General features: G+C 71.4%; 46 protein-coding genes and 1 tRNA gene. 15 read left to right on the top strand and 32 right to left on the bottom strand.

Translation table 11 applies throughout. The features are described 5' to 3' along the window. Positions 1-61: 61 nt before the first annotated feature. Positions 62-583, bottom strand: a complete 522-nt coding sequence (locus ACIGDI_RS41500; protein ID WP_399907798.1) for a hypothetical protein — start codon at positions 581-583, stop codon at positions 62-64. Between the two features lie 138 nt (positions 584-721). Here ACIGDI_RS41500 and ACIGDI_RS41495 point away from each other — a divergent pair, with 138 nt between their 5' ends. The 4 genes from ACIGDI_RS41495 (at position 722) to ACIGDI_RS41480 (ending at position 3340) form a co-directional block, all read left to right on the top strand. Further along, positions 722-1132, top strand: a complete 411-nt coding sequence (locus tag ACIGDI_RS41495) for a VOC family protein (protein WP_399907796.1) — start codon at positions 722-724, stop codon at positions 1130-1132. A gap of 44 nt (positions 1133-1176) precedes the next feature. Further along, positions 1177-1527 carry a metallopeptidase family protein gene (locus ACIGDI_RS41490; protein ID WP_399907794.1) on the top strand — a complete coding sequence of 117 codons (351 nt, stop codon included), beginning with the start codon at positions 1177-1179 and terminating at the stop codon, positions 1525-1527. A 67-nt stretch (positions 1528-1594) separates the two neighbouring features. After that, the gene (locus tag ACIGDI_RS41485; protein WP_399907792.1) at positions 1595-3184 is read left to right on the top strand and encodes a metallophosphoesterase; all 1590 of its coding nucleotides are present in this window, start codon (positions 1595-1597) and stop codon (positions 3182-3184) included. An 80-nt stretch (positions 3185-3264) separates the two neighbouring features. Continuing rightward, positions 3265-3340 (top strand) — tRNA-Glu (locus tag ACIGDI_RS41480). Positions 3341-3406: 66 nt separating this feature from the next. Here the strand turns inward: ACIGDI_RS41480 and ACIGDI_RS41475 are convergent. The 15 genes from ACIGDI_RS41475 to ACIGDI_RS41405 form a co-directional block, all read right to left on the bottom strand. Next, complete coding sequence (locus ACIGDI_RS41475; RefSeq protein ID WP_399907836.1) at positions 3407-5143, bottom strand: ABC transporter ATP-binding protein; 1737 nt, start codon at positions 5141-5143, stop codon at positions 3407-3409. 230 nt (positions 5144-5373) lie between these two features. Next, positions 5374-6186 (bottom strand): aldo/keto reductase, encoded by an 813-nt coding sequence (locus ACIGDI_RS41470; RefSeq protein ID WP_399907791.1) that lies wholly within the window; start codon positions 6184-6186, stop codon positions 5374-5376. Next, positions 6183-6872 carry a hypothetical protein gene (locus tag ACIGDI_RS41465; RefSeq protein WP_399907789.1) on the bottom strand — a complete coding sequence of 230 codons (690 nt, stop codon included), beginning with the start codon at positions 6870-6872 and terminating at the stop codon, positions 6183-6185. The genes ACIGDI_RS41470 and ACIGDI_RS41465 overlap by 4 nt, the downstream gene beginning before the upstream one ends. Beyond that, complete coding sequence (locus ACIGDI_RS41460; RefSeq protein ID WP_399907787.1) at positions 6869-8227, bottom strand: flavin-containing monooxygenase; 1359 nt, start codon at positions 8225-8227, stop codon at positions 6869-6871. The genes ACIGDI_RS41465 and ACIGDI_RS41460 overlap by 4 nt, the downstream gene beginning before the upstream one ends. After that, complete coding sequence (locus tag ACIGDI_RS41455) at positions 8224-8943, bottom strand: hypothetical protein (protein ID WP_399907785.1); 720 nt, start codon at positions 8941-8943, stop codon at positions 8224-8226. The genes ACIGDI_RS41460 and ACIGDI_RS41455 overlap by 4 nt, the downstream gene beginning before the upstream one ends. A 39-nt stretch (positions 8944-8982) precedes the next feature. Continuing rightward, on the bottom strand, positions 8983-9525 hold the full coding sequence (locus ACIGDI_RS41450) for an NUDIX domain-containing protein (protein WP_399907783.1): 543 nt from the start codon (positions 9523-9525) through the stop codon (positions 8983-8985). A 2-nt stretch (positions 9526-9527) separates the two neighbouring features. After that, a complete protein-coding gene (locus ACIGDI_RS41445; RefSeq protein WP_399907781.1) occupies positions 9528-10601 on the bottom strand; it encodes a pyruvate kinase in 1074 nt (357 codons plus the stop codon). Positions 10602-10615: 14 nt separating this feature from the next. Further along, positions 10616-11674 carry a pyruvate kinase gene (locus tag ACIGDI_RS41440; RefSeq protein WP_399907779.1) on the bottom strand — a complete coding sequence of 353 codons (1059 nt, stop codon included), beginning with the start codon at positions 11672-11674 and terminating at the stop codon, positions 10616-10618. A gap of 21 nt (positions 11675-11695) precedes the next feature. Continuing rightward, complete coding sequence (locus tag ACIGDI_RS41435; RefSeq protein ID WP_399907777.1) at positions 11696-13339, bottom strand: carbamoyltransferase N-terminal domain-containing protein; 1644 nt, start codon at positions 13337-13339, stop codon at positions 11696-11698. Positions 13340-13363: 24 nt separating this feature from the next. After that, positions 13364-13642 (bottom strand): hypothetical protein, encoded by a 279-nt coding sequence (locus ACIGDI_RS41430; protein ID WP_200706018.1) that lies wholly within the window; start codon positions 13640-13642, stop codon positions 13364-13366. Between the two features lie 71 nt (positions 13643-13713). Next, positions 13714-14532 carry a hypothetical protein gene (locus tag ACIGDI_RS41425; protein WP_399907775.1) on the bottom strand — a complete coding sequence of 273 codons (819 nt, stop codon included), beginning with the start codon at positions 14530-14532 and terminating at the stop codon, positions 13714-13716. After that, a complete protein-coding gene (locus tag ACIGDI_RS41420; protein WP_399907773.1) occupies positions 14519-15565 on the bottom strand; it encodes a phosphotransferase in 1047 nt (348 codons plus the stop codon). The genes ACIGDI_RS41425 and ACIGDI_RS41420 overlap by 14 nt, the downstream gene beginning before the upstream one ends. Positions 15566-15605: 40 nt before the next feature. Then, positions 15606-16814 carry an acyl-CoA dehydrogenase family protein gene (locus ACIGDI_RS41415; RefSeq protein ID WP_399907771.1) on the bottom strand — a complete coding sequence of 403 codons (1209 nt, stop codon included), beginning with the start codon at positions 16812-16814 and terminating at the stop codon, positions 15606-15608. Positions 16815-16831: 17 nt separating this feature from the next. Then, positions 16832-17824, bottom strand: coding sequence for an aspartate carbamoyltransferase (locus tag ACIGDI_RS41410; RefSeq protein WP_399907769.1), 993 nt, complete (start codon positions 17822-17824; stop codon positions 16832-16834). After that, positions 17808-19154 carry an FAD-binding oxidoreductase gene (locus ACIGDI_RS41405; RefSeq protein ID WP_399907767.1) on the bottom strand — a complete coding sequence of 449 codons (1347 nt, stop codon included), beginning with the start codon at positions 19152-19154 and terminating at the stop codon, positions 17808-17810. The genes ACIGDI_RS41410 and ACIGDI_RS41405 overlap by 17 nt, the downstream gene beginning before the upstream one ends. Before the next feature lie 469 nt (positions 19155-19623). Between ACIGDI_RS41405 and ACIGDI_RS41400 the strand changes: the two genes are divergently transcribed. Continuing rightward, positions 19624-21390, top strand: coding sequence for an FAD-dependent monooxygenase (locus ACIGDI_RS41400; RefSeq protein WP_399907765.1), 1767 nt, complete (start codon positions 19624-19626; stop codon positions 21388-21390). Between the two features lie 42 nt (positions 21391-21432). Here the strand turns inward: ACIGDI_RS41400 and ACIGDI_RS41395 are convergent, their stop codons facing one another. After that, positions 21433-22065 (bottom strand): O-methyltransferase, encoded by a 633-nt coding sequence (locus ACIGDI_RS41395; protein WP_399907763.1) that lies wholly within the window; start codon positions 22063-22065, stop codon positions 21433-21435. Between the two features lie 154 nt (positions 22066-22219). Here ACIGDI_RS41395 and ACIGDI_RS41390 point away from each other — a divergent pair, with 154 nt between their 5' ends. Next, positions 22220-22747 (top strand): GNAT family N-acetyltransferase, encoded by a 528-nt coding sequence (locus ACIGDI_RS41390; RefSeq protein WP_399907761.1) that lies wholly within the window; start codon positions 22220-22222, stop codon positions 22745-22747. Here the strand turns inward: ACIGDI_RS41390 and ACIGDI_RS41385 are convergent. From ACIGDI_RS41385 to asnB, 3 genes are read right to left on the bottom strand one after another with little or no spacing between them, the layout of a single operon-like run. Further along, the gene (locus ACIGDI_RS41385) at positions 22729-24006 is read right to left on the bottom strand and encodes an MFS transporter (protein ID WP_399907759.1); all 1278 of its coding nucleotides are present in this window, start codon (positions 24004-24006) and stop codon (positions 22729-22731) included. The two genes, ACIGDI_RS41390 and ACIGDI_RS41385, sit on opposite strands and share 19 nt — an antisense overlap. Beyond that, positions 24003-25103, bottom strand: coding sequence for a diiron oxygenase (locus tag ACIGDI_RS41380; RefSeq protein ID WP_399907757.1), 1101 nt, complete (start codon positions 25101-25103; stop codon positions 24003-24005). The genes ACIGDI_RS41385 and ACIGDI_RS41380 overlap by 4 nt, the downstream gene beginning before the upstream one ends. After that, positions 25100-27265: an asparagine synthase (glutamine-hydrolyzing) gene (gene asnB, locus ACIGDI_RS41375; RefSeq protein WP_399907755.1), complete on the bottom strand. Its 2166-nt coding sequence runs from the start codon at positions 27263-27265 to the stop codon at positions 25100-25102. Before asnB ends, ACIGDI_RS41380 begins: the two co-directional genes overlap by 4 nt. A gap of 296 nt (positions 27266-27561) precedes the next feature. On the opposite strand from asnB, the gene ACIGDI_RS41370 reads away from it, so the two are divergent. Together ACIGDI_RS41370 and ACIGDI_RS41365 are read left to right on the top strand one after the other, a co-directional pair. Next, positions 27562-28347, top strand: a complete 786-nt coding sequence (locus tag ACIGDI_RS41370) for a hypothetical protein (RefSeq protein WP_399907753.1) — start codon at positions 27562-27564, stop codon at positions 28345-28347. Beyond that, complete coding sequence (locus ACIGDI_RS41365) at positions 28344-28631, top strand: PqqD family protein (RefSeq protein ID WP_399907752.1); 288 nt, start codon at positions 28344-28346, stop codon at positions 28629-28631. The genes ACIGDI_RS41370 and ACIGDI_RS41365 overlap by 4 nt, the downstream gene beginning before the upstream one ends. Positions 28632-28677: 46 nt before the next feature. On the opposite strand, the gene ACIGDI_RS41360 is transcribed toward ACIGDI_RS41365, so the two are convergent. The 6 genes from ACIGDI_RS41360 to ACIGDI_RS41335 form a co-directional block, all read right to left on the bottom strand. Further along, complete coding sequence (locus tag ACIGDI_RS41360) at positions 28678-29424, bottom strand: response regulator transcription factor (RefSeq protein WP_200701552.1); 747 nt, start codon at positions 29422-29424, stop codon at positions 28678-28680. A 6-nt stretch (positions 29425-29430) separates the two neighbouring features. Beyond that, entirely contained in the window at positions 29431-29685 is a 255-nt protein-coding gene (locus ACIGDI_RS41355) for an acyl carrier protein (RefSeq protein ID WP_200701553.1), read from the bottom strand. Between the two features lie 74 nt (positions 29686-29759). Further along, positions 29760-29978 (bottom strand): hypothetical protein, encoded by a 219-nt coding sequence (locus tag ACIGDI_RS41350; protein ID WP_399907749.1) that lies wholly within the window; start codon positions 29976-29978, stop codon positions 29760-29762. 211 nt (positions 29979-30189) lie between these two features. Further along, a complete protein-coding gene (locus ACIGDI_RS41345) occupies positions 30190-31515 on the bottom strand; it encodes a lysine N(6)-hydroxylase/L-ornithine N(5)-oxygenase family protein (RefSeq protein WP_399907748.1) in 1326 nt (441 codons plus the stop codon). Between the two features lie 65 nt (positions 31516-31580). Next, the gene (gene ddaH, locus ACIGDI_RS41340; protein ID WP_374192142.1) at positions 31581-32414 is read right to left on the bottom strand and encodes a dimethylargininase; all 834 of its coding nucleotides are present in this window, start codon (positions 32412-32414) and stop codon (positions 31581-31583) included. Between the two features lie 132 nt (positions 32415-32546). Next, positions 32547-33782: an arginine deiminase gene (locus ACIGDI_RS41335; protein WP_399907746.1), complete on the bottom strand. Its 1236-nt coding sequence runs from the start codon at positions 33780-33782 to the stop codon at positions 32547-32549. A gap of 328 nt (positions 33783-34110) precedes the next feature. Here ACIGDI_RS41335 and ACIGDI_RS41330 point away from each other — a divergent pair, with 328 nt between their 5' ends. The 7 genes from ACIGDI_RS41330 to ACIGDI_RS41300 all read left to right on the top strand — a co-directional run bounded on the left by ACIGDI_RS41330 (position 34111) and on the right by ACIGDI_RS41300 (position 45654). Next, the gene (locus tag ACIGDI_RS41330) at positions 34111-34764 is read left to right on the top strand and encodes an FMN-binding negative transcriptional regulator (RefSeq protein WP_399907745.1); all 654 of its coding nucleotides are present in this window, start codon (positions 34111-34113) and stop codon (positions 34762-34764) included. Next, on the top strand, positions 34761-34919 hold the full coding sequence (locus tag ACIGDI_RS41325; RefSeq protein ID WP_399907744.1) for a hypothetical protein: 159 nt from the start codon (positions 34761-34763) through the stop codon (positions 34917-34919). Before ACIGDI_RS41330 ends, ACIGDI_RS41325 begins: the two co-directional genes overlap by 4 nt. A 33-nt stretch (positions 34920-34952) precedes the next feature. Continuing rightward, the gene (locus ACIGDI_RS41320; protein WP_399907742.1) at positions 34953-35960 is read left to right on the top strand and encodes an ATP-binding cassette domain-containing protein; all 1008 of its coding nucleotides are present in this window, start codon (positions 34953-34955) and stop codon (positions 35958-35960) included. After that, on the top strand, positions 35957-36748 hold the full coding sequence (locus tag ACIGDI_RS41315) for an ABC transporter permease (RefSeq protein ID WP_399907741.1): 792 nt from the start codon (positions 35957-35959) through the stop codon (positions 36746-36748). Before ACIGDI_RS41320 ends, ACIGDI_RS41315 begins: the two co-directional genes overlap by 4 nt. A gap of 209 nt (positions 36749-36957) precedes the next feature. After that, positions 36958-38295, top strand: a complete 1338-nt coding sequence (glyA, locus tag ACIGDI_RS41310; RefSeq protein WP_399907833.1) for a serine hydroxymethyltransferase — start codon at positions 36958-36960, stop codon at positions 38293-38295. Next, positions 38292-44168: an amino acid adenylation domain-containing protein gene (locus tag ACIGDI_RS41305; RefSeq protein ID WP_399907739.1), complete on the top strand. Its 5877-nt coding sequence runs from the start codon at positions 38292-38294 to the stop codon at positions 44166-44168. The genes glyA and ACIGDI_RS41305 overlap by 4 nt, the downstream gene beginning before the upstream one ends. A gap of 145 nt (positions 44169-44313) precedes the next feature. Continuing rightward, positions 44314-45654, top strand: a complete 1341-nt coding sequence (locus tag ACIGDI_RS41300) for a serine hydrolase domain-containing protein (RefSeq protein WP_399907737.1) — start codon at positions 44314-44316, stop codon at positions 45652-45654. Positions 45655-45734: 80 nt separating this feature from the next. Here ACIGDI_RS41300 and ACIGDI_RS41295 read toward each other — a convergent pair whose 3' ends face one another. The 6 genes from ACIGDI_RS41295 to ACIGDI_RS41270 form a co-directional block, all read right to left on the bottom strand. After that, positions 45735-46934, bottom strand: a complete 1200-nt coding sequence (locus ACIGDI_RS41295; protein WP_399907735.1) for a cytochrome P450 — start codon at positions 46932-46934, stop codon at positions 45735-45737. 262 nt (positions 46935-47196) lie between these two features. Next, positions 47197-48075: a DUF4097 family beta strand repeat-containing protein gene (locus ACIGDI_RS41290; RefSeq protein ID WP_399907733.1), complete on the bottom strand. Its 879-nt coding sequence runs from the start codon at positions 48073-48075 to the stop codon at positions 47197-47199. Between the two features lie 107 nt (positions 48076-48182). Further along, positions 48183-49706, bottom strand: coding sequence for an MFS transporter (locus ACIGDI_RS41285; protein WP_399907731.1), 1524 nt, complete (start codon positions 49704-49706; stop codon positions 48183-48185). Positions 49707-49947: 241 nt separating this feature from the next. Beyond that, a complete protein-coding gene (locus ACIGDI_RS41280) occupies positions 49948-51138 on the bottom strand; it encodes a cytochrome P450 (RefSeq protein ID WP_399907729.1) in 1191 nt (396 codons plus the stop codon). 37 nt (positions 51139-51175) lie between these two features. Next, entirely contained in the window at positions 51176-51394 is a 219-nt protein-coding gene (locus ACIGDI_RS41275) for an MbtH family protein (protein ID WP_200701567.1), read from the bottom strand. Then, the coding region (locus tag ACIGDI_RS41270; protein WP_399907728.1) for an amino acid adenylation domain-containing protein at positions 51391-57465 on the bottom strand (6075 nt) is incomplete at its 5' end. The genes ACIGDI_RS41270 and ACIGDI_RS41275, both read right to left, overlap by 4 nt.

Genomic DNA, 57465 nt, shown 5'->3' with positions numbered 1-57465 from the left:
GAATGCCACGGACGTAGCCGAGGTCACATGCCCACCCCGCGGGCCGCCCCGCCTCGCGCTGTCACACCGGTGACCCCGCCGTCGGCGCGGGCTCCCGCTGCGCCAGCTGCGGCCCCGCATCCGGGTGCGCCGACGAGGACGGCTCGGCCGACGGCGGCGGTTCCGGGGCGGAGGACGTCGGCTGCTCGGTCGGCGTGGGCGGCTGCGGGTCGGTGTGCGTGGCGGTCGGCGTCGCCCGCGTCGGCGTGGGAGCGCCGGGCTGGTCCGTCCTGCCCGCCCCGCCGCGCGCGGGCGCGGAGGCGGTCGCGCCGGCGGACGGCGAGGCCGAGGGGGAGGCCGATTTCCCGCCGTCCTTGCCCTTGCCCTTCTTCCCCGGGTGCTTGCCGTCGGCCGCCGCTCCCAGCCATCCGCCGCCGGAGATCGCCGTGCCCCCGTCGGGCGCCTCGCCGCCGTGCCGTCCCGCCGAGTGCGAGGGCCGCGCGCCGTCGCCGCCCGCGTCCTCACCCACGCTCATGCAGCCGGCGGCGGTGGCGACGGCCAGGACGGTGGCGGCCAGACGGACGGGTACGTACATGGGGCGCACGGGAAGCCACCTCTCAGGCGGGAAGACGTCAACGTGCCCAACTCCCGTCGCCCACGGGAGGACACGCGCCCCGCCCCGGCACGGCGCTACCGTGGCCGCGCACCGACCGTCCGAAAACGGCGCAGAAGGAGCACGCACATGCAGATCGCGGCCGCACAGAAGATCACCACCTTCCTGATGTTCGAGGGCGACGCGGAGGACGCGATGAACTTCTACGTCTCGCTCTTCGACGACGCCGAGATCGTCGGCCTCACCCGATACGGCGCCGACGGCCCCGGCAAGGAGGGAAGCGTGCAGCACGCCACCTTCTCCCTCGCCGGCACGCAGTTCATGTGCATCGACAGCCCCGCCCACCACGAGTTCACCTTCACGCCCGCGGTCTCCCTGTTCGTGCAGTGCGAGGACGAGGCCGAGCTCGACCGCCTGCACGCGGCCCTCTCCGAAGGGGGCGGCGTGCTCATGCCGCCGGGCGACTACGGCTTCAGCCGGAAGTTCAGCTGGGTCAACGACCGCTTCGGCGTCTCCTGGCAACTGAACCTGCCCGCCTGACCCGCCATGCTCCGCCACGGGCGCCCGTCCCCGACAATGGGCCTGTGCTGGAGATGACACGCGAATCGTTCGAGGAACTCGTCAGCCAGGCCCTGGACCGGATCCCGTCCGAACTGACCCGGGTCATGGACAACGTCGCCGTGTTCGTCGAGGACGAACCTCCAGCCGACGACCCCGAACTCCTGGGCCTGTACGAGGGGACCCCGCTCACCGACCGCGGCGAGTGGTACGCGGGGGTCCTGCCCGACCGGATCTCGATCTACATGGGCCCGACCCTGCGCCACTGCGAGACGCGGGAGGAGGTGGTGCACGAGGTCGCCGTGACCGTGATCCACGAGATCGCGCACCACTTCGGGATCGACGACGCGCGCCTGCACGAACTGGGCTGGGGCTGAGCCGCGCACCCGCGAACTCCTCACGCGGGCCCGCATATCGACACCCGGACTTGGGCATACGGGACCAATGGCCCGCGTCCCCGCCGTAGCCGTGACCGTCGTGAACCGCATACGAAAGTCCCCGCACATCCTGACCCGCCTCCACCGCCGCACCCGCCGCCCGGCCCCGTCCGTCGAACTGGTCCAGCAGCCGCGCCCCTGGGCCCGCGCCCTCGGACTCGTCGCCGTCGTGCTGCTGGGCGCCTGGCTGGGCCTGCTGATCGTCGGCAACGTACGGGTGCCGGTCGGGCCGATGAACACGACGATGACCCTGCGGCCGTCCCTGTCCGGCGGCACGAAGATCAACATCTCGCCGCTCGGCGCCCTCGAGCTGAACACCCACCACGCGCCCGTCCGCCTGGACGTCAACGTCGACCAGCTCGACCCGGCCCGCGCCCAGGCCCTGGTCGACCATCCCGAGCGGCTCTCCGGCCTCCAGGACGAGGTCGCCCACGACGTCGAACACGGCACCCTCGACCTGGCCCTGCGCTCCTGCGTCGCGGTGGTCGCCGGCGCCACGGCCCTGGGCCTCGCCGTCTACCGCCGCCCCCGCCGGGCCCTCGCCGCCGGCGGCACCGCCCTCGCCCTGCTGATGGCCTCCGGCGCGTCCGCGTACGCCACCTGGAACCCGGACTCCGTCCTCGAACCGAAGTACTCGGGCCTGCTCTCCTCGGCCCCCTCGCTCGTCGGCAACGCCCGCAACATCGTCACCGAGTTCGACGTCTACCAGAAGGAACTGGCCCGCCTGGTGACGAACGTGACCAAGCTGTACGACGTCACCTCCACCCTCCCCGCCTACCAGCCGGACCCGACCACCATCCGCGTCCTGCACGTCTCCGACATCCACCTCAACCCGGCGAGCTGGAAGATCATCGCGTCGCTCGTGCAGCAGTACAAGGTGAACGTCATCGTCGACACCGGCGACACCATGGACCACGGCACGGCGGCCGAGAACGGCTTCCTGGACCCGATCGCGAACCTGGGAGCGCCCTACGTCTGGGTCCGCGGCAACCACGACTCCCACGTCACCCAGCGCTACCTGGAGCGCATGAAGAACGTCCACGTCCTCGACGAGGGCCGCGCCGAGACGGTCGCCGGACTGCGTTTCGCGGGCCTGGGCGACCCGCAGTTCACCCCCGACCGCTCCACGGTGACGGGTGCCGCCCAGTCGGAGGAACTGGCGGGGGCGCAGCTGGCCTCGGCCCTCGGCGACCAGAAGGCGGCCGGCACCCCGGTCGACGTCGCCATGATCCACGAGCCCTCCGCCGCCCGCGAGGTCGACGGCGAGGTCCCGCTCGTCCTGTGCGGCCATCTGCACCACGAGGGCGACGAGATCCTGAAGTACGGCACCCGGCTGCGCATGGAGGGCTCCACCGGCGGCAGCGGCCTGCGCGCCCTCGAGCACAAGTACCCCGCGCCCGTCGAGGCCTCGGTCCTCTACTTCGACCGCGACACCCGCCGCCTGCAGGCCTGGGACTCGATCAAGCTGGGCGGTCTGGGCGAGACGACGGCCGAGGTCACGCGGCACCTGCCCAAGGAGAACCGGCCCGGAGCGACCCCGTCCCCGTCCGGCTCCACCACCCCCGGCACCCCGTCACCCTCCCCCTCGGGCTCGTAAACCGTTTTGGCGATAGCTCCCGGCATCCCATATGCTTCTCACGTCCCCGACGCGCCGCAAGGCGCCCAGGCGGGCCGATAGCCCTCATCGTCTAGCGGCCTAGGACGCCGCCCTTTCAAGGCGGTAGCACGGGTTCGAATCCCGTTGGGGGCACCAGCATTTCTGCGTCACAGCAGGTCAGGGCGGATCTCATCCGCCCTTTTCCTTTGCCCTCCCGCTCTTCTACCGCAGCTCCAGCGGTGTCTCGACGGGTGTCGTGGCCAAGAACTGGGTCGCGGCCAGTTCCGCGTACAGCGGGTCGCCGGCGACCAGTTCCTCATGGGTGCCGACCGCCCGGACCAGGCCCGCGTCCATCACCACGATTCGGTCGGCCATGGTCACCGTGGACAGGCGGTGCGCCACCACCAGGACCGTCACGTCCCGGGACACCTCGGCGACCACGTCGCGCAGGGCCAGCTCGTTGACGGCGTCCAGCTGGGAGGTCGCCTCGTCGAGCAGCAGCAGCCGCGGTTTGCGCAGCAGCGCCCGGGCGATCGCCACCCGCTGCCGCTCCCCGCCGGACAGCTTCGAGCCGCGGTGCCCGACCGGTGTCTCAAGCCCTTCCGGCAGCCCGGCCACGAGGGATTCGAGCCGGGCGCGGGCGACGGCGTCGCGCAGCTCCTCCTCGGTGGCGTCCGGCGCCGCGAACAGGAGGTTCTCGCGCAGGGTGCCCGCGAGCACGGGAGCGTCCTGCTCCACGTATCCGATGGCGGCGCGCAGTTCGGCCAGCGGCCACTCGCGCACGTCCCGGCCGTCCACGAGGACCCGGCCGCCGGCGACCTCGTAGAACCGTTCGATCAAGCCGAAGACCGTGGTCTTGCCCGCCCCCGAGGGGCCGACGAACGCGGTCATGCCGGGTCCGGGCACGTCGAAGGTCACACCGTGGTGGACGTACGGCAGGTCGTCGCCGTAGCGGAAGCTCACGTCCTCGAAGGCCACCGTCGCGGGGGCCGTCCCCGAGCGTCCGGCCGGCTCCCCGGCCGCGTCGGTGTCCTCGGTCTCCAGCAGCTCGGCCCGGGTGATGCGGGCGATCGCCGCCGCGCCGACCTGGTACTGCTGGGCCGCCTCGACGAGACGCCCGATCGGGTCGAACAGGTAGAAGAGGAACAGCAGGAAGGCCACCAGGGTGGAGACGGGGATCGCCCCCGAGGCGACCCGCGCCCCGCCGATGCCCAGCACCGCAAGGAACGAGACCTGCACCGCGAGCCCGATCGAACTCCACGTCATCGCCTGCCACTTGGCCGACTTCACGCCGTTGCGCCAGGCCTCCCGGGCGGCCTCGTCCAGCAGAGCCGTCTCCCGCGCCTCCGCACCCGAGGCCTTGACGGTGCGATAGGCGCCGAAGGCCCGCTCCAGCGCGGTCGACATGACGCCGACGGCCTCCTGCGAGCGCTCCGTGGCCTGCGAGATCTTCGGCATGACCAGCCCCATGGCGACCCCGACGAGCACGATGACGCCGAGCGTGACACCGAGCAGCACCGGATCCATCACGCCCATCAGCACGACGGTCGCGACGAAGGTCAGCCCACCGGTGAACGCGGAGACCACCGCCTGGGTCGTCACCGCCTTCAGCAGGGTCGTGTCCGAGGTGATCCGGGACATCAGGTCACCCGGCTGCGCGCGCTCCACCTCCGTCAGGCGCAGCCGCAGCAGCCGCCCGACCAGGGTGCGCCGGGCCGCGAGCACCACGGACTCGGCGGTGCGCTCGAGGACGTAGGCGCCCACGGACTGCAGCGCGGAGCCGAGCAGCACCAGCGCGGTGAGCAGGAACAGCATCCCGGCGATCGAGCCGTCGCCGCCGAGCCGGTCCACGAGCGCCTTGGCCGCGAGCGGCTGGAGGAGGCCGGACACCGAACCCAGCAGCGTGAGAAGGCCGGCCAGGGCGATGGCACCGCGGTGCGGCCGGAAGTAGCGGTACAGGGCCCGCCAGGTCTGCCCCGCCGGAAGCCGCTCGGCCTTGGCCGCCTGTGCCGCCCGTCTCGCCTCTTCGTACTTCGCGTACTTGGCTTCCTCGGCGTTGCTGGCGTCCTCGGGGGCGCCGTGCTCCGAGGCCTTCTCCGGTTTCGCTGTGGTGGTCACGTCATCGAATGAAGCACTGAAATCGGCGGAGAGGGGCAGGGCCAACAGATAACCGACAGATCCCTTTCCGCTTACGGGAGTTGGGAGACATGTCCGTCGGCCGCTCGTGCGGCCTCCACGAGTTGCCGGAGGTGGTCGACGCGGGTCGTGCCGGGCACGAGGGCGACATGGGGGCCGAGGTTCAGCAGCCGGCCGAGGACCGAGGGCAGCCCCTCGCCGACGAGCCGGCCCTTCCCCAGCGGCCGGTAGGCGACGTAGGGGATGCCCAGGCCGCGACAGTGGTCCAGGGCCGGATCGGGGCGGCGGGCCGGGTTCATCGGGTTCTGGACCGCGGCGATCGGGGCGAGGCCGCGGGCCCGGTCGATCTCCTCGGCCGTGACACGGGACAGGCCGATACCGGCGATCTTCCCCTCGTCCCGCAGATCGGTGAGGGTGCCCAGCTGGTCGGCGAGGGGCACGGAGGCGTCCACGCGGTGCAGGTAGCACAGAGACAGCCGCTCGCACCCCAGCCGGCGCAGCGACGCCTCGACGGCGTGGCGCAAGTACGCCGGACGACCCAGTGCCTCGTACGTGCCGGGGCCGGGGCGGACCAGTCCGACCTTCGTGGCCACGAGCAGTTCCTCCCCGTAGGGGTGCAGCGCCCGGCGGATCAGCTCCTCCACGGTGTGGGGGCCGTAGGCGTCGGCGGTGTCGAGGTGGGTCACGCCGTGCTCGCCGACTGCCGTGCGCAGCAGCCGGACGGCCTGGGCGGGGTCGGGTGGCGGCCCCCAGTTGCCCGGGCCCGTCAGGCCCATCGTGCCCAGGCCGAGCCGGGAGACGGTCCGGCCCGCCAGCCGGAGCGTCCCACCGGGCGGGGCGTGGCGCGGTGCGTCCCGGGGGATCATCCGGCCGCGTGGTCCCGTGCCTGGAAGAGACCGAGGAGAAGGGCGGCGGTCTCGTCCTGGGAGAGTTCGTCGGTGGCCAGCACGATCCAGGACGGGTCGCCGGCGATCCGCTCGACGCAGAACGCGTCGAGCGCCGCGATGCCCTCCGGGTTCGCCCGCAGATAGGAGTTCAGTCCGTGGGCGTCGCCGTCCCTGCGGCCGGCCCGGCGTTCCCGTTCGGTCGGCGAGCAGGTCAGATACACCTGGACGGTGAAGCGCGGGGCGCAGGTCCGCACCCACGAGTCGCTGAGGTGTCCTTCGCCGGGGTTGAAGAACTCGTTGTTGCAGTACTGCGTGAACCAGTGCCGGTCCTGCACGAGGGCGGGGCCCGCCGTTCCCGCCGCGTACACGGAGTCCGTGGCGAGCTCGCTGTCGATGAGCATCTGGGCGGACTTCATGACGTTGAACGGGCGCAGCAGGTCCGGGTCGGGGAACGGCCGGCCGGTGGCGCCGCCGACGGACGACTTCGCGCGCACCTGCAGGGTCTGCGTGGCCTCGGTGTCGCAGACGTAGCAGTGGCGCGAGTGGACCTCGGTGTCCCGGGCCCGCAGCAGTGTCGTGAGCCGGGCCGCCGTGGTCGACTTGCCGGCGAAGTTGAGCCCTTCGAGCAGCACGCCCCTCAGCATCGTCCCGCGCGGACCGTTCATCGTGCTCCTCGGGCATTCTCGGCGGCTGGCGCCAGGTCGCGGCGAAGGCGCCGCAGGACCCTGGCGTAACGGTCGTGCTCGACCCGCAGCGAAGCGTGCGGGCCGGGCGTTCCCGGCGGCTGGTACCTGCGGCCCGCGTGGAACCGCACACGGGCACGGGCCCGTTCGGCGGCGGAGCCGCCCCGCTGTACGGCGCCGATGTAGGCGGCCACCGTCGCGGCCTGGTCGTCGAAGAGCCACCAGGCACCGCTGTCGGGCTGGATCATGCCGACGACGAAGAGGCCGTCGTGCACGGGATGGAAGATGTGCAGCCCCAGGTCCGGGTACCGGCCTGGACCGGCCGGGGGGAGGTCGTCGGGAGACAGAAAGGGCAGGGAGGCGTTGAAGCCCGTGGCGTGGACGATGACGTCGACCTCCTCCTCCGAGCCGTCGGTGAACCGCACCCGGTCGCCGCACAGTTCCGCCACGTCGGGCTTGGACACCACGGCCCCGTGGGCGACGTGGTGCACCAGCTCCGAGTTGAGGATGAGCCGTCCGTCCATGATCCGCCGGGACGGCCGGGGCAGCCCGAACCTGGAGGGGTCGCCGAACACGCACCAGATCGCGATCCGCCGCACCCACCGGTGGACGAAGCGGGGGGCGCGTACGCGCACGAACCACTCCATGACCTCGTCCATCGGCCGCCCCAGGAAGTACTTGGGCAGGTAGTGGCAGCCCTGCCGGACCGAGTTCAGGGTGCGGGCGGCGACCCGCGACGACTCCACCGCGATGTCGGTACCGGAGTTCCCGGTTCCGACGATCAGCACGCGCTTGCCCTGGAGCACGCCGGGGGTGCGGTACTCGCTGGAGTGCAGGACCCGGCCGTCGAAGCGGCCGGGGAACCGGGCCGGCTTCGGGTCCCAGTGGTGGCCGGACGCGACGACGACGCCCCGGTACAGACAGCTGGAGCCGTCCTCGAACGTCACCGCCCACGCCCCGCCCGCCCGCTCGACCCGGCTCACCGAGCGTCCGTAGCGGATGTGTCCGGGCAGCTCGTTGGCGTGCGCGTAGTCGGTGAGATAGGCGAGCGCCTCGCGGTGTCCGAGGAAGTCCTGCGCCGTAGCGGGCATCGGAAATCCGCGGAAGGCGCTGAGCCGCTTGGAGGAGATCATGCAGGTGGACCGGTACACCACGCTGCCCGGTTCGCCGTAGCGCCAGATTCCGCCCAGCCCGTCGTGGCGCTCCACGATCTCGAAGGGCAGGCCCGCGTCGCGGAAGTTCTTGGCGGTCGCCAGGCCGGCGGGGCCCGCGCCGATGATGCACCAGCGGTCCGTACGGTCCTCGCGGCCCGCGGAGCCGGTCTGCTCCGGACTCACCCCGTCGACCACCTGTCCGCGCCGGCCGCCACCGGTTGTGCGGAGCGGAGGGTGGTATGGGCGTCGAACCGGCGCAGGACCGCGTCGATCAGCTCCTCGGGCGAGAGCCGGTCGGAGCGCAGCACCAGCCAGTGCGGGCTGTCCTGGACGAGCCCGGTGGTGAAGCGGTCCAGTCCTGCCAGCTCGTCGAGGTGGCGCCGCAGGAAGGCGTTCAGCGGGTGCTTGGCGCCGTCACCGTCGCGCGCCGCGGCCCGACGGCGCCGGGTCGCGGTGTCGCAGGTCAGGTGGACCTGCACGGTGAACCTCGGCACGCGGGAGGCGATCCAGGTCTCGCCGAGGTAGCCCTCGGCGGGCGTGAAGTACTGGTTGAAGGCGTACTGGGGAAGCCAGTAGCGGTCCTGCACGAGGACCTCGCCGGGGGCGGGCTCCCGCTGCCGGAACAGCTCGGTGTCCAGCATCAGCTGGGCCGAACGGAGGCTGTTGAAACGGCGCCAGGTCGCCGGGTGGCGGAATCCGTGGTGCTCGGCGCCCGCGAAGACCGCCAGTGCCTCATCCAGCAGTGACCGCACGAACGGGTCCCGGGTCAGGGTTCCGTGCGCGGCGCGCACCGTCAGTCCACGGTGCCGCAGGGCGTCCGCGACACCGCGTGCCAACGTGGTCTTGCCGCTGTACTCGTGCCCCTCTATGAGAATGCCGGGCACGGGCGGTCGGTCCATGTCTTCTCCAGCGTGGCTCTCGGTCGGCCGGGCCGGTCCCTACGGCAGAGGGGACCGGCGCAGCTCATGGGCGAGGTCGCGGGCCGTTGCCGCCAGAACCTCGTGGTCGAGGGGGAACACCGGGCAGGGCGGCATGTCCGCGACGGCGAACCAGGCCGCGGGCTGGCCGATCTCCGGGGTCAGGGGTGTCGCGGGGTCGGCCACGAAGGCGTAGGCCAGCCCGTAGACCCGCTCCGGGCGCTCCCGGTTGCCGAGCACCGCCACCGGATCGGGCAGCAGGCGGCGCGGGTCGGCTCCGGTCTCCTCCGTCACCTCGCGGAGGGCGCCGTCCGGCGGCAACTCCCCCTCCTCCAGGCGTCCGCCCGGGCTCAGCCAGCCGAACCTGGGGTGGTCGACGAGAAGCGTCTGCCGGAAGTCGTGGGAGAAGACCCAGCCGGCGACGATCACGTCGTGGTCGGGTCCCGGGCCGCCGCTCGCGGCACAGGCCAGCACGCTGCGGGCGCCGTACGGGTCGCGCTGCGCGGACATGGCCGCGGCGGCCAGGTACGGGACCACCCGGGGCAGTCGGATGTGGCGGCCCACGGTCACTCGCCCCCGGCGGGCGCGGCAGCCGCGCGGGCGGGGAACAGCGGCGGCACCTCGCCGGTTCCGCAGTAGCGCTCGCGCAGGTCGCGCAGCAGCTCGACGGTGCGCACCGGGGCCGTCCCCGCGGCCGTTTCGTCGGCGAGCATCAGTCCGGACGTGCCCGACCTCAGCAGCTCGCTGACGTAGGCGAGTTCGGAGCGGTGCGGCAGCCAGCCGTCGGACAGGCTGGTCAGCAGCTGGGTGCCGACGACGAGCGGGCAGCCCACCTCGGCCGTGCCCGTACGCACGGCCTCGCAGAGGTCGAAGAACTCGAGCGGCCCGGAGTCGAGCAGCAGGTCGCCCCGGCCCAGCAGGACCGCGTCGGCACATGCGGCGATCTCGCGCACGGCGGCCGCCCCGGCCCGGGTCTCCACCTTGGCGATGACCGGCGGGACAGCGTGGCCGCCGGCGGAGGCGGCCATGACGGCGCGGGCCTCGCGCACGGCGTCCGCCGACTCGACGAAGGAGATGATCACCGCGCCGAACACGGAGCCGGGGACCGTCTCCAGCGCGGCCCGGTCCCGGTCGGTGAGCCCGGACGCCGGGACGCTCCCGCCGGGCAGCGCCACCCCGCGGCGCTTGCCGAGGAACCCGGTGGTCAGGGGGATGGTGACGCAGTGGTCCGGTTCGACCCGCTCCACCCGCAGGGCGTCCTCGCCGTCACCGACGAGGAGGATGTCACCGGCGTCGACCCGCCCGGAGATGTCCGCGCCGGTGAGCCCCAGCACGGGCACGTCGCGGTGGACGTCGGAGGGCACGGGTGCGAAGTGCACCAGGACCCGCGAGACGCCCTTCAGGGAGAACTGGTCGTCGTTGGTGAAGCGGGTCTTGGCGCCCGGCAGGTCGAGCAGCAGGTCGGGGGTCCTGCCGAGCCCGGCGGCGACCGAGGACACACCGGCCGCCAGGTCGGCGAGGGAGGCGACCGACGCCTTCGACGCGGGGAACCGGAAGGAGTCCGCCCCCGCCTTGACGACCTGTTCGAGGATCGCGGGGTCCTGGGTCGCGGGACCGAGGGTGACGACGATTCTGGACATGGGGCCCTTCCTGCTCACTGAGGGATACGGCTCGGGAAGAGCGGTGCCGGCGCGGCGCCCGACCCGTACCGCTCGATCAGGGCGGTCACCAGTTCGACGGTGCGCAGCGGCGCGCCGCCCACCGTGGTCTCGGTCGCCAGCATCAGACCGTCGACCTCCTTCTCGATCAGGTGCGAGAGGTAGGCCAGTTCGGACCGGTTGGGCAGCCAGCCGTCGGACAGGCTGGGGATGAGCTGGGTGCCGACGATGATCGGACGCCCGGCCTTCTGGGTCTCCTTCATGACCTTCTTGCCGAGGTCGTAGAAGTCCAGTTCGCCCGCGTCGAGCAGCAGGTCGCCGCGACCCAGCAGAACACCGTCCGCGGCGCGCGCCACCTCGGCGGCCCGCTCCGCGCCCGCCCGGGTCTCGATCTTCGCGATGACCGCGGGGGCCGGACGGCCGTCGGCCGGTGCCTCCCCGACCAGGGACCGCACCTCCTCGATCACGTCCGGGCCCTCGACGAAGGAGACGATGACGCCGGAGAAGACGCTGTCGGTGAGGCTCTTCAGAGCGGTGGTCTCGGCCTCGCCCAGCGCCTGGTAGGCCTGGGGCCTGCCGTGCAGGCTGATGCCCTTCTGCCGTCCCACGTCCCCCTGGGTGAGCGGGCGGGTCAGGCAGCCGTCAGCGGTGCGCGACTCGACGCGCAGCGCGTTCTCCCCGTCGCCCAGCACCAGGATGTCACCGGGTTCGATGTACGGCCCGATCGCCATGCCCGTCGTGCCGATCTCCGGGACGTCCAGGTCACGCCGGGCGGGCGCGGGGCCGAACAGGACGCGCAGGCGCTCCACTCCGGCGAGCGGGAACCAGTCCTCGTTGGTCAGCCGGGACTTGGCGCCGGGAAGGTCGAGAAGCAGGTCGAGGGGCCGGCCCAGCGCCGCCCCGGTCTCGGCGGTCCGCCGCGCCTGGGCGGCCAGTTCGTCCGCCGAGAACTTCGACGCCGAGAATCGGAGGGCAGACACTCCACGGGCGACCGCGCCGTGCAGGGTCTGCGGGGAGAGCAGGGCCGGGCCCATGGTGGCGATCAGACTCGTCATGTGTTCGTCCTTGCCGGGCCGTCAGTCGGCGCGCGTGAAGAGTGTTCCGTCGGACCAGATGAGGCGCACGCGGCCCCATTCCATGGCCGAGCGGACGTCGGGGAAGAATCCGGAACCCTTGTGGTTCGCGCTGGTGTTGCACAGCAGCGGGATTCCGCTGAGCTCGTGGTAGTGCGTCAGGAGCTCGTACACGGCGGCGTTCTCGGCGCCGTTGACGGTCTGCAGCCGTGCCGTGCCGTCGAGGTGGCACACCGCCGGCACGCGGTCCTTCCAGTCCTCGCGCACCACGTGGTCGAAGAGCATGTACGGGTCCGGGGTGCCCGGGGAGAAGATCTCCGGGGCGGACTCCTCCAGGCAGATCGGGGCGACGGGCCGGTAGAACTCGCGGTCCTTGACCTCGTTGAGCAGGTCCTTCATCTTCGGCGAGCCGGCCGGGGCGAGGATGCTGCGGTTGCCCAGCGCCCTGGGGCCGATCTCGGCGCGCCCGTTGAGGAAGACCACCGGTTCGTCGTTGTCGTGCAGCAGCCGGGCCAGGTCACGCAGCTCGCAGGGTTCCTGGTGCCAGCCCGGCAGCGGGGTGGAGTCCTTCAGGGCCGGTCCCGAGTACACGTCCCAGTCGAGCGCCACCCGTTCGGTTTGGGTGAGCATGGCGGCGCAGGCGGTCCCGATGGCGCTGCCGGAGTCGTTGGGGAAGGGCGGCACCCACACGGTGCCGAAGACTCCGCTGTCCCGGAGGGCGCTGTTCCACTTGATGTTGAGTCCGCAGCCGCCGACGACCACGAGGTTGCGGTCGGGGAAGTCCGCGGCGGCGACCTTCCGCCGGACGCCTTCGACCAGCCGCCGCTCCAGGGCGTGGTGGATGGAGGCGAGCATGTCCGCGGGCTCCACCCCGGCCAGGGCAACGCTCTTCTTGATCCTCTTCAGGATCTCGACCCCGTTGCCCACCTGGTAGAACCGGTCGTCGTCCGGCCGGCCGGCCAGCACCGCGTGGAAGGCGGCGTCGATGGTCCGGTCGATGTGCTCGACGGCTTCCCTCCTGACCTCCCCCAGGGCGATGTAGGCCATGATCTTGCCGGCGAGACCGAGGATGTGCGGGTACTCGATCGGCTCGTCGAACGGCGCGAAGAGCTGGCCCAGTTGGAGGTAGGAGTCGCCGATCACCGGCATGAGCGGCCCGCAGTTGGTCACCTTCCGGGTCCGCCCGTCCACGTGGTAGAGGAAGGGGAACATCCAGCCGTCCCAGGCGAGGACGTACGACCCCTGTCCCGCGCGGGCGAACGGGCTCGCGCAGTAACCTGACGCGACGTGCCCGGCGTAGTGGGTGAAGCTCAGGTACGGCAGGTCCTGGACGGAGTTCGGGTAGGCGCGCAGCAGATCGTCGTCCAGCAGGCCGCGCCGGTAGGGGGCGAGGACCGCCTCGAACTCCTGACCGTGCCAGGACTGGACCTTGTGGGTCTTGTACCAGCCGTCCAGGACGAAGTGGTCGACGTCCTCGGGCCGGTAGCCGTGCTCCGCCAGCAACTCGAAGACAGTGGCGAAGTCCTTGATCTTCGCGTAACGCTCGTTGTTGCCGAGCTTCTCCATCTCCGTGGAGAAGACGAGGCGGCCGTCCTCCACGAGGGCGACGCCACCGTCGTGCGTCGTCTTGACGCCGCAGATCAGCATCGGTCGTCTCCTTCCGGTTCCTGGTCAGTCCTGCACGCGACGGGCGCGGAAGTCGATCACGAAGCTCTCGACGTCCTCGTAGTCCCGGAGGATGTCCCGGGTGATCTCGATGCGTTCGGGGAAGCGGGAGCGCACGCGTACCAGCGGCTGCTCGATGCGGTTGAGGCCGATGACCTTGTTGTCCGCTTCGATCTGGAAGATGAAGTCGTCGGCCCAGTCCAGGTGGGCGAAGAGCGGAATGTAACGCTCCATCCGCTCGACGGCCTCTTCGCGGCTGTAGCCGATGAACTCGATGGCGGGCATGGCGTCTCCTTGGTGAAGGTGCACGGGGTGGGCGGCGGGGTGGTGCCCCGCCGGACGGCGGTCGCCGGGGTTCAGGCCACGGGGGCGGAGCGGGGCGAGCGGTCGGGCAGCGACGGGCAGCGACGCAGGACCGCGGCGTGCAGCAGGTCCGCCTCCCGCAGGGCGGCACGGAGCGCGCGGGCGCCGCCCACGGCACACGGCCCCTGCCGCAGCAGGCGCAGCACACGGGCGGTGTCCTCCGCTCCGACGGTCGCCTCGTGCAGGCGCAGCAGCCGCGGATGCCAGTGGCGCCGCGGGTTGGTCTCACCGGTCGCGGCGAGCAGGGCGGCGAGGAGCTCGGCCCCGCACTCGCTCAGCATCCACCCGGCGTCCTCGAAGTCCCCGTCGTCGAGCAGGCCCTCGGCCTGACGGCGTCGGGCGGCGAAGCGCCGCAGGTGGATCGCGGCGACGTACAGGTGCAGCTCGTCGAGTCCCAGCCGCTCCCGCCAGACCGCGGCTTCCGAGGCGCCGGCCAGGACCTCTCCCCGGCGCAGGTCGTGCAGCAGCTTCAGGGTGCCGATGTCGAGGCGGGGGAAGTGCGCCCGTACGGCGGGCACCCGGGCGGCCAGGGCGAGGTGCTCGACGGTCTCGGCGACAGCGGCGAGTTCCTGGCTGGTCCAGAACCCCAGCCTGACCGGATCGCTGCCGGCGACGCTGTAGGTGCCCCACCGCATGGCGCCGACCGTGGCGGTGACGCCCTGCGGGGGCTGCCCCGGGCCGATGAGCAGCAGCTGGGGTGCCGCCCAGGGATCGCGTCCGTCGAAGGCGGGACCGACCGCGAGCAGGACGTCCGACGGTCGGACCAGGGGAACCATGTGCCGGGCCAGCGTCTTGGGGTCATCGTTGCGCATGGCCGCTCCCCACCGGGGCCCGCTCGTACAGAGCCGTGACGTGCGCCTCGATGCCGAGCGTGCGCAGGGCGCGGGCGGCCGGCTCGCCGCGCAGCCGGGCGAGCCCGGTCGTGGCGAAGCCCAGGCCGAGGCGGAAGACCGACTGTCCCAGGGGCTCGTGCGCGGGGCGCTCGAACACCCAGGCCCTGCCGACGTCGTCGGGGGTCCAGGACACGAGGCCGGGCAGCAGCTCCTGCGGGACGAGGGAGAGTGCGCTCAGTCCGTAGCGCAACAGAGCCAGACAGCGCAGCAGTTCGAGCCGGGCCGCCTCCTCGCCGGTGACGGGACGGCCGAAGTAGCGCATCAGGAAGGCGTCGGTCTCCCTCGGCCCGAGGCCGAGCGAGTCGATGGCCGTGGCCACGTCGAAAAGGGGGTCGCCCGGGCCGACGTGGTCGAAGTCGATCAGCCAGCCGCGCCGGCCGTCGAAGAGCATGTTGCCCGGGTTGAGGTCGTTGTGGCACAGGGCCTGCGGGACGGCGAGGCCACGCAGACCGGCGCGGAGCGCGTCGAAGGCGTCCAGCGCCTCGCCGAAGAGGGCGAGCGTGGGGAATCGTCCCGTCAGCCGGCGCACGCTGTCGTTCGCGGCCCGGCGCTTGTCGGCGTACAGCCTGGCCGGATCGTCCCAGTCGAGGGAGTGCAGCCGCGCCAGCAGGTCCGCCACGGACAGCGCCTGCCACCGGGCGGCCGGACGCACCGGGCGGCCGTCCACCAGGTCCATCACCAGTACGCCCGCCTCGGCGTCGGCGTGCCGGACGGCCGGGCCGACGCCCTCGTCGCCGAGCAGCCGGGCGGCCCGGAACTCGGTGCGCACGGCGTCGCGTTCGGCGGCGCCGGCGTCGATCAGCCGCACCACGTAACGGTCCGGGAGGTCGGGCCAGCGCAGGGCATAGGCCTGGGCCCACGCCGTGGGTGTTTCGGGAAAGGGCTCGACGAGGGGTGGCACGCCTGGGTTCAGGACGTGCCCGATCTCTGCCAGTCTGCTGTCCTGAGGCACGGGTTTCCTTCGTTGGTGAGGCGCGGGAGGTCGGCTGCGATCAGACGAACGCGGCTCCTGGTTCGTCACCGAGGAGGAGCTGGCCGCTCCACTCGAGGACACGGTGCTGGCCCACGACGTGCTGGCAGGCCGTGGTGCTGTCGCGGACCGCCCGGTCCAGGGGCGTCCTCGAACGGTGGGTGGCGTCGCCGCCCACGAGGTCGTAGAGCGTGTGGGCGATGGTGCGGGCGCTGCGGAAGGCGTGGTACCGGGCCAGGGCGGCGTCGGCGCGCTCCTTGTGCGTCGGCCGGTCGCCGGCGACGAGGCGGTCCCACACCGCTTCGACGGTCGCGTGGACGGCCGAGCGGGCCACGGTGAGCCGCATCTCGCACTCGGCCAGGACGGCCTGGACGTGCCGGGACGAGCGCCACGGCACGCCCGGGCCCTCGAACCGCCGGTCGACGAGGCCGTGGACGTGCTCGATGGCGGCGCGGGCCAGACCGAGCGGGACGCCCGGCATCTTCCTGACGAGGGTGTCCGAGCGCCGGTACATCGGTTCGTCACGGCGGGGCTCGTCGAAGGAGACGGTGTGCTCCGCGGGGACGAAGAGCCGCTCGGCCGTGTAGTCGCAACTGCCCGTACCGGCGAGACCTGTGGTGTGCCAGGTGTCCTCGACGGCGTAGGACGCGGAGGGGGCCAGCACGATCCTGGTGACCGGCTTGCCCGTGCCGTCCAGCAACGGCCTGCCGTCGCGGTGGACGGTGCAGCCGCCGGCGATGATGTCCGCGTGGGTGCAGCCGCTGCCGAATCGCCAGTGCCCGTCCACGAGGTAGCCGCCGGCCGTCTCGTTGGCCACGCCGGCCGGGGCGACCCACCCCGCGGTGACCATGTCGAGCCGGGGGTAGAGCTCCGCGGCCGCGCCGGGCGTCAGGTGCCCGGCGTAGATGCCCGAGTCCATGCCGATCATGACGCACCATCCGACGGCGGCGTCGGCGGCCGAAACCTCCTCGATGAGCGCGATCTGCTCCATCGACGTCAGCTCAGGTCCACCCCACTCGGCGGGCATCGTCGCCCGGAAGACACCGCACCGGCGGAGGTCCTCCACCAGGTCGCGAGGCAGGTGGCGGGCGTTCTCGATCTCCTCGGACCGCGCGGTGATGCGCGGCGCCAGGGCCCGCACCCGGCGGAGGATCTCGTCGTAGCCGATCGACTCGGCCTCTGCGGTCGCGTCCGATTCCGCGACCGCCAGGGGCATCACCGGTCCGGTCATGTCCGTCCTCGAAGTCGTCACCTGTGCGTCACCAGCTGTGTGAGCACGGCCATCCGCAGGTACAGGGAGTCCTTGACCTGTTCGAAGTACAGGCCGCCCGGTGTCGTCTCCACGTCCGGGTGCAATTCGTCCTTGCGCGGCCCCGGGTGCAGGATCAGCGCCCTGGATCCGACGGCGCGGATCTTGGCCGCGGTGATCCGGTAGGGCTCCGGGGTCACGTACACGTGTGAGCTCAGCGCCGACGGCTGGGTCTCCAGGGACGGCACGTCGATCGGCATCATCTCGACGACGTCCGCCTCGGCGAGCAGTTCGGTGACGTCGGAGCGGAACTCGTACGCCGTACCGGAGTCCTCCAGGACCGCCGCGAGGTCGGCAGGCAGCGTGGTGTGCGTGACCGCGTCGATGCCTCCCATGATCAGGGGGGCGGCGGGGGGGACCAGGAACAACAGCCTCTTCACCTCCAGCCGCGCGAGCAGGTGCACCAGCGAGCGCAGCACCCGGGTGCCGGGGTCGCCGACCAGGGCGACGACGGCTCCGCTCAGACCGCCCAGGTGGCGCGTCATGGTCCAGACGTCGCTCAGGGCCTGCGTGGGGTGCTCGTTGGACCCGTCACCGCCGTTGACGACGGGGCAGACGGCGGCCTGCGCGGCCCTGCGGGCGGCTCCGGTGACGTAGTGCCGCAGCACCAGGGCGTCGCTGAGCTCGGAGACGACCCTGGCGGTGTCCTCCAGGCTCTCGCCGATGTAGTCGACGGAGCGCGACGTGCTCGGGTCGGCGAAGCCCGTCACGCGTGCGCCCAGGCGCAGCGCGGCCGCCTCGAAGCCGAGCCGGGTACGGGTGCTGGGCTGGAAGAACAGGGTGGCGACGATCGCGCCGTCCAGCAGCGTCCGCACGTCCTTCGGGGGTGTCTCGCGCAGCCGCTCGGCCTCGGCGAGCAGCCGCCCGACGTCCGCGGTGGACAGGTCGGCGGCGGCCACGAGGTGCCGCGGGAAGTCAACGGTGGGCTGCATAGCGTCCCCCGGATATCAGGTGGTGGGGGTCGAGCAGGTCCTTCAGCCGGGCGAGCAGGTCCTCCAGCTCCGGCTCGTCGCGCAGCTTGGCGGCCGCGTCCGCGTGGTCGATGTCGAGGCGGTACGGCAGGAAACCGGCGCCCGCAAACCGGTCGTGCAGGGCGTCGAGGAGTGCCTGCGCGCGCCGTGAGGTGGGGGTGTCCCGGGGGAAGCGGATGGTCACGACCATGTCGATCCAGCCTCCGGGCATCAGGTTGAAGGTGTGGCCGACGACCATGCCGGTGCCCGTGTGCTCGACCGCCGAGGCCAGCAGGCCGGCCGCCCTGGCCACCGCCGCGCTGTTCGGCGGCAGTACCGGTGTGAAGAACAACCAGCCTGCCGTTCCGCTCAGTTCGGTCTCCCGGACGGGCACCCGGAAGATGTCCTCCACCATGGCGTCGTTGGCGGTCGGGTCACCGGCGTAGGCGCGCAGGGTGGCGTGTTCCGCGATCGTCGTGCCGTGGTCGTCGGGGCCGTGGACGCGGGGCGGGGCGAACACCCCGGCTCGCAGGGCCCGTTCGGTGACCTCGGCGACCGCGCAGTCGACCATGCGGGCGGCGCCGCCGATGTGCAGGTAGGCGAAGTAGCCGGCGTCGGACGTGCCGCCGTAGGCCGTGGCGGCCTGCGAGCTGAAGACCTTGATCACTCCGGACGCCAGCCGGTCGGCCCGCACCCGGGAGAGGAAGCGGAGCGCCCTCGGGAGGTCGGTGGCGGCGAAGGCCAGCCGCACCACACGGTGGGTCTCGGGGCGGGGGATCAGGCGTACGGCCGCCGCGGTGACCACGCCCATGCCCGACTGGACGAACAGTTCCGTGAGGCCGGGACCGACCTGGTGGGCGTACGGCGCCGGCGCGACCCGGGGTCCGGGCCAGCGGCCGACGTGGACCACCCGGCCGTCGGCCAGGACCACTTCGAGCCCCAGGACGTCTTCGGTGCGCTGCCGGTGCAGGCCGACACCGCGGTCCAGCGCGTTGCCGACGACGCTGGTGTGGGAGGAGGACGCGGTGACGTTGAGCAGGTAGGGGCTGCCCTCGAGCCGCTCGGCCAGCGCGCCCTGGGTGACGCCGGGTTCGACGACCGCGATGCCGTTCTCCAGGTCGAGTTCCCGGACGGCCGTCAGACCCCGCAGTTCCATCAGGACGGCGCCGTCGTCGGCCGGCTGGTCCGCGCCGAAGCCCCAGTTGAGGCCCGTGCTGCAGGGCTGCACCCGGACGGCGCCGGGCCTGCGGTCGTCCGCGCCGAGGGTCCGCAGCATCGAGCGGACCTCCTCGACGGAGGTGGGTGACAGCACGACATGGGCGCCTCGGTCACGGAATGCACCGCTGCCCGCCATTTTGTCCTGCCGCCGCGGGGTGACCACGCGGCACCGGTCCGGCCCGGCCGCCGACAGGCATCTCGCCAGAACCTCTTCGTCCAATCCGACCGGAATAAGTGAGGAGTGGACGCGCATGATGTCAGCGTCCATTTCGCGGCATGGAAAGTGGCATGGGAACGTCCTTCTGTATTTCTGCAGCGAGTTCCGACCGCTTCCGAACATAGCGGCTGGTCGGTGAATGCGGAACTGAATGTCCTGTCGACGGGACACCGGCGGGACCCCTTCAGGTGCAGGTTGCCTGGTCCGGCCGCCCGCTGCCAGGCTGGGGCGGCGCCGTGGGCGCGAATATCCCCGGGGTCGCCGCGTGGAAAGAAGTGCGCGGGAAATGACGCCGACGCTCTTTTCAGATGCGCAGCGCATCAACACGTTTCGACGGGAGTAGCGCATGCGAAGTGATGGCGATTTCGATACGGACGTCCTGGTCGTGGGCGCCGGTCCGGCAGGCGGCGCCGCGGCGCTGGCACTGGCCACCTACGGTGTGCGGACCACGGTCGTGGGCAAGCACGGCTGGGTCGCCGACAGCCCCCGCGCCCACATCACCAACCAGCGGACCATGGAGGTGCTGCGGGACCTCGGCATCGAGGAGGAGGCCCTGTCGGTGGGCACCCCGCAGCGGTTGATGGGCGAGAGCGTCTTCTGCACCAGCCTCGCGGGTGAGGAGATAGCCCGTATCCGCACCTGGGGCACGGAGGAGGAGCGGCTGACGGAGTACGCGGCCGCGAGCCCCTGCCCGATGCTCGACCTGCCGCAGCCGTATCTGGAGCCGGTGCTGATCGGCAACGCCGCCGGGCGCGGCGCGAAGGTCCGCTTCGACACGGAGTTCCTGAGCCTGGAGCAGGACGCCGACGGCGTCACCGCGCTGCTGCGCGACCGGCTGCGCGGCGACGAGTTCACCCTGCGCGCCCGCTATCTGATCGGTGCGGACGGCGGCCGAAGCCGGGTCGCGGAACAGATCGGCCTGCCCTTCGTCGGCGAGGAGGGCAAGGGCGGCAGCATGAACATCGTCTTCGAGGCCGACCTCACCCGTCACGTCCAGCACCGGCCCGGCGTCCTGTACTGGGTGGTCCGCCCGGGCGAGGGGATCGGCGGCATCGGCATGGGCGCCCTGCGCATGGTCAGGCCGTGGAACAAGTGGATGGCGGTGTGGGGGTACGACATCAACGGCCCGGAGCCGGTCCTCGACCACGCGGAGGCCAGGCGCATCGTGACCGGGCTCCTCGGCGACCGGGAGGTCGACGTGCGGATCGAGTCGACCTCGCTGTGGACCGTCAACGACATGTGGGCGAAGGCCTATTCGGCCGGCCGGGTCTTCTGCGCCGGCGACGCGGTGCACCGGCACCCGCCGTCCAACGGCCTGGGCTCCAACACCTCCGTGCAGGACTCCTACAACCTGGCGTGGAAGCTCGCGCACGTCCTGCGCGGCCAGGCCGGTCCGGGGCTGCTGGAGAGCTACAGCGCCGAACGGGCCCCGGTGGGCGAGCAGGTGGTCACCCGGGCCAACCGCAGCACGGGCGAGTTCGTCCCGCTCTTCGAAGCACTGGGACTCGGCGACGGCCTGGTGTCCGGCGACGCCGCGGCCGGTCTGCGCCGCGGCCGGCTGCCGACCGCCGAGGGCGCCCGGCGCAGGCGGGAACTGGCCGAGGCGATGCAGCTCAAGCACTACGAGTTCAGCGCGCACGGCGTGGAGATGAACCAGCGTTACGTCTCCTCGGCGGTGGTGCCCGACGCCGGACCCGACGAGGAATGGCGCCGCGACCCCGACCTGTACGCGCAGCCGTCCACCCGGCCGGGGGCCAAACTGCCCCACGCGTGGCTCGTCGACACCGCCGGTCACCGCCTCTCCACCCTGGACCTGGTGGGCGGCGGCGCCTTCACCGTGGTGACGGGGCTGGCCGGGCAGGCGTGGGCCGAGGCGGCGCGGGTGGTCGCGGCGGAGTTCGGCGTCCCGCTGCGGACGGTCCGCATCGACGACGACGGCGCCCGTGACGCCTACGGCTCCTGGCAGCGGGTGACCGACGGGCTCGACGAGCGCGGTTGCCTGCTGGTCCGCCCCGACTGCGTCATCGCCTGGCGACGTACGACACCGGTGGACGATCCCGCCGAGGCGGCCACCGGGCTGCGCGAGGCGCTGCGGGCGGTCCTGCACCGCTGACGTCGTCCCGGTCCCGCCTGGGGGCGGGGCCGGGAGCGGGGGTCACGGCCGGCGGCGCGCGATGGTCATTCCGTCGGCGATCGGCAGCATGACGACTTCGACGCGGTCGTCCTTGGCGAGCCTTTCGTTGAAATCGACGACGGCGTCGTCGACCTCACTGGTCGGATTGAGTACCCGCCCCTTGCGGAAGACGTTGTCGAATACCAGAAGACCGCCGGGCCGGGTACGGACGACGAGTTCGCTGAAGTAGTCCCAGTAACCGGTTTTCTCCGCGTCCACGAAAGAGAAATCGATCTGGGCGGTATTCGGCAGGGAGCGCAGCGTTTCGATGGCCGGTGCGATGCGCAGTTCGATCCGGTCCTCGACGCCGGCGGCCTGCCACGCCTCGCGGGCGACCGGGGTCCAGGTGTCGTCGACGTCGCAGGCCAGCAGTCGGCCGCCCGGCTGCAGGCCACGGGCTATCGCGAGGGCCGACATGCCGGTGAACGTGCCGACCTCGACCGCGTTCCGCACGCCCAGCGTCTGGACCAGCAGGGTCAGGAACGGGCTCTGCTCCGGGGCGGTCTGCCAGTGGGCGACGTCCGCGAACTGCTGGGTACGCTCGGCCAGACGCTCCTGGATCGCATCGGGTGCGGTGCTGTGCGCCATCATGTACGCGTGAAGCTCTGCCGGCATCAGAAGAGTGCTTTGCCTCATGGCTGTGGGCCTCTCTCGAATTGAATTCGGGCGTCGCGACCACACTGTCATGTCATATTTCGGCGGACCAGTTCAAGAGCGCGGCGGAAAAGCGGTCTCCTTGTCGAATGAAATGAATGTTAATCTCCTCGGCATGCTCAGACTCATCGAGCCCACCACGCGTCTGCGTGCCTCATGGGCGCAGGCCCTGCGCGAGTGGGGCCCGGACGCCCATCAGGACGGCAGCGGACTGCGGCTGGCGGGGCCGGACCTCGACAGCGCCTCCGGCTTCGAGGAGTGGGTCGAGCGGCTGCGGGCCCAGTCGGACCGGTCGCTGCCGATGCCCGAGGGCAGCGTGCACGCGACGCACCTGTGGATCGTCGAGGACGCCACCTACCTGGGGGCGATCGACGTACGGCACTACCTGAACGCCTTCCTGCTGGAGGCCGGCGGCAACATCGGCTACAGCGTCCGTCCTTCGGCCCGTCGACGGGGCCACGCCACCTGGGCCCTCGGCGCCGTCCTGCCCGAGGCACGCCGACAGGGCCTGGACCGGGTCCTGTTGACCTGCGCCGACGACAACGCGGCGTCCGCCCGCACGATCGAGGCGAACGGCGGTGTCCTGGAGGACGTCCGCTCCACCTCGATCGGTGTGAAACGGCGCTACTGGATCACGCTCTGAGGCCGCGGCCGGACGGCCTCCTCCGACAGGTCCCGCTGCTCGCGGATCCGGCTCGTCAGGAGCACGACCGGCCCGACGAACGCGCACGCGCACACCAGCCAGAGCGCCGGGCGCAGTCCCGCGGTCGCCGCCACCAGACCGCTGACCGCGGCGCCCACGGGCGACGCCCCCCAGGACACGAAGCGGACGGTCGCCATCACCCGCGCCAGCAGGTGCGGCGGTGACTCGGTCTGCCGGTGCGTGCGGGTCACGATGCTGCCGATCACCACGCCGGCGTTGAAGCCCGCGTTGCCGGCCACGAAGAACAGTGCGCTGGCCAACCCCACCGTCAACGGCATGGCCAGGGCCAGTACGGCGCCGGTCAGCGACGCGAGGACCATGACACGCGCGGTGCCGAACCGGGCGGCGAGCCGGGCCGCGACGAGCGAGCCGACCAGCGCGCCGACCCCGTCGGCGGCGATCAGGAGCCCCACCACGAAGGGCGACAGGTGCGCCTCGCGGACCAGGTAGGTGGGCGTCAGCGCCACCAGGGCCCCGCATACGAAGTTCGTGGCGGTCGCCCACCACATGCACGGCATCATCACCGGGTGCCGGACGACGAACTGCCAGCCTTCGCGGATCTGCCGGCCGAACCCCGTCCGGGCGGGCGAGGCGGCCGCGGTGCGCGGGAGTTCGGGCAGGGTGCGCAGGGTCAGGGCCGAGACGAGGTAGCTCACGGCGTCCACGCACAGCGCCCCCACCGGTCCGGACACCTGGACCAGCAGGCCGCCGAGCGAGGGGCCGCCCGTCTGGGTCACCGCGAGGGTGCCCGACATCAGGCCGTTGCGGGCGGTCAGGTCCTTCTTGTCGACGACGGCCGGCAGGAAGGTGGCGTTGCCGACGTCGAAGACGACCGTCGCGAGCCCGACGGTCAGAGCCGCCAGGACGAGGTGCGCGTAGATCAGGTGCCCCAGCCACCACGCGACGGGGATGGAGGTCAGCGCGACGAGCCGTATGAGGTCGGTGGCCACCTGCAGTCCGCGCAGGGGGAAGCGCTGGACGATGACGCCCGCGGGCAGTCCCAGGATCAGCCATCCGGCCTGCCCGGCGGCAGCGAGCAGACCGACCTGGGCGACCGACGCGTGGAGCACGGTCACAGCCACCAGCGGCAGCGCGACCAGGGTGACGGCCGAGCCGACCCCGCTGACGGTCGTCGCCGTCCAGAAGCGCCAGAACGAGGAGAACGACCGTGTCGTCCTCCCGGTGATCACAGCGGTCATGACCGCGTCCCTTCCACTGGGTCGGTGTCCGCATCCGCCTCGCCTGCGAGCAGTCCCGCTGCCGTGAAGGCGTACCGTGTGCGGCTGTCGTCGAGGGCCCCGACCTCGGTGAAGTACCGGACGGCGGGAGCCGCCGACCGCGCGACGGAGAGCGTCAGTTCGTGCTCCGGCCAGGACTCGGTGACGACCTGGACGATCTCGTCGTCCGAGAGTCCGACGGCCGCGAGCCGGTTCGCCACCTGCGTGTGGTCGGGGGTGAGGAACGCCTGGATGATCGCCGGTACGTGCGGACCGACGGCACGCCGCTCGCGGAGGGTCAGAGCCGGCCACAGATGCCGCAGCACCGAGCGGAAGTAGACGTGGTGGCGTCCCTCGTCCTCGGCGTGGTCGCGGACCAGTTCGCGCACGGGGCGGGGCAGTCTCTCGTCCCGCGGGAGCTCCGAGAGGATGCCGGAGATCAGGGTCTCGCTGACGATCGAGAAGACCAGCGCCTCCAGCCCCGCGACCTCCGGGGGCAGTTGGGCGGCGATCTCGTCCAGGCGCCGTACGAAAGCAGGGATGCCGCCTCCTCCCCGGGGCACTCCGGTGACGAGTTCGAGCTCCTGGGTGAAGTCGTAGGAGAACTGCGCGTGCCACGCCTCGTCCGTGACGATCTTGAAGGCGTCGGCCTGCATCTGCCGCGGCAGGATGAGACCGGAGGCGCCCCGGGCGATCTTCGCCGCCACGGGGATGACCGCGAGGTTCTCCAGTTCGGTGGTGAAGTCGAGGTAGTCGTACAGCCGGTGCAGAAGCAGCATCCGTACGACGGCCGGCCCTCGCGCGGCCACGAGGGGGTGGGACACCACGGGATACAGCTCGGGCGGGAAGTAGAGGTCGGCCGGGTCCACCGGACGGCGCTGCGGCTTGCGGCGCACACCGGCCAGATCGTCCCAACGGCCGAAACGGCTGGCGTAGGTGCTCAGCACCGGCCTGGCCGCGGCCCTGCCCGGCACCAGCTGTTCGCTGGCCAACCGCTGGTACGGGCCGCCCGGCGCTGCCGGCAGCCGCGACACGTTCGCGCCCGGCGCCGGCAGTGCCGCGCGGCTCGCCCCGCTCATGACGCCCATCCGAGCAGTCGCTGCCCGAGGAGTTCGTCCAACTCGGCGCGCACCTCGTGCAGTTCGGCTTCGGCGGTCCGCAGGGCGCCGCCGAGCGAGGGTGCGCCGCGCAGTCCGCGCAGCAGCCGCAGGATCGGCGAGTCGCCCTCGAAGACGTACTCGATCTGCCCTTCCCGGAGCAGGAACCAGGTGCCCGCCTCGTCGGTGAGCAGGTCGGCGTCGTCCGAGAGCCGCAGGACACCGTCGGTGTCGAAGTCGGTGTCCGGAGCGAAGAGTTCGGTGGCGTCCGTCACCGGGCCGGCCAGCGACGACAGGGCCGGGCCCGACGGGAGGTCCTCCAGCCGGGGCGGTTTCGCCGCCATGTCGGCCAGCAGCCCCATGTTGACGACCCGCAGGAGGATCTCCACCTCGGGGGAGTCCGTGTCGCCGTCGCCCAGGGCGTCCAGCCGCCGCCGTACGGCGTCCGCGTCGAGGAAGACGTCCGCGCCCGGGGCCGACAGCGCGCGTTCCACGAGGTGGTCGTCGTCGGCGCGCAACAGGCGGACGAGCATGCGGTAGGCGTGGCGCGTACCGGTGCCGTAGAAGAAGGGGCCCTTGGGGCGCTCGGCGATCCTCCGGGGCATGCGGGAGGCCATGGCGTCGCGCAGGATGCGCTTGTCCCACAGCAGACGCGGCCGCAGCCGGTCCGGAACGGTCGCGACGAGCTCGACCAGCCGGTGGTCGAGGAAGGGCACCCGGGCCTCGATGCCGCTCCCGGCGGCCGTCCGGTCCTCGTGCCACACGTTGTACTGCTGCACCTTGCGGTACTCGGACTCCACATACGCCCGGTAGACGTCCTCGCCCCGGCGCTCGCCGCCCGCGTCCAGCGCGGACAGTGCGATCAGCGACTCGCCGCCGGTCCACCAGCGGGCCAGTGCCGGATCGCGCTCCAGCCGCGTCTCGCGGTCGAGGTAGGCCAGGCCGTCCAGGAAGGACTGCCAGTCGCCCTCGCCGAGGACGTCGCGCGAGTATCCGCCGTTGAACTCGTCGCTGGCCGCGCCCAGCAGCATGCCGCGCAGTTCCGGCCGCTCCCGCCGGGCGAACCGGTGCAGCTCGTGCTTGTAGTAGGCCTCGGGGCCGCACAGCGGTGTCTCGGTCAGCCACAGCAGCCGCAGCCATTCCTCGGGCGTCGGCGCGTGGTCGCGCGGGAACAGCACCTGGTGGTTGGACACGCCGAACTCGCGGGCGAGCCACTGCGCGTTCTCCGCGTCGCCGTTGTCGTGGGTGCCGCCGGTCAGGGCGGTGAAGGTGTGCAGGGTGTCCAGGCGCCCGGCCGCGAGCGCCAGGACCGCGCCGGAGTCGATGCCGCCGGAGAGGAACAGTCCGAGTTCCGTGTCGGCGGTGGCGCACTCCGCCACCGACGCCTCCAGCAGTTCACCGTAGCGGCCGATCAGCGTCTCCGCGTCGGCGTCCTCGTCCCGTTCGGCGGGGATCTCCCAGTAGTGGTGCTCGGTGGTCCGCCCGTCGCGCAGGTCGATGCGCAGGACGGTGGCGGCCGGGACGCTCTCGACGCCCTCGAACCACGTGCACATGTCGGGCGCCGCGAATCGCGGCGAGGCCGGCAGCATCGCCACCGACAGAGAGCGCGCCCAGTCGAAGCCCCGGGGGGTGTCCGGGTCGGCGAACAGGCCCTTGATCTCGGACGACAGCACGATCCGTCGGCCGTCGCGCTGGTAGTAGAGGGGTTTGACACCGAACCGGTCGCGGGCCAGGATCAATTGACCGTTCGCCCGGTCCCAGAGGATGACACCGAACATGCCGCGCACGTCACGGAGGAAGTCCATTCCGTGCTGCCGGTAGAGGTGGAGCAGTACCTCGCAGTCCGATCCCGTGCGCATCCGGACGCTGCCGGGCAGGCCGGCGGCGAGCTCCCGGTGGTTGTACACCTCGCCGTTCGCGATGAGCACCAGAGAACCGTCGTCACTGACCAGCGGCTGGCCGCCGCCCGCCGGGTCCACGAGGGAGAGCCGGGTGAAAGCCATGCCGACGGGGCCGTCACGCATCAGCTCCCGGTCGTCCGGACCTCGGTGGTCCAGGATCTCCGCCATCTCATGGAGCACGGAGTCCGTCTCCGGCCCCAGCTCCCGGCCGTCGAGCCGGGCCACGCACGCAATGCCGCACATCGAATCTCCTCAACCTGCCGGCGCTTTCCGTAAGCGACAAACAAAAATGCGGGTGGGCGATCCTTCGAAGGGATCGCCCACCCACAGGTAGCATCAGGTGTTGCTCTTGAGGACCGAGCTCTGCTTGACGTTCTTCGCAGACGGCTTGGTGTACTTCTGCATGGGGACTCCTCGCTTGGTGGGCTTTCCCGGTGAGCACCGGTTGTGTTGATAAAACTAGTCACCCGACTTTTCGATCCTTTATCGATCGGACTTCGGTCTGCGCCCCTCGTTCATTAATCGGGAGAGGTCGAGAGATGCAGCAGATGAGAACCGAGGAATGGCTTGAGCCATTGCGCCGGAGGGAATTGATACCGGAGGACTCGCAGGCGGTGGTGGTCGTCGGCTCGGCCGCCCGGGGCTGGAACAACGGGCGCAGTGACCACGACGTCTACGTCATCACCACGCGCGCTTGGGACACCCCCACCAGCAGGCCGATCCCGATGCCCCTCGACCCGCCCGGCGTGCAGAGCGAGACGTTCCACGAGGACGGCCGGCGCTGGGAGGTGACGTACTGGCTCGACGGCCAGATCGACCAGCTGCTCGCCAAGGTCTCCTGGGAGGAGTACGAGCGCGGTCTGGCCGGAGAGGCCCTGACGCCCCGGGAGGAGGTCTCGCTGGGGCGCATGGCCAACTGCCTGACGCTGCAGGGCGAGGACTGGGTGGAGGTCTGCCGCAGGCGACTCGCGGACTCCGCCTTCAAGTCCTTCCTGGTCGTACGGTCGCTGAATCTCGCGGACGACGCCGTCGAGGACGCGCTGGGCCAGCTGGAGGCCGGGAATCCGGAGAGCGCGACCATCTCCGCGCGGCGGGCCTTCGGCCACGCCGTCGACGCGCTGCTGGAGAGCCACGGGGAGTTCGGCAGTCACATGCCCAAATGGCGGCCCACCCGCCTGCGCGCCGTGGCGCCCGAGTTCCTCGACTTCGAGCGGTACTGGGCCCTGGAGACGATGCGGGGCTACGACGCCGACGACCCCAAACCCTGGATCCTGGAGGTCCTCGGCCTGTGCCAGGACATCTCCCTGCGAGTGGAGACCCCGTGACCGACGCCCCCGCCCCCGCCATCGCCCCCGGCGACGTGCCGCGCCGCGTGCTCGGCATTCGTGTCCGCCGTTCGGGCGAAGACCTGCTGCTCGGCTGGGCCGACCAGGCCCTGCGGCTCGACGGCTCCGCGGCGCTCGTCTACGCGAGCGTCGACGGCACCCGCGGCGTCGGTGACGTCGCGCGGGTGCTGGTGGAGCAGTACGGCATCGACGAGGAGGAAGCACTCGCCGACGTGACGGAGTTCCTGGCCGACCTGACCGCCAGGAACGTCATCGAGTGGTAGCCGGGCGGCACATGCCGCCCGGCTGCCGCGGTACGGGCACCGGCTCTCAGGCCACGCTCGTCAGATGGCGGTGCCGGAGTTCGGGCTGCCCGACGCCGGGAGGGACCGCGGGCGTCTGGCGGTCCGAGAGGTAGCGCAGCACGGCGAGCACCCGCCGGTTGTCGCTCGGGCTGCCGGGGATGTCGAGCTTGTCGAAAACCGCCGCGACCCGCTTCTCCACAGTGCCCTGGGAGACCACCAGTTGCTCGGCTATGGCGCTGTTGGTGCGGCCCTGCGCCATCAGCGCCAGGACCTCCGACTCCCGTTCGCTGAGCATGTCGAGCCCGCCCCCGCGCCTCGAGCGGCGCTCCTCGCGGCTCGTACGGGCCGTGCCCACTGCCAGCGCCCTGACCATACGGGGGTCGACGACGGTACCGCCCTGGGCGATGCGGGTGAGCGTGTCCAGCAGTTCGTCGGAGTCGGTCATACGGTCCTGCAGCAGATACGCCAGCCCCGCGCCGTCACCCGCGAACAGGCGGGCGGCGTGCTCCGGTTCGGGGGCCGCGGAGAAGAGCAGGACACCGGTGCCCGGCTGCCGGCGCCGCATGTCCAGGGCGGCGTCCACGCCCTCGTCGCTCCAGGTGGGCGCCAGGCGGACGTTGGTGATCAGCACATCGGGGCGGTGCATCGCGACCAGCGCGGGCAGCACCCGGACGTCATGGACGGCGGCGGCGAGGTTGTGCCCCTGGGCACCCAGCACGTGGGCCAGCCCGGCCCTGAGGATCGCGGAGCCTTCGGCGATGACGAGACGCATGGCGGATCACTTCCTCTGCCCGGCGTCCGCGCCCCGCCGCTCGAGGAGGTCCGCCATCTGGGCCAGGGTGGGTGTGCGGGCGAACTCGGCGACGGACAGGCGGCGCTCCAGCGCCACCACCAGCCGGGCCGCGGCCCTTGAGGTCCCGCCTATCTCGAAGAAGTTGTCGCCACGCCGGATCCGCTCGACCGGAACGCCGAGCGTCTCGGCCCACAGGGCCGCAAGCTTCCGCTCGTATCCGTACTCCACGCCACCGGTCATGTGCGTCGCCTCCACTGGATATGTCCTGTGGGCACGACGCTAGGGAACGGCCTTATCGAAGGGGTATCGCCTCGTCAGTCCACGCCCTCCAGCAGCCGCTGCAGCGCCCCCACGCGGCGGCCCAGCTCGGCCACCTCGGAGTGCAGCTCCCGCTGCCGCTGCGCTTCGGCACGCTCGACCACGCCGCGTTCCCGGGTCCAGTTCGTCGAGACCCACACGAGTCCCGTGGCGAGCAGTGCCGTGGCACTCAGCATCACCGCGCCGGCGACCATCGCGTCTGCCGTGGAATCCATTGTGCCGCCCTCCCTCTGACCTCTGCGGGCCCCTTCGAAATGTGCACGGTGCCATTGAAGTTACGTGACCGCGCAGGCGCGCACCATGGAGGAAAACCTCCGTGTACGGCTGCTGTTTTCCTCCCGGATTCGGCGCGCATTCCCGGTTCCGGGCACGACCGTGGGCCCCGGGGACGAGTCCCAGGGGCTCATGGTTCGTGTTCGCCGGAAACTACGCCGCGGCCGTGGCGTTCACCATTCCGCGTTCGGCGCGTTCCTTGATGATGGCGTCGACTATCTCACCGCTGCGCACGGCGATGTTCGACAGGAGCGACGACGTCAGACCGTGCGTGTGCTCAGTGGCGCCCTGGAGGTAGATGCCGCAGGACAGCTCCGGTGTGGTGACCAGCCGGTAGTCGCGGGTCACCCGGTGCCGGCCCGACTCGTCGCGCAGGCAGTAGCGGTCCAGGTCGCCGAGGAGCTCGGTCGGGTCCATGGGGTCGTAGCCGGTGGCGAAGACGACCACGTCGACGCCGAGTTCCCGCTCGGCGCCGTCCAGCCGCCGCAGCCGCACGCGGGCGCTCTGCCCGTCCCGCGTCACCGACGACACCTTTGTCAGGTTGTGGAAGTGCATCCGCCTGGCGCCGGACACCTCCTCGTCGTAGGCGATCTGGTACAGCTCCCCGATGTCGCTGTCGTCCACCACCCCGTAGTTGGTGTTGCGGTGGTAACGCCAGAACGCCTCGCGCGTGGCGTCCTCGCCGAAGTAGTAGTCGTCGACCGCCTCGGCGTCGAAGATCTGGTTGGCGAAGGGCGTGTCGTCGGCGACCGAGTATCCGTACGCCGGGAAGATCGCGTGCACCTGGGCGTGCGGCAGCCGTGAGTGGAAGAACTTGGTGATCTCCACAGCACTCTGACCGGCGCCGACCACGGCCACGCTCTTCAGCTGCGCGGGGTTCGCCAGGCCGTACTTGGTCAGGAACTCCGAGCTGTGCCAGACCCGTTCGTCGCGCTCGACGCCGTCGGGCATGCGCGGTCGCAGGCCCGTGGAGACGACGACGTTACGGGCGTTCACCGTGCGGGTGGTGCCGCGCACGACGTCGCCGATCTCGAGCTGCAGATGGTCGACGGCACCCGGCTCGGTGCCCGGCGGCCGCCGTATGCCGAGCACGGCCGAGTTGTAGGTGACCTGGTTGGTCAGGTGCGACTCCGCCCACTCCAGGTACTGGTGGAACTCCTGGCGGGTCGGGAAGAAGTTCTTGCGGTTGACGAACTGCGCCAGCCGGCCCTGCGCGTGCAGGAACGAGACGAAGCTGAACCGCGATGCCGGGTTGCGGAAGGTGACCAGGTCCTTCAGGAAGGAGATCTGCATGGTCGCCGATGGCAGCAGCATGTTCCGGTGCCAGCCGAACTTCGGCTGGCGTTCGAAGAAGGCGGAGGTGACCGGGTCGGTCAGCACGTTGGCGTGGTGCTCCTCCAGAGAGATGGCGAGCGACAGATTGGACGGGCCGAATCCGACGCCCACCACATCGTAGGTGTGAGTTTCGCGAGTACTCATGAATGGTCTCCCGCTGGTGTTGCCGTGAGTAGGACGGGACTCGGCGCCCCCGTCGCCGGGTGGGATCAGGCCTGGGCCTGGTGGCGGATCTCCAACGTGCAGCACTTCACGCTGCCGCCCGCCTTGAGCAGTTCGGACAGATCGACACCGACCGGCTCGAACCCGCGCCGGCGCAGCTGCGCGGCGAGCCCGGTCGCCGTGTCGGGCAGGAACACGTGCAGCCCGTCGGACACCGCGTTGAGCCCGAACACCTCGGCGTCGGCCTCCTCCGCGATGACCGCGTCGGGGTAGAGCTCGCGCAGGGTGGCGAGGCTCTCGGCGGAGAAGGCCCCCGGGTAGTACATGACCTCGCTGTCGGAGAGCACGGCGAGGGCCGTGTCCAGGTGGTAGAAGCGCGGGTCGGTCAGGTTGAGGGTGACCACCTCGCAGCCGAGCGCGTCGCGCAGTTCGGCGTGGGCCCGCGCATCGGTGCGGAAGCCGGTGCCGGCCAGCACCGTACGGCCCACCACCATGTAGTCGCCCTCCGCCTCGTTGACGTACGTGGCGGTGCGGATGTCGCGGTAGCCGCGGGAGGCGAACCACTCCCGGTGGGCCGTTCCCTCGGCGGCCCGCTCGGCATGGCGGAACCTGGCCACCAGCACGCGGTCGTCGAGGACCGTCGCCCCGTTGGCGGAGAAGACCATGTCGGGCAGGCCCTCGACGGGTTCGATGAGGTCGACGGCGTGGCCGTAGCGCAGATACAGCCTCCTCAGACCCTCCCACTGCTCGATCGCCAGGTCGGTGTCGACGGGTTTGCTGGCGTTCATCCAAGGGTTGATCTCGTACGTGACGTCGAAGTAGGTGGGACGGCACATCAGGTAGTGACGGCGGGTGGCCCGACGTACGGCCGGCGGCGCGATTGCGGACAACGGAGGTTCCCTCTCTGTCGGGTGGAGCTGTCGGTTCGAAGCTCCGGTCGGAAGCCCCGGGTCGGGGCCGTGGGCGGGAGCGGACGGTCGGTGGACCGTTGGTGTGGGCCGGTGGGCGAGGCCTCAGGCGGCGGCGCGCTCGATGGGGCAGCTCATGCAACGCGGGCCTCCCCGGCCCCGGCCGAGCTGGTCGCCCCTGATGCGCAGCACCTCGATGCCGTTCTCCTCGAGCATCCGGTTGCTGTTCTCGTTGACCTCGTAGGCGATGACCGTGCCGGGTGAGACGGCCAGGAGGTTGCAGCCGTCGTTCCACTGCTCGCGCTCGGCCGCGCTGGTGTCCTGCTCGGTCTGCAGGACCCGCACCGCGTCCAGGCCGAGCGCGGCGCGGATCGCGGCGAAGAAGTCGTCGTTCTCGGTGACGTCGAGCTCCTGGTGGGCCGCGGGCCGGAGCGTCCAGGACCGCAGCATGCGCCGGTCGAGGCCCGTGAAGAGCGTGAAGGCGTCCCTGTCCACCATGGTCATCACGGTGTCCAGGTGCATGAAGGCGCGGGCCTTGGGCAGCTCGACGGCGATCACGCGCCGGGCGGAGCCCGCCTCGAACAGTCGGCGGGCCAGGATCTCCACGGCGGCCGGGGTGGTGCGCTCGCCCATGCCGACCAGGACGGTGCCGTTGCCGATGACCTCCACGTCGCCGCCCTCGATCGCGGCCGGCGCCATGGCCTCGCCGTCGATCCAGCGCTTGGCGCCGTGTTCCGCGAACATCGGGTGGAACCGGTAGATCGCCTCGTAGTTGACCGTCTCGCGCCTGCGGCCCGCCTTGCGCATCGGGTTGACCGAGACGCCGTCGTACACCCAGCAACTGGTGTCGCGGGTGAACAGCGAGTTGGGCAGCGGCGGGAGGACGAAGTCGCCATCGGCCAGCAGGTCGAGGCCCAGGGACCGGCCGCCTGTGCGGCCCTCCCCCAGCGCCTCGGTCAGCTCACGCTTGGTCAGTCCGCCGAGCAGGTGAGTGGCCAGGTCCTCCGGGCCCATCGCGGCGAGCAGCCGGCGGGTGGTCCCGGCGAGCGTGGCACCCAGATGGGGCTGCCGCTCGTCCAGGACGCGGTCGAGTACGAAAGCCACGGCCTCCTCGTGCTTGACCGTCTCGGCGAGCAGGCCGTGCAGGAGGTGCACCTTCACTCCCCGGTCGCGGAAGAGCTGCTGGAAGAGGCGGTGCTCCTCCTGCGCCCGGGCGGTCCAGACGACGTCGTCGAAGAGCAGCGCGTCCTTGTTGCTCGGTGTCAGCCGCTCGAGGTCCAGACCAGGCTCGTGCAGGATGACCTGTTTCAGCTCACCGACCTCAGAATTCACATGGAACATGCTCTCTCCTGACCTCGATCCGGGGCAGTGACGACTCGGCGAACGACGTTATTCGCGCGGCTTTCCCTTTCGTTATCGAACCTTTTTCGGCCAAAGACCCCGGCCGGTTTCCGGTGTGCCGGGCCGGGCACCGTCGAACACCGGCCAGGCATATATCGCAAGGCAGATTCCGGTTTCCCCGCACGTGGGACGCCCTGAATACCCGCCCGTCGAAGTCCGATCGATAACGCTTCGAAAGAAGGCGTGGCTAGTTTTCTCGGCGCAGGAACAAGACACACCCCCGAGAAACACGAAGACAATCACGCCGAAGCCGAGAGGGCGGTACCCGATGTTCGTTCCACCGCTGTACCGCGAACCAGACGCCTCCTGGATGCTCGAACTGATCCGTCAGAACCCGCTGGCGATGATGGTGAGCAACGGCACGGACGCCGAGGGCCCCTTCGCCACGCACCTGCCGGTGATTCCGGATCCGCACACCGCCGACGAGCCGGCCGCGGGCCTGGCGGGCACCACGCTGCTCGGCCACATGAACAGGGCGAACCCGCACTGGGCCGCGCTCAGGCCGGGCGCCACCGTGCTGCTGACCTTCACCGGACCGCACGCCTATGTGTCGCCGACGCTGTACGAGGTCTCGCCGGCGGCTCCGACCTGGGACTTCACCGCAGTGCACGCACACGGCACGATCGAGAAGCTCGACGAGGGCGTCCCGGAGGAGGACACGCTGCGCGTGGTGACCTCCACCGTGCGGGCCTTCGAGGACCGGTTCGGCACGGGCTGGGACATGGCCGAGTCGATCGGTTACTTCCGCGAGATCATGCCGGCCGTCGGCGCCTTCCGGTTCACCGTCTCCAGGGCCGACGCGATGTTCAAGCTCAGCCAGGAGAAGACGCCCGACATCAGGGGCCGGGTTCAGCGGTCCTTCCGTGAGAGCGCATGCGGCCGCCATCGCGCGACCGCCGACCTGATGGAGCAGTTGCCATGATCCCCGTTCATCTGGATCTGGCGGTCAGGGAAATCTCCCGCATCGCCGCCAAATACCTTTCCGTCGCCCTGCGCATGGCGGTGCGACGCATTTCGCGGACAGGTGCACCGGCGCCCCGGCGGCCGGTCACCGGTTCCCTTCGCAATACGACCTGAAGCACGACATCCGCCATTTCCAGGAGGAAAGCCATGACGGCTGGCCCGGCCAGGACGTCCCAGGGCCCCAGGACGGGCGCGGCCATCACGGCCAGGGGACTGCGCAAGGCATACGGGGAACACCAGGTGCTCGACGGGGTGGACCTGTCCATTCCCGAGGGTTCGGTGTTCTCGCTGCTCGGTCCGAACGGGGCGGGCAAGACCACCACGGTGAAGATCCTGTCCACGCTGACGGAGGCGGACTCCGGAGAGGTGACGGTCCTCGGGCGCGACCTGGCCGCGGACCCCGACGGGGTGCGGGCGAGCATCGGGGTGACCGGTCAGTTCTCGGCCGTCGACCCGTTCCTGACCGCGGCCGAGAACCTGGCGCTGATGGGCCGCCTGTGGCACCTGGACCGCGCGGTCGCACGGGAGCGGTGCGCGCGGCTGCTGGAGCAGTTCGACCTGGCGGAGGCCGGCCGCAAGCCGGTGGTCACCTTCTCGGGCGGCATGAAGCGACGGCTGGACCTGGCGATGACCCTGGTCGGCGCCCCCCGCTTGATCTTCCTGGACGAACCCACCACCGGCCTCGACCCCCGGGTGCGCCGGGCCATGTGGGACCTGATCCGCGAGCTGGTCGCCGACGGTGTCACCATCTTCCTGACCACCCAGTACCTGGAGGAGGCCGACCAGCTGGCCGACCGGATCGCCGTCCTCGACGGTGGCCGACTGGTCGCCCAGGGCACCCCCGAGGAACTCAAGCGGCGCATTCCCGGCGGCAGCGTGGACCTGCGGTTCACCAGCGAGCACGCCCTGGCCGCCGCCCGGCGCGCCCTGGCCGGCCTCCCGCTCAGCCGCGACGACGACGCCCTCACCCTGCGCGTGCCCAGCGACGGCAGTGCCGCCTCCGTACAGGTCGTCCTGGGCCGTCTCGACGTGGCCACCGTGGACGAACTCGCCCTGAAGACCCCCGACCTGGACGACGTCTTCCTCGCCCTCACCGGCCGGGGCACGACCGCCGCCAACCCCCTCCCCGCCGACCGGAAGAAGGTCCTGGCATGAGCACCGTCGGCTACGCGGTCGCCGACTCCGTCACGCTGCTGCGCCGCAACATCAAGAACCAGCTGCGGTACCCGACCACCACGCTCTCCGTCATCGGTATCCCGGTGCTGTTCCTGCTGCTGTTCGTCGAGGTGTTCGGCCACGTCCTGGGCAAGGGCGTTCCCGCCCTGCCGAACGGCGACGCCGACTACGTCAACTACGTCCTGCCCGGCCTGATCGTCATGACGGCCGCCACCGGCATGATCGGCACCGCCGTCTCCACCAGCATCGACATGACCGAGGGCATCATCGCCCGGTTCAAGACGATGGCCATCTTCCGTCCGGCCATCCTCATCGCCCGGGCCACCTCCAGCGTGGTCCAGACCCTGGCCTCCATGGCCGCGGTCCTCGCCGTCGGCTTCCTGATGGGCTTCCGCTCGAACGCCACCCCGCTCGAATGGCTCGCCGTCCTCGGCCTGCTCACCGCCCTCAGCTTCGCCCTGACCTGGCTCGGCGTCGGCGTCGGCCTGGCCTCCAAGACCCTCGACGCCGCCTCCAACGCCCCCTTCCCGCTGATCCTGCTCCCCTTCGTGGGGTCCGGCATCGTCCCCACCGACACCATGCCGGCCGGCCTGCGCGACTTCGCCGAGTACCAGCCCTTCACGCCCATGATCGAGACGCTCCGCGGCCTGCTGTTCGGCACCGAGATCGGCGACAGCGGCTACATCGCCGCCGCGTGGTGCGCCGGGATCACCGTCCTCGGCTTCGTCTGGTCCCTGAAGCACTTCAACAAGGACCGCACGCACTGAGGCCCCCACGCGGACGAGCCTCCTGCCCCGGCATCCGGATCGCTCCCGCCCCCACAGACCTGAAGCACCGTGCACTCCCATTCTTCGAGGCATTGAGCACGAGATGAGGTAATGCGATGACACGGCAGTCAGTTGCTGCCCAGGCACCCACGACGCCACGGGGCGGACTCTCCCGGACCGGCGAGCAGGCGGAACTGCTCCGGGCCGGCATGGTCTCCCTGCACCACACGGATCCCGAGCTCGCCGGACTCCTCGACGCCGAGGTCACCCAGCAGAACTCGACCCTCGCGATGGTCGCGTCGGCGAGCATCGCGGATCCGTCCGTACTGGCGGTCGGCGGGTCCGCCCTCTCCAACGTGACCGCCGAGGGCTATCCGGGCGCCCGCTACCATCCCGGAGCCCAGCAGTTCGACGCGGTCGAGAACCTGGCGGTGGAGCGGGCCAAGCGCCTGTTCGGCGCACGGTACGCCAACGTGCAGCCGCACTCCTGCTCCTCGGCCAACCTCGCCGTCCTCGCGGCCCTGATGCGGCCGGGCGACACCCTGCTCGGCCTGGACCTGGACGCCGGCGGGCACCTCACCCACGGCTCGCCCGCCTCGGTGACCGGCCGCCACTACCACTCGGTCTCCTACGGCCTGGACGAGAGTGGCCGCATCGACTACGCGCGGCTGACGGACCTGGTCCTGGAACACCGGCCGCGGGTGCTGATCGCCGGGGCCAGCGCCTACCCCCGGCTGATCGACTTCGCCCGGTTCCGGGCCATCGCCGACATCGCCGGGGCCTATCTGCTCGCGGACATCTCCCACATCGCCGGTCTGGTGGCCGCGGGCCGGCACCCCAGCCCGGTGGACGTCGCGCACATCACCACCACCAGCACCTACAAGCAACTGGGCGGTCCGCGCGGCGGGTTGATCCTCAGCGGGCGCGAGTACAAGACGCCCGGCCCGGACGGCCGCACCCCGTTGCACCGGCTGATGCAGCGCGCGGTCTTCCCGCAGTCGCAGGGCACGCCCAGTCCGGCGTCCGTCGCCGCCAAGGCCCGTGCCTTCGCCGCCGCCGCCGAGCCCGCCTTCCAGGAGACGGCGCGGCTGATCGTGCACAACGCCCGCGCCCTGGCCCAGGAGCTCTCCGCTCTCGGCCACCGGATCCTGACCGGCGGCACCGACAACCACATGGTCCTGATCGACGTCACGGACTTCGGTCTGAGCGGTGTGGTCGCCGAGCGGGCCCTGGAGGAGTGCGGCATCCTCGCCAACCGCAACCGCATCCCTGGCGACACCAAGCCGCCGCTGGTCACCAGCGGTCTGCGGCTGGGCACGAACATCCTGGCTCAGCGCGGGATGGATGCCGCGCAGATGCGCGTCTGCGCCCAGCTGCTGCACACCGTCCTCGCCGGCACCACCGCCCAGTCCGACACCGAGTACCGGATCGACCCGGCGCTGGTCGCCCAGGTCCGTGCCGAGGTCCAGTGGCTGTGCTCCCGTCATCCCCTGCCCATCGACACCGCCCACCGTGTCCCGGTTTCCCTGATCGGAGTCGGAACATGACCGACCACCGCCCCGCCTTCGACGCCCGTCCCACGCCGGGCACCCCGCCCTGGCCCCCCGTACTCGTGCCGACGGACCGGCCGCGCCGCCCCGGCACGGCCCCCCGCTGCTCGGCCGTGGCGAGCACGGACCTGGACTCCAGGTCGGTACGGGAGCCCGTCCTCGCCGCGGCCTTCGCGGCGGTGCTCCACCGCTACACCGGCCAGGACCGGATCGCCCTGGCCACCGCGGGCGGAGAGATGCGCTTCCAGGTCAGCGGTGATGCGACGCTGCGCGACCTGGCCGCGGCCGACACCGTCGCGGACGCGCCCGGCACCGGCCCCGCCGGCTTCACGGCCGGGGCGGCCTCGTCCCTGGACGACGCCCCCTTCGAACTCCACCTGATCGTGCACGACCGGAAGGCGGAACTCCACTACGACGCCGAGCTCTTCGAGCCCTCCACGGCACTGCGGCTGCTCGGCCACTACCGCACCCTCCTGGTGGACGGACTGCGCCACCCCGAGCAGACCGTGGACCGGCTGCGGCTGCTCACCGACGAGGAGTTGCACCGCACCCTCGTGGAGTGGAACCGCACCGAGACCGATCTGCCCAATCAGGGCTGCCTGCACGAGGCCTTCGAGGCCCGCGCGGACGCCGCGCCCGACGCGGTCGCCGTCGTCCACGGGGCCGCGAAACTGACGTACCGCGAGGTCAACACGGCTGCCAACCGCCTCGCCCACCATCTGCGCTCCCTGGGCGTGGGCCCGGACGCGCGGGTCGGCCTGTGCCTGGACCGCTCGGCGCAGCTCCTGATTGCGGAGCTGGCCGTGCTCAAGGCGGGCGGCGCCTATGTGCCGCTCGACCCGGACTACCCGGCTCAGCGCATCGCGGCCATGGTGGCCGGCACCTCCTGCACCGTCATGATCAGCCGCACGGAGCTGGCCGCCAACCTGCCCACGAGCGGCGAGCAGGGGACGCCGCTGGTCCTGCTCGACCGGGACGCCGACGCCCTCGCGACCCGGCCGGTCCACAACCCGGGCCGCATCGCCACCCCCGACCACCTGTGCTACATCATCCACACCTCGGGATCGACGGGCGCGCCCAAGCCGATCGCGCTGCGCCACCGGGGCGTCCTGAACAACATCGCCGACCTCAACACCCGCTACGGCGTGGGCCCGGGCGACTCGGTGCTCGCCCTGTCCTCGCCCAGCTTCGACATGTCGGTCTACGAGTTCCTGGGCCTGACCATCGCCGGCGGCACCGTGGTCGTACCGGACGCCGCGCGCGCGAAGGACCCCGAGCACTGGGCCGGGCTGCTGATCGCCGAGAACATCACCGTGTGGAACTCGGCGCCGGCGCTGCTGAACCTGCTCGCCGATCACCTGGAGCAGACCGGCGCCGAGCCGCTGCCGCTGCTGCGCCTGGCGCTGCTCGGCGGGGACTGGGTCCCGGTCACGCTGCCCGACCGGATCGGCGCCCTGGCGCCCGGGCTGCGGTTCGTCGTGATGGGCGGGGCCACCGAGTCCTCCATCCACTCGACGCTCTACGAGGTGGAGAAGACCGACCCGCGGTGGACGAGCATCCCGTACGGCCGTCCCATGGCGAACCAGCGCACCTACATCCTCGACGACCGTCTGCAGCCGGTGCCGCAGGGCGTGCCCGGCGAGCTGTACCTGGCGGGCACGGGTCTGGCCCGCGGCTACCTGGACCAGCCGGAGCGCACCGCCGAGCGGTTCCTCGACTGGTCGTACCAGGACGTGGTCGCGGACGAGCGCCTGTACCGCACCGGCGACGTCGCGCGATTCGGCCCCGACGGCCTGATCGAACTGATCGGCCGCAAGGACTTCCAGGTCAAGATCCACGGACTGCGCGTCGAACTCGGCGAGATCGAGGCCGTGTTCCGCTCCCACGCGGACGTACGGCAGTGCGTGGTCGTCGCCCGCTCCGACCGCCTGATCGCCTACGTGGTGTCCGACGGGGGCGTCGGCGCCGAGGCGCTGCTGGCGCTCGCGGCGGACCGGCTGCCCGCCTACATGGTGCCCGCCACCGTCATGTTCCTCGACCGGCTGCCGCTCACCCCGAACGGCAAGCTGGACCGGCTGCACCTGCCCGAGCCGGTCTTCGCCTCCGCCCCCTACCGGGCGCCGTCCTCGCCCCGGGAGGAGATCCTGGCCGGTGCCTTCGCGGAGGTGCTCGGCGTGGAACGGACCGGTGTCGACGACGACTTCCTGCGCGAGGGCGGCGACAGCACCAAGGCGATCAAGGTCGCCACCCGGGCCCGCGCCCGCGGACTGGAGGTCACCCCCCGGCAGATCCTGCAGTGCCGTACCGTCGCCGCACTCGCCCGGGTCGCCACGCGCAGGGACCACAGCGCGGACTCCGCCGCCTCCGCCCCGCTGACGGACGCCGGCTCCGCCCGCTTCCGGGAGTTCAAGGAGCGCTACCCGGCGCTCTCGGACGTGTGGCCGCTGACCTCCCTGCAGTCCGGCATCCTCTTCGAGTCGACGCTCAGCGCCGACGGCTACGACGCGTACCAGATGCAGACCGTGATCCGCCTGACCGGCGAGGTCGACGCGGCCAGGATGCGCGCGGCCGGCCAGGCCCTGCTCGACCGGTACGCCAACCTGCGCGTGGCCTTCGCCGAGGACTCCGAGGACGACCTGCTGCAGCTCGTCGTCGACGACGTCGAACTGCCCTGGCGGGAGCTGGACTTCAGCGGCCTCCCCGAGGACGAGCGCGACGAGGCGCGCCGGCGGTTCCTCGCCGAGGACTACGCCACCCACTTCGACCTCGCCCGTCCGCCGCTGCTGCGCCTGACCCTGCTGCGCTGCGGACGGGACGACCACGAACTGGTCCTGACCACCCATCATGTGCTGATCGACGGCTGGTCCGAGCCGATCCTGCTGCAGGACCTGCTGCGCCTGTACGCCTCCGGGGGCGACGCCTCCACGCTGCCCGCGGTCCGCGACTTCCGCGACTTCCTGTCCTGGCTTTCCCGGCAGGACCGCGACGGCGCGGCGAAGGCGTGGAAGGAGGAACTCGCCGGCGTCGAGGAGCCGACCCTCCTCGCCGCACGCGCTCCGCGCGGCGAGGTCTCCGGCGCCGCCGAGGAACGCGTCAGCCTCTCCGACGACGAGACCCGCCGCCTGCTGCGGCGCGCCGCCGAGCTGGGCGTCACGGTCAACACACTGGTGCAGGGCGCCTGGGCGGTGCTGCTCGGCGCGCTCACCGGGCGCACGGACGTGGTGTTCGGCGCGACCGTCTCCGGCCGTCCGGCGACCCTGCCCGGCGTGGAGTCGATGGTGGGTCTGTTCATCAACACCCTTCCGGTACGGGTCCGCCTCACCCCCGGCGACAGCCTCGCCGGGTTGCTGACCCGCCTGCAGGAGCGGCAGTTCGAGCTGCTGGACCACCACCACTACGGGCTCGCCGACATCCACCAGGACCTGGGCGTGGACGCCCTGTTCGACACGCTGGTGGCCTTCCAGTCGTACCCGGTGGACCGCGTCGGTCTGGCCGACGCCGGCGCCGCGGCCGGCATCGAGGTCACCGGGATGCACGCCGAGGGCGCCGCGAACTACCCGCTGGCGCTGATCGTCCACACCGACGGCGAGCTGTCCCTGACCCTGCAGTACCACCTCAACGTCCTCGCCGCGGACGCGGTGCGGACCATCGCCGCACGGCTGCATGCGGTACTGCGGCAGCTGACGGAAGATCCCGCACGGGCCGTCGGCGCGGTCGACGTGCTGGTCGCCCCCGAGCGCGAGCGGACCGCCGTCGGCCGGCAGGCCGCCGCCCTGCCCGTCCTGGTCGAGCGGCAGGCCGCCGCGACACCGGACGCGGAGGCGGTCAGCGCGGACGGGGTGTCCCTGACCTATCGGGAGCTCAACACCTGGGCCAACCGCCTCGCGCACCGGCTCATCCGACAGGGCGTGGGCCCCGAGACCGTGGTCGGCCTCGCGCTGCCGCGCTCCGTCCAGCTGGCGGTCGCGCTGCTGGGGACGCTGAAGTCCGGTGCCGCGTTCGTCCTGGCCGAGCCCGGCGGGGCGGTCCCCTCCGAGGCGACCGAGGTCGTCACACGGGCCGACGTCGACACGCTCGGCACACAGCCCGGGGCGCCCACCGACAACGCCGACCCGGGCGACGAGGACCGCGTCGAGCCCCTCGCCCCGCTGCACCTCGCCTGGCTTCGCCGTCCGGCGCGCGGCGACGGCCCGCTCGTGGCCGTCGGTCACGACGCCCTGTCACACGCGGCGCTGCGCTTCGCGGACGAGGCGGACCTGTCCGGCGGGACACGGCTGCTGGCGGCGTCGCCGCACGACGACGCGACGGTCTTCGAGGTCCTCGGCGCGCTGTGCTCGGGCGCCTCGGTCAGGATCCCGACCGACATCGGCTCCCTGGGCCGGGACTGGGGCTGGACCGGTGACGTGCTCAGCTCGGTCGCCCCCTTCCTCGCCCAGGTGCTGGACCGATCGCCGGGTGTGATCTACGTCGGCACGGTCGTCCTCACCGGGGACACGCTGCCCGGGTCGTTCGTACGGCGGCTGCGCGAGGCGATACCGGGCGTCCGGGTGGTCGGCACCCACGGCCCCGCCGAGGCGGCGCACACCGTCGCGTACACCGCCCCGCGCGAGACGGAGGCCACCTGTGTGCGCCGGCCGCTGGGCGCCCCGCTCGGGGGCGTACGGGTCCGCGTCCTGGACTCGGCGCTGCGGCCCGTACCGACCGGTGTCACGGGCGAGCTGTACGTCGCCGGCGAGGTGGCGCGCGGCTACCACGGCCGGGCCGGCCTGACGGCCGAGCGGTTCGTGGCCGACCCCTGCGGCCCGTTCGGCGGCCGGCTGTACCGCACCGGGGACCTGGTCCGCTGGTGCCCGGACGGCACGCTCGAGTACGTCGACCCGGACTCCCGTCTGCCACGGGTGCGCGGGCGCCGGGTGGCCCCCGGCGAGGTCGCGGCCGTACTGGCGGCCCACCCGGACGTGTCCCAGGCGACGGCGGTCGTGCGCGAGGTGGACGGCGAGCCCGGGCTGGCGGCCTATGTCGTGCCGGTGCGCGGCACCACCGTCAGGCCCGAGGAGCTGGGCGAGTTCACCGCCCGGCACCTGCCCGACCACCTGGTTCCGGCCGTGTTCGGCACGCTGGAGGAGCTGCCGCTCGCGGCGGACGGCACCGTCGACCGGGACGCGCTGCCCGAGCCGGGTGCCGAGCAGGCCCCCGAAGGCCGCCGCGGGCCGCGGACCGAGCAGGAGCGCGCCGTCTGCGAGCTGATCGCGGAGGTCCTCGGCGTCGACGAGGTCGGGATCGACGACAACCTCTTCGCCCTGGGCTGCAACTCGCTCAAGGCCACTCGCATCCTCGGCCGGATGCGCCGGACGCTGGGCCTGGAGACCACGATCCGCCGGCTCTTCCAGCACCCGACCGTCGCCGCACTGTCCGAGCACCTCACCCCCACGGCGGCCGGCAAACGCCCCACCCTCGGCCGTCAGATCCGCACCGAGCTGAAGGAGCAGGTACCCCTCATGCGCAAGCAGGCGAAGGAACAGGCCAGGGACATCAAGGCGCAGCTCAAGGAGGAGCTCACCACGGCGGCCCTGGAGCAGTGGACCGGCGAGAACCTGGAGGCCGCGGTGAACGCCGACATCGACGAGCGGATCCGCGCCGCCATGCGACGCAGCACCGGCCACGTCGGCGGCGGCTCCAGGAGCAAGGACACCAAGGAGACCCAGCGGCTGCTGAAGCGGATGCTGGAGCGCTTCGCGGAGCAGGTGCAGGACTCCGCCCGCAACCGCTCCCTCACCGGGGAGCAGCTGGACCAGGTCCAGGAGATCCTCGCCGCGTCCGCCGATTCCCTGCGCCCCCTCCTTCGGGAGGTTTCCGAGAAGGCCGGCTGATCCCCCGCAGCCCGGCCGACGGCCCCGGCCCGTGCCGCCCCCGCGGCACGGCCGGGGCCCGGGCGCGCCGTGATGGCGGGAAGCCGGTCCCCCAACTGGTCCTGCCGATACGCTCGTTCGCCGTTGCGTGACGCATGGAGGAAACATGACCGACACCCGGCTCCCTCAGTTCATCTCGGCCAAGGCGGCGGAATACGGAATTCCTGGTTCCGCTGTCGCCGTCTTCGCCGGGGGTGAGGAGAGCTACGCCTTCCACGGCCCGACGAGCGTGGCGGATCCCCGGCCGCTGGGCCCCGACACCCTCTTCCACTTCGGCTCCATCACCAAGACGTTCACCGCCACCGCGCTCATGCGCCTGGTCGCCGACGGCAGGGTCGACCTCGACGCGCCGGTGCGGCGCTACCTCCCGGACTTCCGGCTTTCGGACGAGGACGCGACCGACTCCCTCACGATCACGCATCTGCTCAACCACACCGGCGGGTGGAGCGACTATCTCCCCGAGGGCGGGGACGACAGCCTCGAACGGTTCGTCGCCGGCATGGCCGACCTGCCCGTGGAGTACCCGCCAGGCGAGCACGCCGCGTACAAGAACGCGGGCTTCGCCGTCATCGGCCTGCTGCTGGAGAAGCTCACCGGAAAGCCGTACGCCGAGGCCATGCGGTCGCTGATCCTCCAGCCGGTCGGGCTCACGACGGCGGCGTTCATGACGGAGGAACTGACCGGACACGTGGCGATGGGGCACGCCGCACAGGCCGACGGCACGCTCGACATCACCACCGAGTGGCTGCCGGAGCGCTACGCGGACCCGTCCGGCGGTCTCGTCTCCACCATTGGCGACCAGCTGCGCTGGGCCCGCTTCCACCTCTCCGACGGCGGCGGTGTCCTGCCGCATGAACTGCTCACGCTGATGCAGAAGCCGACCACCGAGGTGGAGGGCGACTACTTCGGCGACGGCATCGGGCTCGGCTGGTTCCTGCGCAAGGTCGACTCGGTCCCCACGGTCGGCCACGGCGGCTCGATGGTCGGCCAGTACTCGTGGCTGCTGATCGTCCCCGAGAGGGACTTCGCCGTGGTCTCAGTCGGGACGGCGGGCCCGAACGGCATCCCCTACAACCAGGACGTGGTGCGCTGGGCCCTGGAGACCTATCTCGGGCTGGTGGAGCGCGACCCGGAACCGATCCCCTTCGACCGGGCACGGGCGAGCGAGCTCGTCGGCGTCTACGAGACCGCCACCGGCCGCGCTGTGATCAGCGCCCGGGACGAGCGGCTGCTGCTCGGCTTCGAGGTCACCGAGCAGGCGCGCGAAGTCATCGGCAAGGCCCCCGACTTCGAGCCGTCCGAGTTCGGCCTGCTGCCCGACGCCGACGACCAGTACATCGTCCTCACCGGCCCTCTGGCAGGGATGCGCGGTGTCTTCTCGCGGGACTCCGCGGGCGCCGTCGAGGCCATCAACCTCGCCGGCCGGTCCTACCGGCGCCGCCCCTGACCCGCGGGTCCGCCACGCACACAGCGAGAGGTGCTCCCCACCGTCCGGGGAGCACCTCTCGCTGTGCGGGGAGGCACGTATCAGTCGATACGAACGTGCAGGCCTCCCGAGCGCACGCCGGTGAAGTCGGGCGAGTTGAAGAAGAGCGGCGGGATGGCCGGGTCGACCCGCAGCTTCGGGAACCGGGTGAACAGGACCTCGAAGACCACGCGGGTCTCCACGCGGACCATCTGCCCGCCCATGCAGTAGTGGGCGCCGCGGCCGAAGCCGAGGTGGGCGTTGGGGCTGCGGGTCACGTCGTAGTTGTCGGGGTCGGTGAACTGACGCGGGTCGCGGTTGGCGGCGCCGAGGTAGACGCGCAGCAGCGAGTCCTTGGGTATCTGCTTGCCGCCGAGCTCCACATCCTGGAGGGTGGCGCGGTAGGAGGCGGCACCCGGGGTCAGGAAGCGCATCGACTCCTCGATCATCCCCGGGATCAGCGAGTAGTCCGACTTGACCAGCGCGTACTGCTCCGGGAAGGACTCCAGGCACAGCATGGTGTTGCCCACCAGCAGCGGGGTGGCGAGGTGGCCGGCGCCCAGGATGCCGATGATGAAGTTGATGATCTGGTCCCGCGTCATCAGACTTCCGTCGACCTTGGTGACCTGGCTCAGCAGGCTGATCAGGTCGTCCTTCGGGTCCTTCGTCTTCGCGTCGACATGCGTGCCGAGCATCTCGCGCAGCGGCTGCAGGGGCTTGGTCAGCTGCTCGAAGTAGCCGTCCTCGGTGCCCTCGCCGACCTGCGTCATCTGGGCTTCCTGGTCCATGTTCTGGTCGACCAGCTTGAACATGGTCCGGTCCTCGGCGGGAATACCGAGCAGCTCACTGAAGACGATTCCGGCGACGTGGTCGACGAAATCGCTCAGCAGGTTGAACTTGGCGAACTTCTCAAGAGTGTCCGCGTATTCGTTGGAGAGATCGCGCACGCGGGTCTCGAGGCGTGCGATGAACTTCGGGTCGAAGGCCTGAGCGGCCTGCTTGCGGATGTTCGCGTGCTCGACCCCGGTCATCTGGGCGAGATCGCCGTCGAAGTACTTCGCCGTCTCCTCGTCGAAGTTGAACAGCTTGCCGGAGTCGGCGGAGTAGCCGTCGTTGTTGCTCAGCGCCTCGTTGACCTCGGGGTAGCCGTACACCTCCCAACGCTGGAGTTCCTCGCGCCACTCGACAGGGTTCTCGGGCCGCTCGCCGCGCAGCCAGAATTTGTCCGGTGCGAAACCCCAGCGGTCAGCGAATTCGGTCACGGTATTCCTCCGTTGATGGAAAGTACGGCAACTGGCCCATAAGTCCGGCCACTCCGTCATGACGGCCGCATTCACATTGTTGGAACGACTGCCGCAAGCGGTCAACAGACCCTGGATACCTTTCCGGCTCCTCGCCATCGTAGGACGCCGTATCCGCCCACCACCAGTAAGTGAAGGTTTTCGGCAATACATCGCGTAATGCACGGGAGTTCACCGTCGTGCACTGTCCCGTCGACAGGACAGAAGTTCTTTCGGTTCTCTTTCAGAAAGGCGGTTCCTCGTCGGGGTCGAGCACCGCCCGGCGGACCACGATGTCGCCGGTGCCGGTACGCGCCCGCACCTCGACGGCCTTGTCGGCACGGGCGGGTGGCGCCGCGCCGTCGAGCAGGTCGAGGGACCGGTAGACGGTTCCGGACCGGGAGGCGAGGTCGAGGCGGGCGGCCACGCCGTCGACGATGCCGATCTCCATCGTCCCGGACTCGGACTCCAGCACCAGCGGCCCCCGTACGGCCTCGTCGACACCGATGTCGGCCTGCCTGGCCCGGATGTCGACCGCGGCGTGCGCCCGGCCTATACGGACGTCCCCGCTGCGCACCGACACGTGCGCGTCGCCGACGACCTCGCCGAGGTGCGTGGCGCCCTGGGTCCTGGTGAGCCGGGTGCTGCCCTCGACGGTGCCGATGCGCACGTCGCCGCTCTCGGCGACCGCCTCGACGTCGCCGGCCACCCGTACCACGGTGACGTTGCCGAGCAGGGAGTTGAGGTGCAGCGGTCCCGTCCGATCGAGCCGGACGTGGCCGCAGTCGACGACGATCCGGCACTCCCCCAGCCGGCCGGTGCCGTGGAAGTCCGCGGCGAGGGCGGTGCCGTGCACGGCGGAGCCGGCCGGAACCTCGATGGCGACGGACACGGACCCGCCGCCGCGGGGCAGGTCGCCCGCCCGCGGCACGGACACCAGCAGTTCTTTGCCGTCGCAGGTGACGACGGCCTCGGCGGCGGTCACCAGGTCGCGGAATTCGGCCCGGTCGGCGGGAGAAACGTCGACGGTGGTGTCGGTGCGGTCGCCTGCGGTGATCCGTACCTCACCGACGTTGACTTCGATGGTGGCGAGGATCGGTTCCGGAGTGTCGAAGACCTGCATGACGATGCCCTCAGCGGAGTGTGAAGCGCAGCCCGTGGTCCACGGAGGGGGGTGGGCCACGGGCTGCATGGGGATGAGCGGTCGGGATGGACTTTCAGCCGGTCCGCTCAGGCCGCGATCGCCTCCTGCTCGGTCGCGTCGTTCTGCTCGCTACCGTCCTGCTGCCCCACACCGCCCTGGCGAAGCAGCCAGGAGGCGACCAGGCCGCCGAGCAGGACCGCGACCGCGCCGATCAGCTGGGCGGTGGTCAGGCTGTCCGCGAAGGCCTCGTGCACCCGGTGCGTCGCGCCGGGACCGGCGGCCGCGACGGCGTCCGGCAGGGAACGCGCGGCCCGGTCGGGCACTCCGGCGGGCAGCGCGCCCGCGAAGCCCACGGTGAGCACCGCGCCCAGGCAGGCGACGCCGAGCGAGTTGCCGACCTCGCTGATGGTGCCCATCAGGCCCGAACCGACACCCGCCTTCTCCGGCGGGATCGAGGTCATCACCGCACCGGCCATCGCCGGCTTGGCGCAGCCGACGCCCGCGCCCATCAGCACCAGGCCCAGCAGGATGCCCGGGTAGGAGCCGTCCCGGCCGAGCACCGCGATGGAGGCCAGGCCGGCCGCCATCAGGGCGAGGCCCAGGCCGGTGGCGACCGGGGGCGCCAGCTTGGCGGTGACCCGCACACCCACGCCGGTGAGGTTGAGCGCGACGAGCGTCAGCGCCATCGGCATGAGACGCAGACCGGCCTCCAGCGGGTCGTAGTCGAGGACGAACTGCAGGTGCTGGGTGAGCAGGTACAGCGAACCGGACAGGCCGAACGCGACCAGCACACCGCCGGAGACGGCGCCGCGGAAGCGCGGGTTGGAGAAGAACGACATGTCCAGCAGCGGGTGCGGCGTACGGCGCTCCCAGACGATGAAGGCGGCCATGACGAGCACACCGCCGACACCGGTCAGCAGAGTGCGGCCGGAGGTCCAGCCGTACTCGGGGCCCTGGATGACCGCGTAGACGATCGCGGTCATGCCCACCGTGGACAGCAGCGCGCCGAGCAGGTCGGGGTGGTCGCCGTGCGGGTCCTTGGACTCCGGGACCAGCTTGGCCACCGCCACCAGGCCGATGAAGCAGACCGGCACGTTGACCAGGAAGACCGAGCCCCACCAGAAGTGCGCGAGGAGGACGCCGCCGATGACGGGACCGAGCGCCAGGCCGAGCGACGCCACGCCCATGATCACGGTGAGCGCCTTCGGCGTCTCCTCCGCGTCGAAGGTACGGACGATGATGGCCATGTTGGTGGCGAGCAGCAGGGCGCCGCCGATGCCCATGCCCGCGCGGGCGGCGATGAGCTGGACGGGCTCCGTGGCGAAGGCCCCGGCGAGCGAGCCGGCCCCGAAGAAGGCAAGGCCGAGCATCTGGGTGAGCTTGCGGCCGTACCGGTCGGCGAATCCGCCTGCGGTGATCAGCAGACCCGCCTGGACCAGCGAGTACGCGCCGATCACCCACTGGGTCTGCGCGGTGGTGGCGCCGAGCTCCTTGGTCAGGGAGGGGATGGCGACGTTCAGGATGGTGTTGTCGAGAATGACGACGAGCTGCACCAGGCAGACGACGCCGAGGATCAACCATCGATCCCCCCGACGCTTCAGCTGGGTCACGGCTTACTCCTTCTCATATGACTTGCACGGGATTCGGCAACGACGACGCACAACGCGCCTACGAGAAGTGACTCCCGTCGTCGTGGGGGGCTCCTTGCTCGTTCACCGACGACGCTACGGAGGGGTCTTATCGCTTCGTTATCGGCGGACCCGGGCCCGCGGGCGGGCATGCGCAAGCGCCCGGCGGGGACATCCCGGCCGGGCGCTTGCGGCGAACTCCTGGCCCACGGCCAGTCGGTGACTACCTGTCGAGGAGGACCGGCATCGAGCGGACGCCGACCATGTCCGGGGAGGGGAAGAACTCCGTCGGGCGGTCCGGGTCGGACCTGAAGTCGGGGTAGCGGTCGAGCAGGGCGTTGACGGCGATCCTGCCCTCCAGCCGGGCGAGCCGGGTGCCCAGGCAGTAGTGGACGCCGTGGCCGAAGACGACGTGGTCGTTGGGGCTGCGGTCCGGGAGGAACTCGTCGGGCCGCTCGAACTGCAGCGGGTCGCGGTTGGCCGCCGCCACCCACGGCAGAATCATCTGCCCCTTGGGGATGGTGACGCCGCCGATCTCCACGTCCCGGAGGGTGCCCCGGGACAGCACCGCGGCCGGCGGCAGCAGCCGCAGGGCCTCCTCGATCGCGCCCGGCACCAGGGAGCGGTCCTCGCGCACCCGGGCCAGCTTGTCGGGCTCGGCGTCCAGGCAGGCCATGGTGTTGCCGAGCATCATGGTGCTGGTGATGTGGCCGGTGATCAGCAGCACATTGGCGACGTTGACGATCTCGTTGTCGGTGAGGCGATTGCCGTCCTCCTCGACCTGCGTGAGATAGGTCAGCAGGTCCTCGCGGGGGCTGCGGCGACGCTGAAGGACCTGTTCCAGCATGTAGTCGAGGAGAGGCTGCAGCCGCTGCTCCGCACTGTGGATCTGCTCCTCGGCGTCCTCGCCGCCGGCGACGAAGTCGATGCCCGCCATGTTCTCGACGATGTCGAACGCGGCGCCCTTGAACAGGTCCAGGTCGTCGACGCCGAGGAGGTCGGCGATGATGCGGACCGGCAGCGGGTAGGCGAGGTCGGCGACCAGCTCGAAGCTGCCCTTCTCGTCCACCGCGTCGAGGAGTTCACCGGTGACCTTGTGGATCTGCGGTTCCAGGTTGGTGATGATCCGGGGGCTGAATGCCCGGCCGATCAGCTTGCGGTACATGGTCTGCTCCGGCGGGTCCATCTGGGAGATGTCGCCCGCCATGAACTTCTCGTCGACCTGCACCGCGGCAAGGTCGGCCGTCCTCGCCGAGAACGCCTCGTGGTCGGCGAGGATCTGCTGCACCTCCCGGTAGCCGTAGGCGCACCAGGCGCCGAGCGCCTCGTTGAACTCGACGGGCTTCTCGGGCCGGACTCCACGCATCCAGGTACTGCCCGGGTGGACGTTCCACCGCTCGATGACTATCGACATGGGAAGGGGTTTCCTCTCTGGTTCCCGGGTCCCTGGGCTACTTCTCGGCGGCCATGGCGGCCCGCAGGCTCCTGGGCCGCAGGTCCGTCCAGTGCTCCTCGACATAGGCGAGGCACTCCGCACGGCCGGCCGTGCCGAACACGGTCCGCCAGCCCGCCGGCACCTCGGCGAAGGCCGGCCACAGCGAGTGCTGGTCCTCGTCGTTCACCACCACGAGGAACTCACCGTTCTCGTCGTCGAAGGGGTTGCTGCTCATATGTCGCACTCCATTTCCGTTGACCGGCCGGTCCGTGCGGTGAATTCCCGGCCGAGAATCCGGCAGATGTCGGCGGCGGGCTCCGCGTTGATCATGTCGTGGTGCGTGGTCTCGATGTCGTACTGCTTGACGGATCCGGTGATGTACGGCTTCCACCGGTCACCGTGCGTCCCCTCCGGGTTGGGCACGGCGTTGAAGAAGACCGCGTCCCCGTGGAAGACGGGCGAGCGGAAGTCCCCGGTGAGGGACGTGTGGTTGAGGATGACCCGCACCGCGTCGTCGAGGAACGTCTCGAAGTCCCCCGAGCCGGCCATGCCGGTCAGGTGCTGACGGAAGTACTCCCGCAACGCGCCGGCGGTGGGCGCGGGCTGCGTCGCCAGGTAGTCGCCCGGCACGCAGTCGAGCATGGCGAGGAAGGCCACCTCGTGGCCCCGCTCCTGCAGTCGTGCGGCGACCGCCTGGGCGAGTGTGCCGCCGATGGAGTATCCGGCCAGGTGGAACGGCCCCCGCGGCTGGATCGCCAGGATCTCCTCGACGTAGTCCAGGACCATCTCGTCGAGGGAGGTGGGCAGCGGGCTCCGCCCGTCGAATCCCTTGGCCTGGATGCCGAGGATCGTGTCGAACTCCGGCAGTTGGCCGCCGAATCCGAGGTAGGGCCAGCAGATGCCGCCGCCCGGGTGGACGAGCCAGAGGGGTTCCGCCCCGGCGGCCGGACCGCCGGCGTTGCCCTTGATGGTCAGGACCGGGGCGAACGGGCTGGCGACCGGTCCGGCCTCCCCCTCCGTCTCCAGGAAGGCGGCCAGTTCGGCGACCGTGGGGGCGTCGAACACCGTGCGCAGCGGCAGGTCGACGCCGAGGACGACGCCGATCCTGCTGATCAGCCGGGACGCCAGCAGGGAGTGGCCACCGCGGGCGAAGAAGCCGTCGTCGATGGTGACGGAGTCGAGTCCGAGCACCTCCGCGTACAGGCCGCACAGGATCTCCTCGCGAGCGGTGCGCGGCGCCCGGCCTGCCGGTTCTCCCACATAGTCCGGCCTGGGCAGCGCCCGCCGGTCGACCTTGCCGCTCAGGGTCAGCGGCACCTCGTCGATGACGACGAGGGCCGAGGGCACCATGTGCTGCGGCAGCCGCCGCCGGACCAGCTCGTGCACGTCGGCGACCAGGTGCTCCGCCGAGTGGTCCGAGGCGCCGTCGGCGGGCACCACGTAGCCGACCAGTCGCCGGTCGCCGGCGCTGTCGTCGACGACCACCACCGCCCGGTCCACTCCGGGATGTCCCGTCAACGCGGCCTGCACCTCGCCGAGTTCGATACGGAAGCCGCGGATCTTGACCTGGTCGTCGGCGCGGCCTTGGAAGACCAGCGCGCCCTCGGCATCCCAGGCCACCACGTCGCCGGTGCGGTACATCCGCTCCCCCGGCTCCCCGAACGGGCAGGCCACGAAGCGGGAGGCGGTCACGACCGGCCGGCCGAGGTAGCCGCGGGCCAGCCCCGGCCCGGCGATGTACAGCTCGCCGGACACCCCGACCGGAACCGGCGACAGGGTCGCGTCCAGGACGTACAGGCGGGTGTTGTGGATGGGCGTGCCGATCGGGAACACCCGGTCGTCCGGGGCCATCGGGGCGCTCATGGTGGCGCACACGGTGGTCTCGGTCGGGCCGTACACGTTCATCATCCGGCGGCCCGGCGCCCACTGGGCGACCAGCTCGGGCGGTGGTGTCTCGCCGCCTACCAGCAGCGAGACCACGCTGGTCAGCGAGTCGACGGGAAGCGCGGCGAGCAGCGAGGGCGGCAGCATCATGTGCGTGACGCCGTGCCGGTCCACAGTGCGGGCCAGCGGCAGCCCGGGTGCCAGGTCCTCCTTGTCGGCGAGGACGAGGACGGCACCGGACAGCAGCGCCGTGAACATCTCGCACAGGGAGACGTCGAAGCTCGGCGACACCAGCTGCAGCATCCGGCTGTCGGGGGTGACCGCCATCCGCCGGACGTGCGCCGCGACCAGGCTCGCCACACCGCGGTGGGTGACCACTGTGCCCTTGGGCTGCCCGGTGGAGCCCGAGGTGTAGATGACGTAGGCGGCGCTGTCCGGCCGTGTGGCGCGCGGTACCGGCGTGCCGGAGCCGGTGTCGGGCAGCCGGTCCACCCGCAGGGTGTCGAGGTCGTGCCCGGCCAGCACCTCGGCCGCGGCGGCGTCCACCAGCGCGAGCCGGGCGCCGGAGTCGCCCAGCATGTAGGCGATCCGCTCGGCCGGATAGGTGTGGTCCACCGGCAGGTAGATCCCGCCCGCCTTGGTCACGCCGAGGAGGGCGACGACCAGGTCCGGTGAGCGGCGGGTGGCCACCGCCACCACGGTCTCCGGCCCGACCCCCTTCGCGCGCAGGGCCCGCGCCAACCGGTCGGCCCGCCGGTCGAGTTCGCGGTAGGTCAGCCGCTCGTCCTCGTACAGCAGCGCCGTGGCGTCCGGGGTCGCGGCCGCCCAGTGCTCGAACTGGTCGGCCACCGTACCCTCGGCGACGGGTTCGGCCGTGTCGTTGAAGCCGGTGAGCAGCCGCTCCCGCTCGGCCGCGGTGACCACGTCGACCGCGCCGACGGGCACGTCGGGGTCGGTCGCCACCTGGGTGAGGACCCGCGCGAACCGTGCGGCGATGTCCTCGGCCGAGGCGGCCCCGACGTGGTCCTCCAGGTATTCCATGACCACGTGCAGGCGGTCGTCGGCCGCCGCGGCGATGCCCAGCGGGTAGTGGGTGCCGTTCCCGGTGGACACACCGGTGACGGCGATGCCTCCGTGGGCGTCGGCGTTGCCCAGTCCCTCGCGTTCCATCGGGAACGACTCGAAGACCACGACGGTGTCGAACAGGGTGCTCAGGCCCGCGGCCCGGCAGATGTCGGTCAGGCCGATGTGGTGGTGGTCGAGCAGCCTGCCCTGCCGGTCCTGCAGCCCGGTCAGCACCTGCCGGAGGCTGTGCCAGGGCGAGAGTTCCACCCGCACCGGCAGGGTGTTGATGAACAGGCCCACCATGGACTCCACGCCGGGCACCTCGGGCGGACGGCCCGACACCGTCGTCCCGAACACCACGTCCTGGCGGCCCGTCAGGCCCGCGAGGACGATCGCCCAGGTGCCCTGCACCAGGGTGTTGAGGGTGATGCCCAGGTCGGCCGCGGTACCGACGAGGGCACGGGCGGTGTCGGCCGACAGCGGGATGTCCCGCTGGCCCACCCTCTGTGGGTCCGCCCCGGCGGTGCGGACGGGCACGAGCAGGGTGGGTTCCTCGACCCCGGCGAGCTCGGTCCGCCAGGCCGCCGCGGAGGCCGCGGCGTCCTGCTCGGACGCCCACACCAGGAAATCGCGGAAACCGCGCGCCCGGGGCAGGACGGAGGCGTCTCCCCCGGAGCCGTAGAGGGCGAGCAGGTCACCCAGCAGGATGCTCAGCGACCAGCCGTCGAGCAGCGCGTGGTGCGAGGTCAGAACAAGCTCGGCGCTGTCCGGGCCGGTCAGCGCGAGGCTCATCCGCAGCAGCGGCGGGGTGGCCGGGGTGAACCGGTCGGCCTGGTCGGCGGCGAGAAATCGCTCGAACTCCTCGGACCGCCGCGCCTCGTCGAGGTCGCGCAGGTCCGTGAACCGCCAGGGCAGTTCGACCTCGTCGAGGACGAGCTGGACCAGGTCGCCGGCCGTGTCGGAGACGAAGGCGGTGCGCAGGTTGTCGTAGCGGTCCAGCAGGGCCTGGCCGGCGGCCCGCATGCGCTGCGGGTCCACGGCTCCGGTGAGCCGATAGACGACCTGCACGTGGTAGGCGTCGTGCGCGGTGTCGGCGAGCATCGACTCGAAGAGCAGACCCGACTGCAGCGGGGTCGGCGGCCAGACGTCGCTGAGGGACGGATGGCGCTGCTCCCAGCGCTCCAGCTCGGCCTGCCCGACGGTGACGAGGGGCACGTCGGAGGGGGTCAGTCCGCCCGCGCCGGGCCGGGCGACATGGCGCGCCAAGCCCTCCAGGGCCGTTCCCCACAGGTCGGCCAGTTCCCGCACCTCGGCCTGCGACAGCACTCCCGTGGGGAAGCCGAAGCGGACGCCGAGGCGGGGTCCGTCCGGCGTGTCCGTGACGGCCGCGTTGATCTCGAGGGTGGACATGACCGGCATGTCGGCGTCCGGCGTCGCGATCAACTCGCCCGTGCCCGAGGCCTGGTTGAAGCCGAGACCGCGCAGTTCCTCGGGCATGTCGGCCGCGGTGAAGTGACCGAGGTAGTTGAAGGCGATCTGCCCACTCGGCCGTGAGGCCAGTACCGCGCCCGTCTCGTCGTTCAGGTAGCGCAGCAGGCCGTAGCCCATCCCCTTGTCCGGGATGCGCAGCACCTGCTCCTTGACGGCCTTGACCACCGATCCGGCGGCCGCACCGCCGGCCAGCGCGTCGTCGAGGTCGGTGTCACCGACGTCCAGACGCACCGGGAACATGCTGGTGAACCAGCCCACCGTGCGCGAGAGATCGGCACCCGGCACCACGGCTTCCTCACGGCCGTGGCCCTCCAGCCGCACCAGCAGCGACGACTCCGCCACACCGCGGCCACGACGCCAGGACGCGACCGCCACCGCCAACGCCCCCAACAGACCGTCGTTGACGCCCGCACGGAACGCGGCAGGCACATCGGTGACCACGGCTCGGGTCACCCACGACGGAACGTTGAGCCACACGTGCTCGACGGTGGAAACCGTGTCGACAGCTGGGTGGAGTGTGCGGGAGCCGAGCAGCGGGTCGGGGCCTTCGACGACGGAGCGCCACAACTCCAGCTCCGCCACCCGCTTGGGCGAGGATGCCTCGTCGACCAGGGCATGCGCCCAGCGCCGCACCGACGTCCCCACCGCCGGCAGCTCGGGAGAACGGCCCTCGCGGACGTCCTTCCACGCCGCCGCCAGATCCGGCAGCAGAATGCGCCACGAAACACCGTCCACCACCAGGTGATGCAGCACGACGATCAGACGGCCCGCAATGTCCGGCCCCGCGTCGAACCACACCAGCCGCCCCATCACACCCGCAGCCGGATCCAACAGACCCGTCGCGGCATCCAGTTCGGCCCGGGCAAGCTCCAGCCAGGCCTCGTCCCAGACCCCGTCGCACTCCACCCGGCGCAGCAGCGAACCCACATCGACCGAGCCCGGCCCCGTCACCGTCATGCCGTCATCGACCAGCCGGGAGCGCAGCACATCGTGCCGGTCCCACACCGCCCCGACGGTCGCCCTCAGCCCGGCCTCGTCGATACCCACCGGCAGCTCGGCCACCGCCGACATACTGAACCGGCCATACCCACCGCCCAGTTCCAACAGATACCGGCCGATCGGCAGCAGCGGCTGGAAACCGACACCACCACCCTCCAACTCCTCCAGGGCAGCGGTCGCGACTGTCCGGCCCGCGGACACGGCGGCCAGGGAAGCCACCGTCCGATGCTGGAAGATCTCGCGAGGCGTGACCTCCACGCCCCGTGCCCGCGCCCGTGAGACGACCTGGATGGACCGGATGCTGTCCCCGCCCACCGCGAAGAAGTCGTCGTCCACACCGACCCGGTCGGCGCCCAGCACCTCGGCGAACACCGCGGCGAGCACCTTCTCCGCCTCGGAGGACGGCTCCCGGTAGGTCTCTCCCTTGAACACGGGAGCGGGAAGCGCCTTGCGGTCGAGCTTGCCGTTCGGGGCCAGCGGCAGCCGGTCCAGCACCACGAACGCCGACGGCACCATGTACTCCGGCAGCCGCCCGGACACGAACCGGCGCAGTTCCGGCACCGACACACCGGCCGTCAGGTCGAGGTGGCTGCGGCCCGAGGCGTTCGGGTCGTCGGCCTGCCCGGTGGTACGGGTCGGGACGACGTAGCCGACGAGCTGCTTGGTGCCGGCGTCGCCCTCGTGGACCACCACGGCGGCCTGGGCGACGCCGGGGTGGGCGGTCAGCGCCGCCTCCACCTCGCCCGGCTCGATCCGCAGACCCCGGATCTTCACCTGGGCGTCACCGCGGCCCACGTACTCCAGGCGCCCCTCGCGGTCCCACCGCACCAGGTCCCCGGTCCGGTACATCCGCGCACCCGCCGGCCC

This window comes from Streptomyces sp. NPDC085900 (assembly GCF_044540925.1).
Lineage (GTDB): Bacteria > Actinomycetota > Actinomycetes > Streptomycetales > Streptomycetaceae > Streptomyces > Streptomyces gilvifuscus.
This window is presented reverse-complemented; position numbering and strand designations above follow the sequence as displayed.

What these genes read in the sequence shown, in the direction of transcription:
- ACIGDI_RS41495 (WP_399907796.1), top strand. Translation starts at nt 722, where the DNA reads ATGCAGATCGCGGCCGCACAGAAGATCACCACCTTCCTGATGTTCGAG.
- ACIGDI_RS41485 (WP_399907792.1), top strand. Translation starts at nt 1,595, where the DNA reads ATGGCCCGCGTCCCCGCCGTAGCCGTGACCGTCGTGAACCGCATACGA.
- ACIGDI_RS41470 (WP_399907791.1), bottom strand. Translation starts at nt 6,186, where the DNA reads ATGATCCCCCGGGACGCACCGCGCCACGCCCCGCCCGGTGGGACGCTC.
- ACIGDI_RS41465 (WP_399907789.1), bottom strand. Translation starts at nt 6,872, where the DNA reads ATGAACGGTCCGCGCGGGACGATGCTGAGGGGCGTGCTGCTCGAAGGG.
- ACIGDI_RS41455 (WP_399907785.1), bottom strand. Translation starts at nt 8,943, where the DNA reads ATGGACCGACCGCCCGTGCCCGGCATTCTCATAGAGGGGCACGAGTAC.
- ACIGDI_RS41445 (WP_399907781.1), bottom strand. Translation starts at nt 10,601, where the DNA reads ATGTCCAGAATCGTCGTCACCCTCGGTCCCGCGACCCAGGACCCCGCG.
- ACIGDI_RS41440 (WP_399907779.1), bottom strand. Translation starts at nt 11,674, where the DNA reads ATGACGAGTCTGATCGCCACCATGGGCCCGGCCCTGCTCTCCCCGCAG.
- ACIGDI_RS41435 (WP_399907777.1), bottom strand. Translation starts at nt 13,339, where the DNA reads ATGCTGATCTGCGGCGTCAAGACGACGCACGACGGTGGCGTCGCCCTC.
- ACIGDI_RS41430 (WP_200706018.1), bottom strand. Translation starts at nt 13,642, where the DNA reads ATGCCCGCCATCGAGTTCATCGGCTACAGCCGCGAAGAGGCCGTCGAG.
- ACIGDI_RS41425 (WP_399907775.1), bottom strand. Translation starts at nt 14,532, where the DNA reads ATGCGCAACGATGACCCCAAGACGCTGGCCCGGCACATGGTTCCCCTG.
- ACIGDI_RS41415 (WP_399907771.1), bottom strand. Translation starts at nt 16,814, where the DNA reads ATGACCGGACCGGTGATGCCCCTGGCGGTCGCGGAATCGGACGCGACC.
- ACIGDI_RS41410 (WP_399907769.1), bottom strand. Translation starts at nt 17,824, where the DNA reads ATGCAGCCCACCGTTGACTTCCCGCGGCACCTCGTGGCCGCCGCCGAC.
- ACIGDI_RS41400 (WP_399907765.1), top strand. Translation starts at nt 19,624, where the DNA reads ATGCGAAGTGATGGCGATTTCGATACGGACGTCCTGGTCGTGGGCGCC.
- ACIGDI_RS41395 (WP_399907763.1), bottom strand. Translation starts at nt 22,065, where the DNA reads ATGCCGGCAGAGCTTCACGCGTACATGATGGCGCACAGCACCGCACCC.
- ACIGDI_RS41390 (WP_399907761.1), top strand. Translation starts at nt 22,220, where the DNA reads ATGCTCAGACTCATCGAGCCCACCACGCGTCTGCGTGCCTCATGGGCG.
- ACIGDI_RS41385 (WP_399907759.1), bottom strand. Translation starts at nt 24,006, where the DNA reads ATGACCGCTGTGATCACCGGGAGGACGACACGGTCGTTCTCCTCGTTC.
- ACIGDI_RS41380 (WP_399907757.1), bottom strand. Translation starts at nt 25,103, where the DNA reads ATGAGCGGGGCGAGCCGCGCGGCACTGCCGGCGCCGGGCGCGAACGTG.
- asnB (WP_399907755.1), bottom strand. Translation starts at nt 27,265, where the DNA reads ATGTGCGGCATTGCGTGCGTGGCCCGGCTCGACGGCCGGGAGCTGGGG.
- ACIGDI_RS41370 (WP_399907753.1), top strand. Translation starts at nt 27,562, where the DNA reads ATGCAGCAGATGAGAACCGAGGAATGGCTTGAGCCATTGCGCCGGAGG.
- ACIGDI_RS41360 (WP_200701552.1), bottom strand. Translation starts at nt 29,424, where the DNA reads ATGCGTCTCGTCATCGCCGAAGGCTCCGCGATCCTCAGGGCCGGGCTG.
- ACIGDI_RS41355 (WP_200701553.1), bottom strand. Translation starts at nt 29,685, where the DNA reads ATGACCGGTGGCGTGGAGTACGGATACGAGCGGAAGCTTGCGGCCCTG.
- ACIGDI_RS41350 (WP_399907749.1), bottom strand. Translation starts at nt 29,978, where the DNA reads ATGGATTCCACGGCAGACGCGATGGTCGCCGGCGCGGTGATGCTGAGT.
- ACIGDI_RS41345 (WP_399907748.1), bottom strand. Translation starts at nt 31,515, where the DNA reads ATGAGTACTCGCGAAACTCACACCTACGATGTGGTGGGCGTCGGATTC.
- ACIGDI_RS41335 (WP_399907746.1), bottom strand. Translation starts at nt 33,782, where the DNA reads ATGTTCCATGTGAATTCTGAGGTCGGTGAGCTGAAACAGGTCATCCTG.
- ACIGDI_RS41330 (WP_399907745.1), top strand. Translation starts at nt 34,111, where the DNA reads ATGTTCGTTCCACCGCTGTACCGCGAACCAGACGCCTCCTGGATGCTC.
- ACIGDI_RS41325 (WP_399907744.1), top strand. Translation starts at nt 34,761, where the DNA reads ATGATCCCCGTTCATCTGGATCTGGCGGTCAGGGAAATCTCCCGCATC.
- ACIGDI_RS41320 (WP_399907742.1), top strand. Translation starts at nt 34,953, where the DNA reads ATGACGGCTGGCCCGGCCAGGACGTCCCAGGGCCCCAGGACGGGCGCG.
- ACIGDI_RS41315 (WP_399907741.1), top strand. Translation starts at nt 35,957, where the DNA reads ATGAGCACCGTCGGCTACGCGGTCGCCGACTCCGTCACGCTGCTGCGC.
- glyA (WP_399907833.1), top strand. Translation starts at nt 36,958, where the DNA reads ATGGTCTCCCTGCACCACACGGATCCCGAGCTCGCCGGACTCCTCGAC.
- ACIGDI_RS41305 (WP_399907739.1), top strand. Translation starts at nt 38,292, where the DNA reads ATGACCGACCACCGCCCCGCCTTCGACGCCCGTCCCACGCCGGGCACC.
- ACIGDI_RS41300 (WP_399907737.1), top strand. Translation starts at nt 44,314, where the DNA reads ATGACCGACACCCGGCTCCCTCAGTTCATCTCGGCCAAGGCGGCGGAA.
- ACIGDI_RS41290 (WP_399907733.1), bottom strand. Translation starts at nt 48,075, where the DNA reads ATGCAGGTCTTCGACACTCCGGAACCGATCCTCGCCACCATCGAAGTC.
- ACIGDI_RS41280 (WP_399907729.1), bottom strand. Translation starts at nt 51,138, where the DNA reads ATGTCGATAGTCATCGAGCGGTGGAACGTCCACCCGGGCAGTACCTGG.
- ACIGDI_RS41275 (WP_200701567.1), bottom strand. Translation starts at nt 51,394, where the DNA reads ATGAGCAGCAACCCCTTCGACGACGAGAACGGTGAGTTCCTCGTGGTG.